The sequence below is a fragment of the Sphingobacterium hotanense genome, from assembly GCF_008274825.1.
Lineage (GTDB): Bacteria > Bacteroidota > Bacteroidia > Sphingobacteriales > Sphingobacteriaceae > Sphingobacterium > Sphingobacterium hotanense.
The window spans coordinates 807,400-863,005 of record NZ_CP030848.1 but is presented as its reverse complement, the minus strand read 5'-3'; the positions used below and the strand labels follow the sequence as shown (position 1 = coordinate 863,005).

Here is a 55,606-nt window from a genome sequence, read left to right as displayed (position 1 = left end):
AAATCCAGGAGACATCACGATGGTACCACAACCACGATTCGATTCGGCTAATGGTACACGTGCGTCATCACGTTACATTCAGGATGGTTCTTACTTCCGTATCAAAAATTTGGTGTTCGGGTATAATTTACCAAACGAAACGGCTAATAAACTAAAAATGCAACGTGCTAGAGTTTATGTTTCAGCAACGAACTTACTCACATTGACTGATTACAACGGTTATGATCCGGAGATCAACACCACATTTGCGGGTGCTGTTCAATTAGGAACAGATTTTTACACTGCTCCGCAACCGCGCACGATCACTTTTGGAATTAATGTAGGTTTCTAAACAAAAACGATAAAGTCATGAAAATCATAAAAAATCTATCATATTCTGTACTAGCTTTTTCTTTACTGGCAAGTTCTTGTGGAAAGAAACTAGATATGGAACCTCAGGATGATATATCCTCTGAAAATGCCCTATCAACAGCGGCAGACGTTAACAACGTGCTTGTGGGTGCTTATACCATTATGGCAGAGCCAGCACTATATGGAACAAATTTGGTGATGATTGGGGATCTTTATGCGAGCCCGAGCTATCTCAACTGGACCGGTTCGTTCAGCACCTATCGCGATATATCTAATCAAAATTTAATATCCACAAATGAGGATGCTACGAGAACTTGGACACACGCATACCAAGCAATAAATGCTGCCAATACGGTCATTGAGTCTTTGGACGTAGTAACTGATCCGGACATGAAAAATGAATTGTACGGCAAAGCCTTGTTTATTCGTGGTAGTATGCACTTTGAACTCGTTAGATTATACGCTCTACCTTATGAGGCCGGAGCTGCAAACGGAAGCCTAGGTGTTCCTATTGTCACTAAAGCCGTTAAAGGTTTTGAAGACATCATTTCGGATATCGCCAGAAGCACGGTCGCTCAAGTTTATGATCAGGCACAAGCCGATCTGATAGAGGCAGTATCCTTGCTAAGTGATAGCCCAGATCTATACGCCGCAAAAGGAATGCTTGCGCGCTTATACCTGCAAAAAGGCGACTATCCTAACGCTAGGGAGCAAGCGAATGACATCATCGAAAGCGGCGAATACTCTTTAGCATCAAACCTAGAAGACCCATTCCGCGTAAAGAATTCTTCAGAAGGTGTATTTGAGATTCAACAGAACGAACAAAGTAATGCAGGCTCATCAAACGATGGTCTTGCGACTTTCTATTCGAGCTATCTAAATAATACGGGGGGTAAAGTAGGTCGTGGCGACCTAAGTATCCTCAATGCTTTTGTAAATACTTATGCAACTACGGATAAACGCAGAACGCAAATGATCTACGAAGGTACCGGAGCAAAAACAGGCTGGTTTACCAAAAAATGGTACAACTACTTCGACAATATCCCTGTCGTACGCTTAACTGAGCTTTACCTAACGCGTGCCGAATGTAATGCAAGACTAGGAACCTCCGTAGGTGATAGCCCAGCAAACGATATCAATGCCCTACGCCAGCGTGCAGGACTTGCTGATCTAGCGACCGTAACCGTGAATGATATATTAGCAGAGCGAGACAAAGAACTAGCATTTGAAGGCTACAGAATCCATGATTTGAAACGCACAAAAAGAAACGTCGGAACATATACATACAACGCTCCGGAACTGGTATTCCCAATTCCATACCGCGAAGTATCCGTCAATTCTAAACTAGAACAAAATCCTGGATATAACTAGGAAAGAAATGCTACTGAGCAATACCTTAGCATAACTTTTCATCAACCCATACAAACCCCTATCATAACCCTTTCAGAAGGGCTTTGATAGGGGTTTGTATTGGGTTTGAATTGGTTTTGAATAGTAGTTAGTATTTAGTAGATGTTAGACATTAGAGTGCTATTTCTGAACCAGGAAAGGAAGGATGCAAGGATTAGCAGGATCATGTTGAAAGGAAAAAAAGGGTTTGTCTTTGAACCAGAAAAGGAAGGATTTAAGGATGGTCAGGATCGGGTATAGGCTTGGATGCCTGTATTTACATCGAAATCGGCGTTTCAGGAGACGTTTAGTGAAACGTCTCTACGCGGTTCGTCATATTTACCTTCTATAAAGTTCAAAATTATATAGAAGCCAATTGGACGCCAATGCGTAGAGACGTTTCACTAAACGCCTCCTATAAAAATACCATTCACGCCTTTCCTGCCTTTCCACCCGACCCTGATAATCCTTAAATCCTTCCTTTCCTGGTTCAAAGACAGAGCATCCTTCCTTTCCTAGTTCAAACAACCCACAAAAAAAGGCGCCTAATCGGCGCCCTACTCTAATATCTAATGTCTTATATCTAATCTCTACTTAAAATCCAATCTGCCATATCCTTCAATACCTCTGGGCTAAATGTCTCTTCGATATCTCCATATTCGAGGTGGGAACCGGATTTTGAAGTTTGAAACAGATGGTTTAATCCGGGGTACACCTTGACAATGGATTTTAGATTACGTGGGAGGTTGTCTGTAAGGCTTTCCATATTGGGTGCTGCGATTACCTGTACGTCGGTACCGCCGAAGGCGGCAAATACAGGGATATTTATTTTTTTAATGAAAGGAATTGGGTCGATCTTCATAAAATGTCTATACCAAGGAGTGACCAACACGCCGATTTCATCACCAAACTGCACATTCTGACTGCCCGGCACCGCTCGCATATTCGCCATTAGCGCTTCGAACGCTTCTTCTGCTGACAGCTTGCTTTTTACGATTTCGTAGTTCTTTTTAATCAGCGCGCGATCTTGTGCACTCATCGTTTTCCCCTGAACTTTCATAACAGCTTCGCTTTGCAAAACCATTAAAGAGTCGATCGCTATAGCCGGACCCGCCAAGTCTACAATAAACTTAAGCGAAGGAACACGCTGCCCTGCTAAGATCGTGGCGATCAATCCGCCCTCACTGTGGCCAATAACACCCACTTTCTTGGGATCAACGTCAGCCTGTTTGCTCAGATAATTTAATGCGGATAAAGCATCCTTTCCAAAATCGCTGGTTGTTGCTTGGGTATAAATTCCTGTAGACTGTCCAACACCGCGATCGTCATAACGTAGAACGACGATTCCTCGCTTCGTCAAATAATCGGCTATCAACTTAAACGACTGATGCCCGTAAATGGTCGAATTACGATCTTGAGGACCACTGCCCGTCACTAATACTACGCCTGGGTGTTTGCCTCCGGATTTTGGACGCGTAATTGTCCCGGCCAAAACGACATAATCTTCCCTATTCGGGATTTTTACATCAACTGTATCATAACTATAGGGAGGATTTACCGCCTGTGGGCGTTTATAGCTTTTCCAGGGACCTTTCTTAAAGTCTAAGGGCGCTCGCATGGATCCCTGCTGAACCTGCCCTGTAATCGCTTGTTTATCGCTAGATAACTTCCCGGAATACTTGATTCCGAAAGAACGTACTTCGACATGTATGGAATCCCCATCGGCCTCGATCGCGGAGAATGGCAATTTTGCCATGCTTTGGGAGGGGCTCTGCATCGTCCCCTTCCATTGTCCGTCGTAAGTAAACTCAAAGACTGTTGGGAGCTTAACGGTAGGAAGTACTAGGGTGCCTGTCCAGGAACCTTCAAAAGACTGTCCACAGGCAAACAAAGAAAAACTTAAACTGAAGATGAAAAGAAAGTACTTTTTTATCATATCAAATACGGATTAAAAAAATGTAAAAAGGTATCCAGTATCATCGTCAACAAAATAATGAGGATAACATGATAAGCCTTTTTGCTATTCATGGCAATTTTCATACCCAGAACTAAAAGGTGGAAGAAGTAATAGAGCATGCCGACTGCGAATAAGGAAACAATACTGATGACTATTAAATTCGTCTGTGGAACGGTCTTCAACATCATATCGCCTTCCAAGATAGCTTTCTCCAAAGGCATCATCATTTCCTGCAGGAAGGGATTGAATAACAAGAGCATCACCATAACTTGCGCAAAATTTGCCACCAATACAACTTTCAGCACGTCAATAAATCGAGTTTTCTGATAACTCAGTTTAGCTACTCCGAACATCAATAAACTCAAGAGTCCAACATTGATACCGAGATTGATGATTACTTTCCAGAGGGGCTTTTCGGCCGTATTATGCAATTGTATGATGCCGTCTGCTATGATGTTCCATTGCCAACACAGAAGGATCATGGTCAGCATTACAAGAATTCAAAAGATCGATAGTGTCCGATCTGTATGGTTTTCGAAAGGGTTCAACAACATTTTAAACATCAGATTTTCTCCTTTCTTGAGATAAATAATAGTCGAGGATTCGTTGTACTGCATCAGTGTCCTGTGTGCCTATTAGCACTTTCTTACCCGTCTTCATCTTCAGTTGGAGCCCCTTATTGCCACTGGTAGTAATTGCTAAGCCATCACTACCGAAACGATAGCCCCATCCGCCATAGTCCATAAGGGAGTATTTTCGTAGATAGGCCTCTTCCATATCCTCCCATTTATAAACTCGGTTGAACACAAAAGGAATAAAATGAATATGGATCCCTTCCGCATCATAGGTTGTTTTCAATCGTACGGCGAACAAAGCGATAAATATCAGCAGCATGATCCAAAATCCGACGTTCTCGGCAAGCATACTTATGGTCCCACCCGCTAAAAACCGATAAGAAAGCAAACCAAGTAGCAAAATAGCAATCGCTATTGTCCATTTAGAAACAAAGCTCTGCGACTCTTCGAAGTAATTCATAAAATTTAGGTTAAAATGTCTTAATTTTTTCAATCAGCTCATCCAGCTTATTGCGTACAGTGGGATAGCTCTTTCCCATTTTATTGGCCATTTCTTTTAAACTTCCGGAGTACAACAGAAACTGAACAACAAATTCCTGCTCTTCCGGTTCTAGACGCATGAGCGTGGGAAAATTAAACTTCCCTGCCACCTCCGTCTCGCAGGAGCCACAAAATAGCTTAACGACACTCATTTCGGAATCGCAGGCAGGACAATGTATTGGAAACTTCATAATATCTATTAGATTATTAATAAAGTTAAACAATATATTAACATTATTAAAACATCAACAAACAAAACTGCATCAACAATCGTTACAATCTCCTATAAATTCGAATTCGTATATTTGCACAATTTAGTTCGAGTAATGAGAAAAATATTGGGATTTATCCTAACACCTATCTTTTATTTTTGTTTTGGTTTATCGCTTATCATATTCCATCCTATTCAATGGTTATGTTTAAAGCTGGGCGGTTATAATGCACATAAAAATAGCGTAGATATTTTAAACGGTTTATTGGTAGCCTGTAATTATACCCTATTCAATAGAACCCATTTTATGGATAACAAGAATATCCCAACGGGGCGACCTATTGTCTTTGTAGCAAATCATCAAAGCACCTATGATATTCCACCATTGATCTTCTTCCTACGTAGATTCCATGGTAAATTCATCTCCAAATTGGAATTGATGACCGCTAATATTCCAAGTATTTCTTTCAATCTAAAACATGGTGGGGCAGCAAATATCGACCGCAAGGACCCTAAACAATCCATTGCTGAGATTTTGACCCTCGCAAATAACATGAAAAAGAATAACTGGTCGGCATTTATTTTTCCGGAGGGAACACGTACTAAAACAGGAAAGATGAAGAACTTTTCTGTGGGTGGGATAGCGACATTACTGAAGAAAAATCCAGATGCATTAGTGGTGCCGATTGCGATCAATGGCTCATACAAAATGGTGCAATGGGGAGCTTTCCCACTTCGTCCATTTACATCGATGTCCTGGGAAGTTTTAGATCCTATTGATACAACAGGGTTAAATGTTGAGGAAATCGTAAAGAAAGCAGAAGATTTAATCCGCGCAAAAGTTATTGAGGAAAAACACTAGTTATTTTACCGAACGCCCCTTCCAATCGTATTTACCTACATTTCCTAAAATACCGATGTAAACGAGGTACACGGAATGCAATAAACTGATAAGCGGTAGATTGAGCAGTAAGGATTTACGGTTTGCAAATGAAACAACCGGATATAAGAAAGCGAACTCCACGACGATCTTCATCAGGATCGACAATAATATCAAACGTTCTGCATCCGCATCTGCCCAACAAAAACAAAGGATATTGACCAATAAGGCCAAATTGAAGAGCCAAATAGAAACACCAAGAGCCACAACACGCTTATCCTTATACTTCGTACTCTTTGATGCCCAACGCCTACGTTGGCTTAAAAATGCAGAGAGGTTCTCCTTCGCATCCGTATAAACTATAGCTTCTCTTGCTTTGCAAAAGCCTATACGCGAAGCATACTTTTCCGCAATTTTATGCAAGAGCAGTTCATCATCGCCCGATGCCAATTCATCGATGCCTTTAAATCCGCCCATCTCGTAAAAAACTTCTTTTCGGTAGGCCAAATTTGCTCCATTACAAGTAGTAGGATTGCCATTGCCGATACCCGCAGCGCCCAAACCGATCAGGTATAAGAATTCCAAAGTCTGTAGGTTCTCAAAATAGGATTTCTCCTCATGATAACTTACGGGGCTGGAAACCATATACAAATCGTTGGCTTCCATAAAATGGATGATGGTTTTTAGCCAGTTCGGCCCCATACGACAGTCAGCATCCGTTGTTACGATAATTTCGCCGTTTGAGGAGTCGATCGCTTTATTTATCGCATATTTCTTATAGGAGTTTAACTTATCCCCCGCTTCCAAACTAATCAAACGGACACCGCGTTCTGCGTAGGACAAAATAATCTCACTGGTTCTATCGGTAGAATGGTCGTCTACGACGATGACTTCTAGAAGTTCTTTTGGAAAATCTTGTGCCATAAGGCAATCCAAGGTTCGGCCAATGTTATCCTCTTCATTTCTAGCAGCGATGATGACGCTCACCTTACTCTTAGGCAATATTGCGCTCGGTTTGATGATAGCAAGACGCATCCATCCAGCGCGCATATACAGCACGAGCACCACGTAGACCACGCACATGATGAAAAGAAATAAACTAAGACTTGTTATCACTGATATAATTCACGTTAAACACAAAAAATGCTCCAATGATAGCTGGAAATATCAAATTCACAAACCAAACACAGGAAACAATAGCCATCACTGCTAATTCTTGCGTAGTGATATAAGCAAACAAATTGCTCGCCACAAAACTCCGTACGCTGAAATCAAATATATCTAGTGAAGGAACGGCCGATTGGATAAAGAATAATATAAAAATCATCGGCAACATGGAGGCGATGGAAAGCTCGGGCAAGAACACAAGCATCAAAATTATATACTGCGATGTGAAAATCACAAATCGGCATGTGGACAGCCAAAGAACGTAGGCTAGTTCGCGTACCGAATAATCCTCCAATACCGCGAAGAATGGCTTAACCTTATGTAGAAACTTGACCTTACCGACCAAGTAATCCACCCAAGACACATTGAAATAAAGAATAAGAAAGGCTAATGCATAAATGATAGCCAGCAACCATACGCCAAAATCTACAGAAGTGGGTGTTTCGATAAAGGTCGTAACAAACCAGGCAATACTGATTGCCCCAAATACCGATGTCAGGACCAATTGAGCAAATAGCCCAACGCCCATAGCTACAGCGCCGGAAGCACGATTCTCAGGCTTGAGCAGCATAATTCGTCCGCCATATTCACCAATCCTATTCGGTGTAAAAATTGCCCAGGTAAGACCACAAAAGACCGATCGTATGGCCTTCCACATCCCCAAGTATTCCAATCGACGACTCAAGAATCGCCATTTAACGACCTCTAAGAGCCAGTTGAGCAGCATCAGCAAGAATACCAGTCCTAATACCACACGAATAGTAATGGGATCTATCGTTTCGATGAGGTTTTTAAATTCCGCTAAATTCTTTTGATTATTGACCTTCGAAACCACGAACCACATTGCTAGTGCAACAATGATAAACTTGATCAAAAGGTTGAGATATTTTCGCTGTGTCTTTGTCAATTTCTGATTTGAAAGCACAATTTTAACAATTTTTTAATAAATAAAAGGTTTTTGAGCACGCTACTTTCCGGAAAGTCAACAAATGGGCTACACATTGTTCAATTATTAAGAATAAGAGATTTAATGGAACCATACAAAGGAGTGACATCCGCGCACGAGCCGTTTGCAAGGATTTTTGTAATATTGTAGCATGCAAAAGGAAAAGGCGAAGGAGCGCATCATTTTAGGGATTGACCCGGGTACAGTGGTGCTTGGTTATGGAATCGTTAAAGAGGTAAATAAGAAAATAACCTTGATCACGATGGGGGTCATCAAAATGGGCCATCTGGACGACCACGCCTTGAAGTTGCAGCGCATATTTAAGAAAACCTCTGCCCTAATTGAAGAATACAAACCTGATTGTGTTGCTTTAGAAGCACCATTCTATGGCAAGAATATACAGGTCATGTTGAAATTAGGTCGAGCGCAGGGCGTCGCGATGGCTGCAGCACTGAATGCAGATATTCCGATTTTTGAATATGCCCCCCGCAAAATAAAACAGTCTGTCACCGGCAATGGTAATGCGAGCAAAGAACAGGTCGCTGCAATGATACAGACGCTCCTGAGCTTCAAAGAAACACCTGAGTTCCTAGATGCTACCGATGGATTGGCTGTAGCGGTATGCCATGCTTTTCAGCAAAACACGGGCACAAGCAGCAAATCTTATTCTGGTTGGGAGGCCTTCGTAAAAGATAATGTAAAACGTGTTCGTTAGAGCTGTACAGAGCGTATCACGTTCTTGACGTTCCGTTCGATAATATCAGTCATGGATTGACATTGTAAATATTTCGGATCGTCATAGTATTGTGCATGAGCCTCTCTCAACTTGATGATATTCTCCTCTGTAGAAAGCTGCTGCGTTTTTGATGCATCCCGAAGATCTTTAATTCTATGCCGTTCGCTCCGGACGCGATGTACAATGGAAGAACGCTCTTCCTGCTGATATTGCAAGACCGTTTTCTCATTTAAATGATCCATCGATAGTTTCACATAAGGATAGTTTTCTTTGAAGAACTGCGGCATATAAACCTTGATATTTCCCTCATAGAACTGCTGATCGAAATCGATGGCACGAATTCGAAATTGGAAATCGTCAAAATCCGGAGTAATCTGCATCACGAAGTTATAAGCGCGCATATCTCCCAGAAGTGAAATAACACAGCGTTCATTGAACTTTACAAACTCTTTTGCAATCCGGGTCTGATTGTAATCCGGAGTGTACATGCGCGACTTGGCGAAAACATCTCCCGGAATACCAACAATATGCTCCTCCACCAAAGTAGATCGGTCATAAAGATAATTCACCTGATTTGGCGATAGAATTTCCTCCAATTCCAAACCGTATATGCGGGAAGCATCGGCTTGCTTGATATAGAAATAATCATAAACATCATTCAGGCGATTGACGATCTTGATCCGAAAGGGTCGCGTATTACCAAAGGCGCAGAATTCTATTCGTTCGATTACCTTATGCTGCACGATTCGTGTATTACCCGACGCTTTAAGTTCTGCATAGACGATTTTAAGTTGTTCATAGAGATGGTCTTGTACATGCTGTGGGTATAAAGGTATTTCCCAATAGGTATCTACCCCATTCTTATCGATGACAGGCACAGTTTCGTCGAAGTTCAGCAAATCTGCGTATGCAATGGGTAGTCTACTATCCCTTTGATACATTTTAAGGTACTTAAGAAGGCCTGCGCCCACTGGAAACACAGGTTTCTTTCTTGAAATTTTAACGTCTTCGATTTCCATCTGCTATTGATATCAGGTAATCACTAATGTACTAATTTATAAAAGATAAATCTTTCAGAATTGAAATATAAATATGACAAAAAAAATGATATAATTTTATCATTTGAATATTAAAATACGCTGAAAAGTTATTATTTTTGAAAAATATTCAAATCGTTAGGTTTCGATGGTTTGGCAAAAATGGAAGAAGCTCCTCGGGCGAGGAGCTTCGACGCTAACCAATTATAAACCTATGTTATTTTGAGGGGCTACTTTATACAAAATCAGCAAGTTTTTTCTGCTTTTGTTACAACAAATTTACATTTTCATTCAAAAAAATAGAAATTTTTCTGAATTTTTTAGATAATTTTAAAAAGTAAACAAATTATACACGTAATAATACCATTTTTATGGAAAAAAACTATTCAAATTACGATTTAGACAACCTAGATGTTCAAATTTTATCCATCTTGATGGAAGATGCATCAATTCCATATACAGAAATTGCGAAAAAATTGATAGTTTCTGGTGGAACTATCCATGTTCGCATGAAAAAAATGGAGGAATTGGGAATAATCAACGGTTCTAACCTGATAATTAACCCTCAAAAAGTTGGTTTTGACATCACAGCCTTCTTAGGAATCTATTTAGAGAAGGGTTCTCAGTATTCTGATGCCGTTGAACAGTTAAAACAGGTGAAAGAAGTTGTAGAATTGCATTATTGTACTGGTCAATATTCTGCTTTTGCAAAAATTATCTGTCGTGACACCTCACATTTACGTAAGGTTTTGAACGAAGACATACAAGGCTTGAAAGGAATTCAACGTACCGAGACGATTATTTCGCTTGAAGAGAGCATTAAACGTCAAATTACGTTGTAAAAACGATCGAATTCCTTTAAAACATCGAGTGGAGAAGAGAATTTTTGATATTCTAAATAATATTATATAAAGAGAGCGGGCATGCCCGCTCTCTTTATATAATATTATTTAGAAGTGAGATATAGAAAGCTATACCGTCCTCAATTTCGTGTAAATAGATAAACTCATCTGCTGTATGCGATCTTGCTGAATCTCCAGGCCCGACTTTAATTGAAGGAATCGGCAATAATGCCTGATCGCTCATCGTCGGACTCCCATAGATTTCCTTTCCAAGCTTGATACCCGACTGTACGATGGGATGATCGACCGCAATGGTTGAAGGATTCAAACGGGTAGACCGGGCGATTACCTCGGATTTCACATGCGATTTGATGATATCCAATATTTCCTGATTGGTATAAACGTCTGTACTTCGCACATCGACGACGTATTTACAGAGCGCAGGAACAACGTTATGCTGTGAACCCGCGTCTATCATCGTTACGCTCATCTTAACCGGTCCTAGGAAGCTAGAAAGCTTCGGAAATTGAAAGCTTCGGAACCATGCTATATCTTCCAGCGCTAAGTAGATGGCGTTTATGCCTTCTTCACGCGCGGCATGTCCGGATTGCCCATGTGCAGCACAGTCCAAAACCATTAATCCTTTCTCTGCAACAGCTAGATTTAAGAGGGTCGGTTCGCCGACAATAGCGAAACTACAAGCCGGTACATGTTTGTAAGCTTCTTCTACCCCATTCTTCCCCGATACTTCCTCCTCTGCTGATGCAATGAGGCATAAGTTGAATGGGAGATCTTGATGAGCATAGAAATAACGGAATGCTGCAATTAAGGAAACCAAGCAACCACCGGCATCATTGCTTCCTAACCCATACAATTTACCATCTTCCACCAGCGGCTGAAAGGGATCTTTCGTATAGCCAGGGTTCGCTTTGACGGTATCATGATGGGAATTCAAAAGAATATATGGCTTGTCGGCCGAATGAAATTGATTATATGCAATGATATTATTGCCAACTTTTTCCGTTGGGATTTCATGGGTATGAAAGAATTGACGTATTAAAGCGGCAGTGTGCTCTTCCTCACGACTAAGCGAGGGGGTACTGATCATGCTTTTCAATAATGCGATACTATCGCTCGTCAGTTCTGATATATTAGTCATTGTATAAACCTCCAGCTTTCTTAGCTGATAATTTTATGCCTTTGATAAATGCGGAGCTAAAGCCATTGTGTTCCATTTCATTGAGACCTGCGATGGTGCATCCTTTTGGTGAGGTAACTTTATCGATCTCGCTTTCAGGATGACTCTCCATCTGCAAGAGTAGATCCGCGGCGCCTTTTGCGGTTTGAATGGCCATTTTGAGCGCATCGTGTGCATGAAAACCGATTTCTACCCCTCCTTGAGATGCCGCGCGGATACTACGTAAAAAGAACGCAATACCACAGGCGCACAATGCAGTCGCCGAGGTCATCAGATCCTCATTAATGAGTACTACCGAACCTACCGTTTCAAACATTGTCGTAACGGCTTTGATTTGAGCATCTGTGGCGTTATCAGTCGCCATACAGGTCATCGATTGGCCAATAGCAATAGCTGTATTCGGCATAACTCGGATAACTGTTTTATCATTACCGATGACTTCTTTGATGTCAGCGCAGGTCACACCTGACACGACTGAAATTACAATCTGATTGGGACTCAAAGAAGGCTGTAGTTCGTCAAGTACTTTGCGAATCTGCTGAGGCAAAATAGCAAGCACGATATAGTCTGCACCTTGAATGGCTTCGACGTTGTTCTCGCTGACTCCAAAGCCTGCGTTCTTCTCCTCTTCTAATGAAACCATCGATCTCCTAGTGATCGTGATTGCATCAGCTTGGCAATAATCAGCCTTCACCAATCCCTTGGCTAAAGAAAGGCCGATATTACCCCCTCCGATGATTGTAATTTTTTGCATGTTGTATAGATTTAGGCAATTAAACAAGTGCCAAATTTACGCTGTTGGTACAGATGTAAATTATTGGCATTGCCAATATACACATTGCTAACCCCCTTTGCAATAGCATCAAATGCATTTTGTAACTTGGGAATCATGCCATCGTGTATAATTTTATTATCTTTTAACTGCTGAAATTCTCCGGAACGGATGGTCTCGATTACGGAGTTTTCATTATCCACGTCTAATAGGACACCATTTTTCTCGAAGCAATAGATTAATGAAACTTCGTAGACATTTGACAGGGCGATGGCTAAGGAAGATGCAATGGTATCTGCGTTGGTATTCAAAAGCTGCCCCATGCCATTATGAGTAATTGCAGAAAAAACCGGCGTGAATTCGGCTTCCAGAAGTTTCTTTATCGCAAGGGAATTCACCGAATCTGCAAGGATATCTCCGGCAAATCCGTAGTCAATGTCCCGAACCGGACGTTTGATCGCCTTGATTACATTGGCATCAGCCCCGCACAAGCCTATAGCATCGCAATTCAGCTTTTGCAGATTGGCTACTATATTCTTGTTGGTAAGCCCCGCGTAGACCATGGTAACCACATCCAGCATCGGTCCATCAGTGATGCGACGTCCTTCGACCATCTTAGCTTCTATACCTAAATCGGCAGCGATACGCGTTGCGATTTTGCCACCACCGTGGACTAATATTTTACGTCCCTGCAACGCAGAGAATTTTTCGAGGAAAGCATCTAATTGAACAGAATCGTCAATGATGTTTCCACCGATTTTTATAATGTTTAATACCGACATTCTATTTTATTTCAAACCCTCCAACAACCTCTTCAATACCACTTGCGCAGCCCACACACGATTGCCTGCTTCTTTGATCACTAAAGAATTCGGCCCGTCGAGAATTTCTGATGATAACTCAAGGTCGCGTCTAACAGGTAGACAATGCATAACCTTCGCATCATTTGTCAGCTTTAATTTTTCATTATTCATCATCCAATCCTCAGATACCGGATATACCGCTCCGTATTCTCTGAAAGAAGACCAGTTTTTTACATACACGAAATCCGCGTCGGCCAAGGCTTCATCAAGTTTGTTACTGATGTTGGCCCCCTCCGTAAATCCTTCGGATAATTCGTATCCAACCGGATGCGCAATAGTGAAATCCACCAAGCCCTCTTCTTGTGCCTTACACATCCACTCTGCAAACGAGTTTGGAACAGCTTGCGGAAGTGCTTTCACATGAGGCGCCCAAGCAAGTACTACTTTAGGTTTATCTTTCTTTTTATGCTCTGTAATGGTAATCAAATCGGTTAGACTCTGCAATGGATGTCTAGTAGCACTTTCTAAAGATACCACCGGTACGCCTGCGAACTTGACGAATTTATTAAATAGATCTTCGGTATAGTCTGCTTCCTTATCTTTCAGTGATGGAAATGAACGTAGTCCCAGGATATCGCAATACTCGCCCATAACAGCCGCAGCCTCTCGGATGTGCTCTACGGTCGTGCCATTCATAATAACGCCGTCACGAGTCTCTAATGCCCAGCCATCTTTATCCATGTTCATCACAATGACCTGCATCCCAAGATTCATCGCTGCCTTTTGGGTACTAAGACGCGTACGAAGACTTGGATTTAAGAAAACCAAACCAATTGTTTTATGCTTGCCAAGGTCTTCGTTGCCAAAAGGATTGGCTTTTAACGTTAATGCCTCGTCTACTATAGCTTTTAGATTTTTTACATCCGCTACAGAAAAAAAGTTCTTCATGTCGATATAATTAAGCTTTCAAACGCTCGTCAAAAGCTGTTAAAAAGCGATCTGCAATTTCTTTAGTAATATTCAATGCTGGTAAAATACGAATCACATTCGGCTTTGCCTCTCCTGTAAAAATCTTGTTGATCAACAATAGATCTTTCTTCACTTGCGCAAGCTCTTCAGGTAACTCAATACCGATCATCAACCCCCGGCCCCTAACTTCCAACACCTGATCAAACTTCTTAAGTTCCTCAATCAAATAATTCCCAACTTGCTCAGCATTCTGAAGTAGATTCTCCTCTTTGATAACATCTAATACGGCAACAGCTGCAGCGCATGCTAAGTGATTTCCACCAAAGGTAGTGCCTAATAAACCATATGACGCCTTGAACTTTGGAGCTATAGTGATACCGCCAATAGGGAAACCATTTCCCATACCTTTAGCCATCGTATAGATATCTGCTTCTACACCTGCATAGTCATGCGAATAGAACGAACCAGTTCTTCCATAACCACATTGCACGGAATCTGCAATATATACTGCACCGTAAGTATCGCTCAATGAACGAATAGCTTTTAAAAAGGAAACCGATGCCGCGCGAATACCACCGACACCTTGAATTCCTTCAATAATGACAGCAGCGATTTCGTCTCCATACTCCCGAAATGCTTTAGTTAAAGCTTCTTCGTCATTAAACGGAAGAAACACAACATTGTCAGTTTGATTAACTGGCGCAACAATGCTAGGGTTATCGGTCGCAGCAACCGCTAACGACGTACGACCATGAAACGACTTGTTGAAAGCAATTATCTTCTTCCTTCCGGTATGAAAGGATGCTAATTTCAATGCATTCTCATTCGCTTCAGCACCGGAATTACAAAGAAATAAGGTATAGTCAGACTTTCCAGACACCTCGCCTAACTGTCGGGCAAGTTGTTGTTGAATAGGAATTAAAACGGAATTTGAATAAAAACCAATCTTATCCAACTGATTTTTAAGCGCCTCCACATAGTGAGGATGCGTATGGCCTATAGAAATGACAGCGTGGCCGCCGTACAGATCCAAGTACTCTGTGCCTTGTTCATCCCATACCAATGATCCTTTTGCTTTTACGATATTGATAGGATTAACAGGGTAAACATTAAAAAGTTCCATTTATTATGCTTTCGTATGATGTGAATTACAAATATATGTAGTAATAGTTTACGAATCTTGATAAAATAAAAAAAGTCCCCTTTTGCAAGGGGACTTTCTTATTTCGTTAAAAAATCAATGATTATTCATCAACTTTTTTACCGCCGTCTAATTCAGCTTTCAATTTTTCTAATTCTTCGAATTTACCGTCAGCTGCTAATTGTGCTTGTTCAGCCCAAGTAGTAGGATCAGAAGTATTGAAGTTAGAACCAGCTTCAGCTAAAATTTCTTTAACTTTTTCTGCATCAGTTTTAGCTAATTCAGCGTAAGTATCGATTCCAGCAGCTGCTAATACTTCAGCAATTTTAGGACCGATACCTTCAACGATTGTTAAATCATCACCTTTAGCAACTGGAGCTTTTGCTTCAGTCTCAGTAGGTTTTTTCTTTGATGTAGAACGACGACGAGTAGATTTTTTCTCAGTTTTAGCAGTTTTTCCGTAAACTTCGTTGTAGTCTACTAATTCGATAAATGCCATCTCTGCGTTATCACCTAAACGGTTTTCCAATTTGATGATACGAGTGTAACCACCTGGACGAGAAGCAACTTTTTCAGATACTTCGCGGAATAAGATAGTAACAGCATCTTTATCTTTTAAGTAAGCGAATACCGTACGACGTGAATGTGTAGTGTCGTTTTTAGATTTTGTAATCAAAGGCTCAACGTAAGTACGTAAAGCTTTAGCTTTTGCTAAAGTCGTAGTAATACGTTTGTGTTTAATTAATGAAGTCGCCATGTTAGCTAACATCGCCTTACGGTGACTGTCAGTGCGGCCTAAGTGATTAACTTTTTTTCCGTGTCTCATTTTTTTAATTTGTTTTTGTGCGTACCGTTCTTTCTTTCAAGCTTGTATCGTATAATCAGATTATTATCTCTACTCCCAAGAGGAATTACGCAACAGGTCGCTTATTATAGTAATTTATTATTCTTCGTCTAGCTTGTACTTAGACAAGTTCATACCAAACGATAAACCTTTAGATTTAACTAACTCTTGAATCTCGCTTAAAGATTTCTTACCGAAGTTGCGGAATTTCAACATATCTGCAACGTCGTAAGTTACTAATTCTGCTAATGTGCGGATATCAGCTGCTTTCAAACAGTTCAAAGCACGAACTGAAAGATCTAAGTCAACTAACTCCGTTTTCAAAATCTTACGCATGTGTAAGATCTCTTCATCAACAACCTTAGTCTCTTCTTTAGTTTGAGATTCCAACAACATGTTCTCATCAGAGAATAACATGAAGTGTTGAATTAAGATTTTAGCTGCTTCTTTCAAAGCATCTTCTGGATGAATAGAACCATCAGTAGAGATGTCTAACAACAATTTCTCGTAGTCAGTCTTTTGCTCAACACGATAGTTCTCAATGGTATATTTTACATTTTTGATCGGAGTGTAGATAGAATCGATCGCGATCATTCCAACAGGACCGTCAACTACTTTATTTTCTTCCGCATTCACATAACCACGACCTTTACCTACCGAGATTTCAACCTCTACAGTAACGGAGTTATCCATGTTACAGATAACCAATTCAGGGTTTAATACAGTGAAATTGTTAGAGAATTTAGTAATGTCTCCAGCTGTAAATTGATCTTGGCCGTTGATAACTACAAAGATTTTCTCGTTATCGCCTTGCTCACCAGTCTTTTTGAAACGTACTTGCTTCAAATTAAGAATGATTTCCGTAACATCTTCTACCACGCCTTTAATCGTAGAGAATTCGTGCGAAACGCCTGAAAATCTTACCGACGTAATTGCATATCCTTCTAGAGAGGACAATAAAATACGGCGCAAAGCATTACCAATAGTTACACCAAAACCTGGTTCTAATGGACGAAATTCGAAAGTACCATCAAAATCAGTTGATTTTTGCATGATAACTTTATCCGGTCTTTGAAATGCTAAAATTGCCATTTATGTTCTTTTAAGTTTTAGTACTTGATATGATATAATACTAACATGCAAACTTTAGTAGAATGCATGTTAGTATCATTTATTATTTAGAGTATAACTCTACAATTAAATTTTCTTTAATGTTCTCTGGAATGTCAGCTCTTTCAGGGTAAGTTACGAAAGTACCTTTCAATTCGTTTGCATCCCACTCTAACCAGCTGAATTTGTTGATTTTTCTTCCAGCTACCGAGTTTGAAATCGCTTCTAATGATTTCGAACGCTCGCGAACTTCAATAACATCACCAGGGCGAATGCTATATGATGGAATGTTAACTACTTGACCGTTAACAGTAATATGCTTGTGCGAAACTAATTGACGAGCAGCTGAACGTGTAGGAGCGATTCCTAAACGGTAAACGATATTATCTAAACGTGCTTCTAATAATTTCAAGAAGTTCTCACCTGTAATACCTTGTTTTGCTGCTGCTTTTACGAATAAGTTAGAGAATTGACGCTCTAATACACCGTAAGTATATTTAGCTTTTTGTTTCTCTAATAACTGAATTGCATATTCAGATTGTTTTCCTCTTCTTTTTGAAGGACCGTGTTGGCCTGGAGGATAGTTTTTCTTTTCTAATGCCTTATCTGGGCCGAAAATTGGCTCTCTAAATTTACGAGCGATTTTGGACTTAGGTCCTGTATATCTTGCCATTTGTTTGTTCTGTTTGAAGTATCATTCAGCCTTTAGCTGAAGAATCTTATCTTAAACACTCTATTATTAAACTCTTCTACGTTTTGGAGGACGACAACCGTTGTGAGGAAGTGGAGTAATATCCTTAATCGTCGTTACGTCGATTCCAATTGTTTGTAAAGAACGGATCGCCGACTCACGTCCAGCACCAGGTCCTTTTACAAAAACTTCAACTTTACGCAATCCTAAGTCGTATGCAACTTTACCACAGTCGTTAGCAGCTTGTGAAGCAGCATATGGAGTGTTCTTTTTAGAACCTTTGAAGCCCATCTTACCAGCTGAAGACCATGAAATTGTTTGACCTTGATTGTTAGTCAAAGTTACGATGATGTTGTTAAAAGTAGCGTTGATATGAGCTTGACCAACAGGCTCAATAACTACGATACGTTTTTTAGTAACTTTTTTACTTTTAGCCATTTCTTAATTACTTATTATTTAGTAGCTTTTTTCTTGTTAGCAACTGTCTTACGTTTTCCTTTACGAGTACGAGAGTTGTTTTTAGTGCGTTGACCACGAACTGGTAAGTGTTTACGGTGGCGTAATCCACGGTAACAACCAATATCCATCAAACGTTTGATGTTCAATTGTACTTCTGAACGTAATGCACCTTCAACTTTGATTTCATCGTTGATGATAGTACGAATTGCAGCTAATTGATCATCATTCCATTCCTGAACTTTCACGTTCTGATCGATGCCTGCTTTATCTAAGATATAAGCAGCAGTGGAACGACCAATACCGAAAATATAGGTAAGGCCAATAACACCTCTTTTGTTTTTAGGTAAATCTATACCTGATATCCTTGCCATATAATATTTTAAGCGATTATGTTAATAACTACCCTTGACGTTGTTTGAACTTAGGGTTCTTTTTGTTAATTACAAAAACTTTTCCTTTGCGACGGATGATCTTACAATCCGCACTGCGTTTTTTAATTGATGCTCTAACTTTCATTTTTATAAGTTTTTTATACTGCTACCAATAAACCGGAGCCTATTTATAGCGGTATGTAATTCTTCCTTTGGTTAAATCATATGGAGACATTTCCAACTTCACTTTATCACCCGGCAGAATTTTGATGTAGTGCATGCGCATTTTCCCAGAAATGTGGGCAATGATCTCATGACCATTCTCTAGCTCTACACGAAACATCGCGTTTGAAAGTGCTTCCTTTATGATACCGTCTTGTTCTATCGAGGCTTGTTTAGCCATATAAGCTCTTATTTTTGTGTATAAATTCGCAAAACAGGAGTGCAAAGATAAATAAATTAATTGAAAACCAACTACTTTTTATCTAAAACTTTCTCTATTGCATCAAAATTTAATAATACGTCCGGTTTGCCCTTTCTGATCGCAACCATCTGCTCAAAGTGAGCTGAAAGTTTACCATCAATGGTACTTACTGTCCATCCATCGTCCCAAAACTTCACGCCTCCTTTACCTGCATTGATCATAGGTTCAATACAAATTACTAACCCCTCTTCAAGTTTAGGACCGGAACCTCGCTTACCGTAGTTTGGCACTTCAGGTTTCTCATGTAAATGGAAACCAACACCGTGTCCTACAAGTTCGCGAACAATACCATAGTTATAACGCGTTACGTATTCTTGAACGGCTGCAGATATATCCCCGACACGTTTACCAGCTACCGCTTCATCAATACCTTTGTAAAGTGAAGCTTTAGTAACATCCAGTAATTGCTGTGCTTCCGGAGAGATCTCACCTACACCAAAAGTATAAGCAGAGTCACTAATAAAACCATTTAAATTAACACCACCATCAACAGACACGATGTCTCCCTCTTGCAACACATACTCACTTGGAAAACCATGAACGATTTGATCATTCACCGAAATACAAAGCGAGTACGGAAAACCGTGGTAATTTAAAAACGCAGGTGTACCTTTATGATCTTTGATAAATTCAAAAGCGAACTGATCAAGAGACAATGTTGTGATACCCGGTTTAACTAACGAAGCAATTTCAGCAAGTAACTGCGAGAGTACATTTGCTGACTCTCGCACTTGCTCAATTTCTTCGTCTGTTTTATAATATACTTTAGACATTCAAAAATTAAATTGCTGATTGGTCGTAACCCTCAACTGTTGTTGCCGAGCTACGGCCTTTTACTCTACCTGTCTTCATCAATCCGTCGTAGTGGCGCATCAACAAGTGACTTTCAATTTGTTGGATGGTATCCAACACTACCCCTACTAAGATCAACAACGAAGTACCACCATAGAAATGAGCGAATTGGTTGTTAACACCAAACAATGTAGCAATCGCTGGTAAAATAGCAATCACAGCTACAAATATTGCCCCTGGGAATGTAATGTGAGAAATCACATTATCGATAAACAAATTAGTTTCATATCCAGGTTTAACGCCCGGAATAAATCCACCATTCTTTTTCATATCCTCCGACATCTGCTGAGGATTAACCATGATTGCGGTGTAGAAGAATGTAAATGCGATGATCAACAAAGCAAATACAACATTATACGTCACAGATGTATAGTTACTCAAAGACGTCAGGAAGTCCGATTGCACGTTCGGGAAGAACTGCGTTAAGGACATCGGAAGGAACATGATCGCTTGCGCGAAAATGATTGGCATTACACCTGCTGCATTCACTTTCAAAGGAATGTACTGACGAACACCACCGATTTGTTTATTTCCAACGATTTTCTTAGCGTATTGTACAGGAATCTTACGAACCCCTTGAACCACAAGAATGGTAAATATTACAACGAAGAACAAGGCTACGAATTCTAATAACAATGGAATTGGACCACCACCACTAGGACTCATTCTTGATCCCCACTCTGCTGTAATACCTGCAGGAAGCTGCGCGATAATACCTGCCATAATAATAAGTGAAATACCATTACCGATACCTTTATCAGTAATCTTCTCACCTAGCCACATCACAAACAGTGTACCTGCTGTCAACACGATTGCAGAAAGAATAGAGAACATCGGATCAGCAATAGTTTTCGCTTCAGGACCGATTTGTGTCTTCACGTATGCAATTGACTGTACCAAAGTAATCGCTACTGTTAGGTAACGAGTAATTTGCGTCATCTTCTTACGCCCAGACTCTCCCTCTTTTTGCATTTTCTGAAAAGCAGGAACAGCTATCCCCAATAACTGCACAACGATAGATGCGGAGATGTATGGCATTACGCCTAATGCAAAAATTGCCGCACGTGAAAAAGATCCACCGGCAAACATATTGATTAGGTTCATAATATCATTACCACCTTCTCTGTTTACTACCAATGCATCCGGATTAACACCTGGCAATACCACGTGACATCCTATGCGGTATATTAAAAGAAATAGTAACGTATTTAAAATACGATTACGTAGTTCTTCAATCTTCCATATATTGGTTAAGGTTGTGATTAGTTTCTTCATGTATTATTACAGTTTAACGATAGAACCACCTGCTGCTTCAATAGCTTTTTGAGCTGAGGTAGAGAACGCATGAGCTTTAACTTCTACTTTCGCAGTAAACTCACCACGACCTAAGATTTTCACCTTGTCGTTTTTAGAGATTAAACCGTGAACATTTAAAGTTTCAAAGTCTACAGTCGTTAAATTGTGTTTCTCAACTAAACCTTGTAATACATCTAAGTTAACACCTACATATTCTACACGATTAATGTTTTTGAATCCGAATTTAGGAACGCGACGTTGTAAAGGCATTTGACCACCTTCGAAACCAATCTTCGTAGAGTGACCTGAACGAGATCCGGCACCTTTGTGTCCACGAGTTGAAGTTCCGCCACGACCTGATCCTTGACCACGACCAATACGTTTCTTACTTTTTGTTGAACCAACTGCTGGTTTTAAATTACTTAAGTTCATTTTAAACTTGATTGTGTTACGCCTTCGCTCTCACTAAACAGGCAATAACCTTTTAATATTTAATGAATAAACAGAATGGAAAGGACTGTGAGAAATCCTTTCCATTGTTATTTTTAAACAGTTTCTACTGCTACTAAATGATTCACTTTACGAACCATACCAATGATTGCTGGTGTAGCTTCAACTTCTACTGAGTGATTGATTTTTTTCAAACCTAATGCCTCAATAGTTTTCTTTTGGCGCTCGCTTCTGTCGATAACGCTCTTTATCTGGGTGATTTTAATTTTTGCCATGATATTAACCGTTAAATACTTTGTTTAAATCGACACCACGTGTTTGTGCCACTGTATAAGCATCACGCATGTTTGCTAAAGCGTCGATAGTAGCTTTAACAACATTGTGAGGGTTAGAAGATCCTAATGATTTTGCTAATACGTCAGTGATACCTGCAGACTCTAAAACTGCACGCATAGCACCACCCGCTAATACTCCTGTACCGTGTACAGCTGGTTTAATCAAAACTGAACCACCAGAGTATTTACCGTACTGCTCATGAGGAACTGTACCTTTAATGATAGGAACTTTCACTAAGTTTTTCTTAGCGTCATCAATACCTTTAGTAATTGCTTCAGTAACCTCTTTTGCTTTACCTAAACCGTATCCTACGATGCCATTCTCGTCACCAACTACAACGATAGCCGAGAAACTGAAGGTACGACCACCTTTAGTAACTTTCGCTACACGTTGGATGCTTACTAAGCGATCTTTTAATTCAATCTCGCTTGATTTTACTCTTTTAATATTGCTTAATGCCATTTCTTTCTTTGATTAAAAGTCTAAACCGCCTTCGCGAGCACCTTCAGCCAATGATTTAATACGGCCATGGTATAGATACCCATTACGGTCAAAAACTACTTTGCTAATTCCTGCTGCGATCGCTTTCTCAGCAACCATTTTACCTACAGCTTTAGATTGATCAACTTTGTTACCTGATGCAGCAAATTCTTTTGATGATGAAGAAGCAGACACTAAAGTCTTACCCAATGTATCATCAATGATCTGTGCATAGATACCTTTATTACTTCTAAAAACCGTTAAACGCGGACGTTCTGTAGATCCAGCCAGGTGTTTTCTGATTCCTTTTTTTATTCTCGCTCTACGAGTTGATTTAATTCCTGCCATGGTTATTATTTTTTAGCTGATTTACCTGCTTTTCTTCTTAATACTTCCCCTGCGAACTTAATACCTTTACCTTTGTATGGCTCTGGTTTACGGAAGCCGCGGATTTTCGCTGCTACCTGTCCGATTAATTGTTTGTCAATTGACTCCAATGTAATTGTAGGGTTCTTACCTTTTTCAGCAGTAGTTGTAACTGTAATTTCCTTTGGCAATACGAAAACAATCTGGTGAGAGAATCCTAAAGTTAACTCTAATGTATTACCAGTGTTTGAAGCACGGTAACCAACACCCACTAACTCTTGTGTAGTTTTGTACCCTTCGGTTACACCGACTACCATGTTGTTAATCAAGGCGCGGTATAAGCCGTGTAATGCTTTGTGTTTCTTTTGTTCTGTAGGACGTGTAACGACGATCTGACCATCTTCTTCTTTAACAGTGATGTCGCTGTCCACTTGTTGTGTTAATTCACCTTTAGGGCCTTTTACTGTCAACAAGTTCTTGTCTGATACAGTAATTGATACTCCCGAGGGAATAGCAATTGGCGCTTTTCCAATTCTTGACATTTCTTTGTGTGTTTTTTCCTAGATTAATAAACGTAACATAAAACTTCACCACCAACATTTTGAACGCCAGCTTCTTTATCCGACATTACACCTTTAGATGTAGATAGGATAGCAATACCTAGACCGTTCAGAACACGAGGAAGGTTGTCAACATTTGCATACTTTCTTAAACCAGGTTTACTCACACGTGTCAAAGTGCGAATAGCCGGTACTTTGCTAATTGGATGGTATTTCAAAGCAATTTTGATTGTGCCTTGAGGACCTTCTTCAATAAATTTGTAATTAGCAATGTAACCCTTGTCAAAAAGAACTTTAGTGATTTCTTTTTTTAGGTTCGATGCAGGAATTTCAACAACCCTGTGGTTGGCCTTAATGGCATTCCTTACTCGTGTAAGGTAATCCGCTATTGGATCTGTATTCATTATTTATAAAAATTATGATAATGGTTTCCATCCTTTACCTAAAGGACAGACCTATTATCTGTTAACAATATTTGCAATGCAAAAAAAACCCGATAAACCGCATTACGCGATTTATCCGGGCAAAAGTAAATATTTTTTTTGGTTTACCAAGAAGCTTTTTTCACCCCTGGGATTTTTCCGTCTAATGCCATCTCACGGAATGTTACACGAGAGATACCAAATTGACGCATATATCCCTTAGGACGACCTGTTAATTTACAACGATTGTGCAAACGTACAGGTGAAGCATTCTTAGGTAATTTGTCTAAAGCTGCATAGTCACCAGCTGCTTTTAATGCAGCACGTTTCTCAGCAAACTTCGCAACTAATTTCTGACGCTTTACTTCGCGTGCTTTTAATCCTTCTTTAGCCATTGTTGTTCGAATTTTGATTTTTGAATGGTAAACCGAATTGTTTCAATAACTCTAATGCTTCGATGTCATTCTTAGCAGAAGTTACGAAAGTGATATCCATACCTTGGATCTTATTGATTTTGTCAATGTTGATCTCAGGGAAGATGATCTGCTCAGTAATACCTAAGTTGTAGTTACCGTGTCCATCGAATCCTTTATCGTTGATACCGCGGAAGTCACGGATACGAGGTAATGAAACAGCAATTAAACGATCTAAGAATTCGTACATATTGTTGTCGCGTAATGTTACACGAGCACCAATAGGCATGCCTTTACGCAATTTAAAGTTCGAAATATCTTTTTTAGACTTTGTCGGAACTGCTTGTTGTCCTGTGATCAAAGTTAACTCGCCAATTGCATTGTCGATTAATTTCTTGTCAGCAGTAGCAGCACCAATACCTTGAGATACAACGATCTTCTCCAATCTAGGAACTTGCATAACGCTCTTGTATTGGAATTTCTCTTTTAGAGCTGCACGGATCTCATCCGCGTATTTCCCTTTTAATCTCGGTGAATAAGTCATTATTTAATCTCCTCCCCTGATTTTTTTGCGTAACGTACTATTTTACCATCTGCATTTACTTTACGTCCAATACGAGTAGTATTACCTGTTTTAGGATCGATTAAAGCAATGTTAGAGATGTTAATCGCAGCTTCCTTCTCGATGATACCACCGTTAGGGTTTGCTGCACTAGGTTTAGTGTGTTTCTTAACGATATTAGCGCCTTCTACGATAGCTCTATCTGCATCCACTAAAATTTGTAAAACTTTTCCTTGAACACCTTTAGAGTTACCAGCGATAACTTTCACTAAATCTCCTTTTTTAATTTTGATTTTGTGAGTAGTAGTTTTTTTCTTCTGTGCCATAATTATAAAACCTCCGGTGCTAGTGATACGATTTTCATGAACTGCTTCTCACGTAACTCTCTGGCAACTGGGCCAAAAATACGAGTACCGCGAGGCTCATCGTTATTGTTTAACAATACTGCAGCGTTATCATCGAAACGAATGTAAGAACCATCTTTACGACGAATCTCTTTTTTCGTACGAACTACAACTGCTTTAGAAACTGAACCTTTCTTCACGTTTCCTGAAGGTATAGCGCTCTTTACGGTAACAACGATCTTATCACCGATAGATGCATAACGCTTGCGCGTACCGCCCAATACACGGATTACTAAAACCTCTTTAGCTCCGCTATTGTCAGCTACATTTAATCTTGATTCCTGTTGTACCATTATTTAGCCCTTTCTAAAATTTCAACTAATCTCCAGTTTTTTGTCTTACTCAGCGGACGAGTTTCCATGATTAATACCGTATCGCCGATACCGCAGGTATTCTCTTCGTCATGAGCTTTGAATTTAGTAGTTTTTTTAACGAACTTACCGTAGATAGGGTGTTTCACTTTACGCTCAACCGCTACTGTAATCGATTTGTCCATTTTATTGCTAACTACTAAGCCGATTCTTGTTTTTCTTAAATTTCTTTCCATTTCGACTTAATTTTTATGCCTCAGAGGCTGTTTCAGATTTTGCTGCATTCTTACGCTTTGAAACCTCTGTAGAGATACGAGCGATAGTTCTGCGAGCTGCTTTGATAACATTTGGGTTCTCAATAGCAGAAACAGCGTGTGCAAATTTCAATTTGTTAAAGGCAGCTTTCTCTTCTGCAAGACGAGCTGTTAAATCCTCTGTTGATAATTCTACGATTTCTGAATTTTTCATTTTTTTCCAGTGTTGGGTCGGGTTATCTAAACTTTTAATATTGCCTTACGGGTAACGGCCGTAAGGCTAAATTTTAGACATTACCGACGATTATTATGCTTCAACGTAATCTCTACGTATCACAAACTTAGTTTGAACCGGTAATTTTTGAGCAGCTAAACGTAATGCTTCTTTAGCAATCTCTAAAGGCACACCTTCTGCTTCAAATAACATACGGCCTGGGCGTACTACTGCTACCCAGTATTCTGGAGCACCCTTACCCTTACCCATACGTACCTCTGCAGGTTTCTTAGTAACAGGTTTGTCAGGGAAGATACGGATCCACACTTGACCTTCACGTTTCATATAACGTGTTACGGCGATACGTGCTGCCTCAATTTGACGGCTTGTGATCCATGCTGACTCCAGTGATTTGATACCGAAAGAACCGAAAGATAACTCCGCACCACGGCTAGCATTACCCTTCATGCGGCCTTTCTGCATCTTTCTGAACTTCGTTCTTTTTGGCTGTAACATGTTCGTATTTTGTTAAAATCTGTTCTAACAGATAGTTTTAAATCTTAATTAATTAATCTCTTTTTCCACCACGGTTGTTATCACGACGACCACCACCACGGTTGTTATCACGACGGCCTCCGCCACGGTTGTCACGACGGTCTGAACCACCTTCGTTGCCACCACGTGACTTCACACCTGATGCTTGACCGATGTTTGGAGATAAGTCACGTTTACCGTAAACTTCACCTTTACAGATCCAAACTTTCACACCGATCTTACCGTAAGTAGTTAATGCTTCTGCTAAAGCATAATCGATATCTGCACGTAATGTGTGTAAAGGAGTTCTTCCTTCTTTGTATTGTTCAGTACGTGCCATCTCAGCACCACCTAAACGACCTGAACACATTACTTTGATACCTTCAGCACCCATACGCATCGTTGAAGCGATAGCTGTTTTCATTGCACGACGGAAAGAGATACGAGCCTCTAATTGTTTTGCAATACCTTCAGCTACTAACTTCGCATCTAGCTCAGGACGTTTGATTTCAAAAATGTTGATCTGAACATCTTTCTTAGTCAATTTCTTTAACTCTTCTTTGATCTTATCAACCTCTTGTCCGCCTTTACCGATAACGATTCCTGGACGTGCCGTGTGGATTGTAACAGTAATACGTTTTAAAGTTCTTTCAATAACAACTTTTGCTACACCGCCTTTAGCGATACGTACAGAAAGATACTTTCTGATTTTTTCGTCCTCAACTAACTTATCAGAATAGTTGTTGCCTCCGAACCAATTAGAATCCCATCCTTTGATGATCCCTAATCTGCTACCTATTGGATTTGCTTTTTGTCCCATTCTTAGTAATATTAGTTATTAACGTTGTTTACACTGTCTACCACCAAAGTAACATGATTTGAACGCTTGCGAATTCTGTAACCACGACCTTGTGGAGCTGGACGTAATCTCTTTAATTGACGACCACCACCAACAGACACTTCTTTTACAAATAAACCACCATCCTCAACTGAAGCGCCTTCATTTTTAGCTTCCCAGTTTTTGATTGCTGATAATAATAATTTCTCAACACGGATAGCAGCCTCTTTACCTGTATGTTTTAGAATGTATAATGCATTCTCAACTTTTTGACCACGGATAAGATCCACTACTAAACGCATTTTGCGCGGAGACGTAGGGCAGTTCAATAATTTGGCAGTAGAAGCTCCTCCTACCTGAGCTTTTAACTGCTCTTTGCGCTGTTTAATTAAAACAGATTTTTTAAGTTTCTTTGTTGCTTCCATTACCTATTATTTTTTCTTTTCTGCGTGGCCTCTGAAAGTACGCGTAGGCGCAAATTCACCAAGCTTGTGACCAACCATATTCTCTGTTACATAAACTGGAATGAATTTATTCCCGTTGTGCACTGCGAAGGTATGGCCAACAAAATCAGGTGAAATCATTGATCTACGAGACCAAGTCTTAATTACTGACTTTTTGTTTGTTTCATTCATAGAAAGAACTTTTCTTTCTAAGTTGTGATCGATATAAGGACCTTTTTTAATTGAACGAGCCATTATTTTTTCCTTCTCTCAATGATGTAACGATTCGATGTTTTCTTCTTGTAGCGAGTTTTGTAGCCTTTAGCTAAAACTCCTGTGCGTGAACGAGGGTGACCTCCTGATGAACGACCTTCACCACCTCCCATAGGGTGATCAACAGGGTTCATAGCAACACCACGTACGCGAGGACGACGACCTAACCAACGCTTACGACCAGCTTTACCTAACACTTGGTTAGATTTCTCAGCATTTGATACTGAACCAATCGTTGCAACACAGGTTAATAAGATCATACGAGTCTCTCCTGATGGCAATTTGATAATTGCATACTTTCCATCACGTGCAGATAATTGCGCGTAAGTTCCTGCCGAACGAGCGATTGAACCACCTTGACCAGGATTCAACTCGATGTTGTGGATGATAGAACCTAATGGAATGTTTGCAAGTGGCATTGTATTACCAACTTCTGGGGCTACTGATTCACCTGCAATTACAGTTTGACCAACTGTTAAACCAGCTGGAGCAATGATGTAACGTTTCTCACCATCAGCGTAGTGCAATAATGCAATACGTGCAGTACGATTCGGATCGTACTCGATTGTAGCTACTGTTGCAGGGATATCTTTTTTATCGCGTTTGAAATCTATTAATCGGTATACTTTTTTGTGTCCCCCACCGATGTAACGCATAGTCATTTTACCGGAGTTATTACGACCACCTGATTTCTTTACTTTAGCTACTACTAATGATTTCTCAGGAACGTTTGTTGTAACGTCTGAATAATCAGCACCAACTCTAAAGCGTGTACCAGGGGTTACCGGTTTGAATCTTTTAACTGCCATTTCTTATTATAGTGTACTGTAAAAGTCAATAGTTTCACCATCCTTAATTGTGATGATGGCCTTTTTATACTTAGGGCTTCTTCCAGAAACGAAACCAGCTTTTGTGTAACGGCTTTTTGCTTTACCCGCAACAACTGCAGTGTTAACTGCAACTACTGATACGCCAAACATTTGCTCAACAGCTTGTTTGATCTGGATTTTGTTTGCTCTGTGATCTACTTTGAAAGCGTAACGGTTTAATTTTTCCGTCAATAATGAAGCTTTCTCAGTTAAGATAGGTTTTTTAATAATTTCCATATTACTTAGCTAATGCTTCCTCCAAAGTTTTTACAGAATCTGCAGTCAACAATAATTTTGTAGCATTTAATACATCATATGTATTCAACTCTGATGCTACAATAACTTTTGCTTTCTTCAAGTTTCTGCTTGATAAATAAACATTGTTATTGTATGCTGATAATACTAATAAAGTTTTTTCATCAGCAACATTTAAAGCGTTGATTAAAGACACATAGTTCTTTGTTTTGATTGAATCGAAGTTCACTTCGTCCAATACAACAACATTGTTCTCTTGTGCTTTGTAGCTTAACGCCGATTTACGAGCTAATTGCTTTAATTTTTTGTTCAATTTAAAGCTGTAGTCTCTTGGTTGAGGACCGAATACACGACCACCACCATTAAACAATGGAGATTTGATAGAGCCCGCACGAGCACCACCTGTACCTTTTTGTTTGTGTAATTTACGAGTTGAACCCGCGATTTCATTACGTTGTTTAGATTTGTGTGTTCCTTGGCGTTGGTTCGCTAAGTATTGTTTCACATCTAAATAGATCGCATGGTCGTTTGGCTCTACACCGAATACTGACTCAGGAAGTTGCACCTTGGCACCTGTTTCTTTACCTGATAAATTTAATACTTTAACTTCCATCTCTCTACTATTTGTCTACGATTACAAATGAACCTTTAGCTCCTGGAATGGAACCACTAACAACGATTAGGTTTTGCTCAGGGTAAACTTTCAATACTTGTAAGTTTTGAACTTTTACACGCTCACCACCCGTACGACCTGCCATGCGCATTCCTTTGAATACACGTGAAGGCCATGATGAAGCTCCCAATGAACCTGGCGCACGTAGTCTGTTGTGCTGACCGTGAGTCGCACCACCTACACCACCAAATCCGTGACGCTTCATTACACCTTGGAAACCTTTACCTTTTGAAGTACCAACTACATCAACGTACTCGCCTTCTTCAAATAAAGTAACATCCACGATGTCACCTAGTTGCTTCTCATCTTCGAAAGTTTTGAACTCAACTAGTTTACGCTTAGGACTAACCCCTGCCTTTGCAAAGTGTCCTTTTAGAGGAGCCGATGTGTTCTTTTCCTTAGCTTCATCAAAACCAAGTTGAACTGCTGAATAGCCATCTTTCTCTACCGTACGTATCTGCGTAACCACGCACGGCCCAGCCTCGATTACTGTACAAGGGATGTTTTTCCCTTCAGTGTTGAACAGGCTGGTCATTCCTACTTTTTTACCAATAATTCCTGACATGTTATAAATTAATTAATTAATCGTCCATCGAAGCAGTAGGGCTTCGCTCAAGACACAATCCCCCCTAAAGGGATTGCAAAATTACAAACTATTTTATAACTATCAAATAATAAGTGAATTATTTTTTTTATTCCGAATGACCAGTCTGCCCTTTACCTAGAAATTTTATTCTTTGATTAAAGGTTCGCCCGCAAGTAAGCGTTTGTATCTTACTAATGCCTCTACGTAATAATAGTCAGCATAGGTTAAAGGAACATCAATTTCAGAATTCAATGGCAATGCTCCTACACTGTGTTTCAAGATAAAGCCACCATTTTCCCCATTCTTAGCAAAATAGGTATCTGATGATAGGTTCTTCAGCATGGTTTCAGCCTTTTTAAAGTAATTTGTTGATTCTTTCCCTTTTGTATAAGAAGATAGCTCCATCAATGCTGAAGCAAATAACGCACCAGCAGAAACGTCGCGCAAATCCCTTTGACTATAGATCTTACTATCAGCAGGAACTTTATCATAATCATAATCCCAAACTGGAATTAAGTCCGCAGGCATATTCTTATGATTCAAGATATATTTGGCAATCTTGCGCGCTTGATTTAAATATGCTTTATCCTTTGTTTCTCTATACATCATCGTATAACCATACAATGCCCAAGCCTGTCCTCTTGCCCACGCTGACTCATCAGAAAAACCCTGATGTGTTTTCTTGGCAATGACAGCACCTGTTTCTGGATCATAATCAATAACGTGATAAGAACTATTGTCTTTACGGAAGTGATTTTTGATCGTTGTGTTGGCATGGGTTTTAGAGATATCCGCATATTTCTGATTCCCGGTCATCTTAGACACCTGCATTAAGAACTCCAAATTCATCATATTATCAATGATCACAGGAAACTTCCATTTACCATGATCCCATGAACGAATCGCTTGTGTTTTCGGACTGTATCTAGATGTCAAAGATTCTGCGCCCGTTGCTAATATTGGTTTAAACTGCGTACTATCTCCAGTTAGACGTAAAGCATTACCGAAACTACAGAACAACATAAATCCAAGATCGTGGGTTCCTTTATTGTATTGTTCCTTCTCCAAATGCTTGAGCTTTGCTAATGCAAGATTCAGCAATTCCTTATCACCGGTTCCTTCCGAGAGCAATAACAATGTTCCAGGATAAAATCCCGAACACCACCATTTCGACCCGGAAAATACATGGGCTCCTTTTTCGAAAGTCTTCGGAAACTGATCTTCCGGTGTTGCTGCGGCCAGTACTTTGATTTGCTTCGCTGAAGCTGCAAGTTGCCCGTCAATGAAGCTCTTGTCTAACACAAGATCTTTTTTCGCTTGCCCTATCACAGAGCCAGCACTCAGCATAAACAATAGCGAAGAGAATAATAAAGTTTTTGTGTTCATAGATGTATAATTAGCACTATTTAATAAGGTTTCTTTTGGTTTTCCCTTTTATAGGAAATTTGAAAGTAAGGATAGTTTTTCAATAAGAATCATTAAAAAACCGAAATCGATTTCGCGAGTTACCCCCAAACAAGAAGAGGCTATCTCTTTATGATAGCCTCTTCTTGTTTTTAATATTTATATGGAATTAAAATTGTCCGGTATTCAACATAACCAAAGTACATGCCTCTACGACTTCTATACCCTGCGCCCTTGCTTTATCTGCAAGTTCAGCATTCTCCGCACCCGGATTAAAGATGATACGCTTCGGATTAGTTTTTAAAATATAATCGTAATAAGGTGCTTGGTTTTGTGGACCAACATACAAAGTAATCGTATCAATATCCTGATGAATAGTCTCGGCAGGCTCAATCTCTGCTCCAGCAACCGTTCCAACCTTTCTACCAACATTCACAATAGGAAATCCTTTCCTTACCAACTTATTTGCTACTAAATAGGAGTATCTAGCTGGATTAGTACTCGCTCCCAAAATCAAGGTTTTTTTCATATGTTACTGAATTAATTATTGAACAAATTCTCCATTTGCGTTGTACGCATTTTGTCTCAAAATAGGAATTTCTAATATCTTATACAAATTATCTAAATTATTCAAGCTGCCGTTTGCCATGTTTGTTAGAAGTACAATCGTCACGTCGTTCTTCAAATCACGCACGAACAAGCTTTTGAATCCATGCCACCATCCTGTATGGTAAACAATTGGATTGCCAGGAGGATTGAATGTACGCCAGCCATAGCCATAACTGAACAGACTCCGCTTGGCGTCGCTACGAGGAACAAAAGAAGAATCCTGCAAAGCCTTTCCTAATACACGACCATCTCGCAAGGCAAGATCAAGCTTATACAGGTCGCGTACTGTACTATAAATCCCTTTGTCGCCCACAGGCCCATCCAGATAATTCTGTACAACAGAGCGTCTCCAAACCTTATCATGCCCTACGACATGTGTTGGAATTTTCTCGTAAACCGCTTTAGAATAAACATTTGTATTTTTCATCCCCGCAGGATCGAAAACATTTTCCTTCATAAAAACGGCAAAATCCTTCCCACTCACCTTCTCGATGATTGATCCTAGGACCATATAGTTAGAATTGTTATAATGGAATCTGCCATCGGGCGCACCATAGCGGCCTGGATGATGCTGAATCAATAACCTCATCGCATCTTGGTTCGTCATGCCCTTCTTACGATCAGGCCAAACCGTCTCCGCAAAATAAACATAGTTTGGAAGTCCTGAACGATGAGACAACAATTGCTGTATTGTAATACCCTTATATGGAAAATCTGGATAATATTGTTCGACTGAATCCGTAAGTTTCAACTTACCTTGCTCGGTCAAGATCAGCACCCCTAGCGCGGTCATAGGTTTGGAAACCGATGCTAACTCAAACTGCGAATTGATATTTAGACTATCCTTCAATAAGTGATTTGCCCAACCAAACGAATTCTGATAAAGAATCTTCCCTTTCTTTGCCACCAAAACATTGCCGTTAAACCCAGCACGCTTGTGCAAATTCTGCATAAATGAATCTATCTGCTGATCCGCTTCCGCAGGATTGTATATTAAACTTATGCTATCTTTTTTCTCCTGCTTTTCCCGCTCTTCAACCTGCTTTGCTTCTGGAGACCCTCCGCAGGATGCTAAAGCAAAAACCGCAATCCCAAGGGCTAAACTAAACTTTCTAAAATTCACGCTATCCGTTCTAAGTCTATTCGATCGATTAAATTGTCAATGCAACACAAAATAGTTTTTTCTCGACAAAAAAACAACTGATTGTTAGTAGTTAGTACTTAGTATTTAGTATTAAGACCCAATGCTGACCACCATGTCATCTTCCCTCTCAACTATAAAGACATTCCCTACCTCACTCCTTGCCTATTTATCCGCCCCTTCTTTTTGCTTTCAACCACTAATACGCAAATAACAAATTATAGGTCTATATACTAACTACTAAATACTATATACTGAAACAAAGAAAGCCCTCTCGCGAGGGCTTTCTTTGTTTCTTATTGTTTAGGCCAATAAACGAATTGGCGCTTCTAATAATCCTTTTAGAGTTTGTAAGAATTGTGCTCCTGTTGCACCATCCACTACGCGGTGGTCACAACCTAAAGACAACTTCATTACGTTTCCTGGTACAACAGCTCCATTCTTAACAACTGGAATTTGTTGGATAGCACCTACGGAAAGAATAGCGCCATCAGGTGAATTGATAATCGATGTAAACTCATCAATACCGAACATACCTAAGTTAGAAACGGTGAAAGTTGATCCTTCCCAATCAGAAGGTTGCAATTTCTTAGCTTTTGCTTTTTGAGCGAAGTCTTTCACTTCCGCAGATATATGTGATAACGATTTACCATCAGCGAAACGAACAACAGGTACTAACAAGCCGTCTTCAACAGCGATAGCAACACCAATGTTTGTATGCTCATTGTATCTGATTTTATCACCTAACCAAGAAGAGTTCACAGCAGGGTGTTGTTTCAATGCGATTGCTACCGCTTTGATAACGATATCATTGAACGATACTTTTACTGGAGCAACTTCATTGATTTGAGCACGCGCAGCGATCGCATTATCCATATCGATACTAACGTTCAAATAGAAGTGAGGTGCAGTAAACAATGACTCTGACAAACGACGAGCAATTGTTTTACGCATTTGGTTTACCGGTTTTTCAGTGAAACGCTCTTCTCCAATATATTGAGGTAAACTTACAGTCTTCGCTTCAGTCTCTGCAGCTTTCGCAGGAGCAGATGCCGCAGCCGCAGCTGGTGCCGCAGAAGGGGTAAAGTTCTCCACGTCTTTCTTAACAATACGTCCACCTTCAGCCGAACCTTTTACTTGTGAAAGGTCAATTCCTTTTTCCTTAGCAATTTTCTTCGCTAATGGAGAAGCTTTCACACGTGAATCTGATGAAGTGCTGCTAGCAGCTTCCGGAGCAGGACTTGTTTCCGCTGGAGCATCAGCTTTCTTCTCTTCGGATTTATCTTCCGCTTTTGCAGCCGGCTTTTGATTCAACAATGGAGTTACATCAGTTCCAGCAGGACCAACGATCGCAATGATATCATTTACTTTCGCCGCTTGACCAGCCTCAACACCAACATACAATAAAGTACCTTCAGCGTATGCTGTTACTTCCATTGTCGCTTTATCTGTCTCAACGTCTGCAATCGCATCGTCAGACTTAATAGAATCACCAACTTTAAAGTTCCACTGTGCGATAACACCTTCAGTCATCGTATCGCTTAGTAAAGGCATTGTAATTACAGTAACACCTAAATCTTCAGCAGAAACTTGTTCGCCAGCAGGAGACGATTCCTCAGCTTTTTCTTCTTTTTTCTCTTCTTTTGGAGCCTCTTCTTTCGAAGTCTCCTCAGCTTTCGCTGCAGGTGCCGCGTCGCCTTCTAGTAAAGCTTTATAATCTTCACCTTCTTCACCTAAAACAGCGATAACTGCATCAATCGCTACAGCTTCACCTTCTTTAGGACCAATATATAACAATGTTCCTTCTTGATAAGATTCGAAGTCCATTGTCGCTTTATCTGTTTCAATCTCGGCAACCAAGTCACCAGAGTTTACTTTATCACCAACTTTTTTGTGCCATTTCGCGATCACACCTTCAGTCATTGTGTCGCTCATCTTCGGCATTCTTACTACTTCAGCCATTGTTTAGGTATCTTCTATTTTAGTTAAAGTAATTCTAATTAATCCATTACAAAAGGATAATCCTCTTGTACATATACATCTTTGTAGATCTCATCCGCTGTAGGATATGGAGACTCCTCGGCAAACTTCACTGAATCATCAACAATTTTCTTAATCTCAGCATCTACTTCTGCAAACCAAGCCTCGTCAGCATACTTGTTCTCAACGATGGCATGTTTTGTAGCCAACAATGGATCTCTCCCTTTATACTCTTCCAACTCTTCTTTCGTACGGTATTTCGCAGGGTCAGACATTGAGTGACCTTTATAACGGTAAGTACGAATTTCTAAGAATGTAGGACCTTCACCCGCACGAGCACGTTGAACAGCCTCATCCATTGCGTTGTGAACAGCAACAACGTCCATACCATCAACTGGAGCACATGGCATATCAAAACCAAGACCCATTTTGTAGATATCCGTCATGTTTGTTGTACGTTGTACTGAAGTACCCATTGCATAACCGTTGTTCTCACAAACGAAAATTACAGGTAACTTCCATAACATCGCCATATTTAATGTTTCATTGAAAGCTCCTTGGCGTACAGCGCCATCACCCATATAACAGATGTTCACGTTGTTTGTGCCTAAGTATTTTTCAGCAAATGCAATACCAGCACCTAAAGGAATCTGGCCACCTACGATACCGTGTCCACCCATAAATTTATGCTCCTTAGAGAAAAAGTGCATCGAACCACCTTTACCTTTTGAACAACCAGTAGCTTTACCGAACAATTCCGCCATACAAGCATCTGCAGAAACGCCTTTTGCTAATGCATGAGCGTGGTCGCGGTATGCTGTAATCAATGAATCTTCCGGCTTAATAACTGACATTGTCCCAGCTACTACTGCTTCTTGTCCAATATATAAGTGACAGAATCCGCGTATTTTTTGCTGTCCGTATAATTGGCCAGACTTCTCTTCAAACTTGCGCATGAGCAGCATTGATTTATACCACTCTAAATAGGTTTCTTTTGTTATAGGTGTTGAACTCATTTGTACGAATTGAATTTCTTTACTTAACTGACTACAAATCTAATCAATATTAACGAGATTTCGGATAAATTTTAGGTGACATTTAACGCATTTTGTCATAACACTAACAAAATTCAAGGCCGATATAAATAACAAACGGCCCATTTCAGGCCGTTCTAAGTTATGCTAATATTTTTGATAGATCTTCCAACGTTACTTTCTGCTGCTCGCCGGTTTCCATATTCTTTAAACTCAATTGTCCGGAAGCGACTTCTTCATCGCCAACCAACAAAACATAAGGTATCTGCTTCGAATCTGCATAGCTCATTTGCTTCTTGAGTTTCACGGCCGACGGATAAAGTTCTGCCGCAATACCAGCTTCACGCAATTTAAACAATATAGGTAAAGTAGATGCCTCTAGTGCTTGGGCAAAATTGATGATCAACACTTTCGTCCGCTCGCCATTGCTCGGTGGAAACAACTGCAATTCTTCCAAAACATCATAGATGCGATCCGCCCCAAAGGAAACTCCTACGCCAGTCAGATCTTTTAACCCGAACATACCGGTCAAGTCATCATAACGACCACCTCCACCAATGCTCCCCATCTGCACCTCGTTCGTCTTCACCTCGAAAATACATCCTGTGTAATAGTTAAGACCACGAGCCAGCGTTATATCCACTTCCACTTCCCTTTCTAAAATTGCAGACTGACCGAGTTTTCGAAGATATTCAAATACTGTTTCAATCTCCTCTACCCCCTTTAAACCAACAGAGGAATTAGCTAACACAGACTTCAGCGAATCCAATTTCTCTTGATTTGAGCCGTTGAGCTCAATGATAGGCTTTAGGACCGCTAAGTCAGCCTCCGTAAAACCACGCTCCAAGAGTTCTTTGTTTACCCCTTCCAAACCAATCTTATCGAGTTTATCGATAGCTACCGTCATATCGACGATCAATTCAGGTTTTCCTACGACTTCAGCAATACCAGAAAGGATCTTACGGTTGTTCAACTTGATATTGAAATCCTTCAAACCCAATTTCGTCAAAGCCTCATGATAGATCAATACAAACTCTGCCTCATTCAGCAAAGAATCAGAGCCAACCACGTCGACATCACATTGGTAAAACTCACGGTATCTCCCCCTTTGAGGACGATCCGCACGCCACACCGGCTGTATTTGGAAACGCTTGAAAGGTAAAGAAATTTCATTTTGATGCATCACCACATAGCGAGCAAAAGGAACAGTCAAGTCATAGCGCAAAGCCTTTTCCGAGATCGAAGAAATCAAAGCAGTCGAGTTCTTCTCGGCCAATAAGTTCTCCGGGGCCTTCGATAAGTAATCCCCAGAATTTAAGATCTTAAAAATCAACTTATCACCTTCGTCTCCATACTTCCCGGTCAATGTACTCAAATTCTCAAACGAGGGAGTCTGAATCTCACTGTACCCATACTTCTTGAAAATCGTCTTTAATGTATTGTAAATGTGATTACGTTTCTCCATTTCTACCGGAGTAAAATCACGTGTTCCTTTAGCTAATGATGGTTTAATTGATGCCATGAGGGCAAAGGTAGCAAAAATAGTATTTAGTAGTTAGTATTTAGTATTAAGACCTAGGGTGGATAATTAAGCCTTATTTTTTTGCAAAGAGATGCATATGAACATGAAGCATGAACAGAGGGATGGGACTACCAAATTCCTTTAAAAAAATTAGAAATATCTTCCGACTTGGGTCTAACTACTAAATACTAGCTACTAAATACTACCCTATTCAAATATCTTCAAATACTCGCAGGCTTTTTCTGCGGCCATTTTCTCGGCGCTTTTCTTATTGAAGTCGCGACCTATACCGCAGTCTTCTCCGTCTACCACCACCTTAACAGAGAACATCTTGGCAGACTCTCCTTCGGGGTTATCGATCTGAATGAAGGCAACCTCTTTTCCATTGTGTTGACACCATTCGATCAAACGGCTTTTGAAGTTGGTTTCAGTAATTTCTAGGGTGTGTATATCGACGTGTGGTTTGATGATGCGTGACAATAAAAATTCACGAGTGAATTTATACCCTTTATCCAGATACACGGCTCCGATCAATGCTTCGAATGCATCGCCCAATAAAGAACCCTGCTTATTAGGATAACTGATCATGCGGGCATCAAATTCAATGAGTTCGTTGAAACCAAGTTTGCGCGACAGCTGATTCAAGTTTGCACGTGAAACAATCTTCGAACGCATTTCTGTTAAGAAACCTTCATCTTTATAAGGGTAAAGTTTAAACAATAGTTCTGCTACTACTGAACCCAGAACAGCATCACCCAAAAACTCTAAACGCTCATTGCTATTTTTAACCCCCTCTTTAATCGGCTTAGCAACCGATTTATGTCGAAACGCCATTTGGTATAACCTGACATTCCCCGGCACAAAGCCTAAGATATTCTTTAACTTCTTGAAGTAAGCTTTTTGGGGAGATAAATACAGTTTATAAACACTAATCGGCATACCAACATCTTTAAGAAGAAATAGGTAGTTTTTGGAGAAAACTACCTATTCAATTCCTTATCTTTTTCTTTCAACCAAAACTATGCTTTGTATTTTTTAACAATCAAAGAAGCATTGTGTCCACCGAATCCGAATGTATTGCTTAATGCAGCATTAACAACACGTTTCTGTGCTTTGTTGAAAGTAAAGTTCAATCTATTGTCAATTTCAGGATCGTCCGTAAAATGATTGATTGTAGGAGGTACAATATCATTTTGTACAGCAAGAATCGATGCAATCGACTCCACTGCTCCCGCAGCACCTAATAGGTGACCCGTCATTGATTTTGTAGAACTAATATTCAATTTATATGCATGATCCCCAAATTGCTCAATAATAGCTTTGGTCTCACTAACATCGCCTACTGGAGTCGATGTACCATGCACGTTAATATAATCAATAGCTGTTGCGTCTAAATTCGCATCAGCCAAAGCTTTGCTCATCGCTAAGCGAGCACCTAATCCTTCTGGATGCGAAGCAGTAATGTGATATGCATCTGCACTCATACCACCACCGGCAATCTCAGCATAAATCTTAGCACCACGTGCTAAAGCATGCTCTAAACTTTCTAATATAATAGCACCTGAACCCTCGCCAGAAACGAAACCGTCGCGATCCTTATCAAAAGGACGTGATGCCGTTTTCGGATCATCATTACGAGTGGAAAGTGCATGCATTGCATTGAACCCGCCAATACCAGCTTCATTAATTGTCGCCTCAGAACCTCCGCTAATGATCACATCAGCTAAACCCATACGGATATAGTTGAATGCATCAATCATCGCGTTTGTTGCAGAAGCACAAGCTGAAACTGCTGAAAAGTTAGGACCTCTCAAGCCATGTCGCATAGAGATATGTCCCGGAGCTAAATCAATTAACATCTTCGGTATAAAGAAAGGATTAAAGCGTGGTGTACCATCGCCCTTTGCAAATCCAGCAACCTCATCCAAAAATGTAGTCAAGCCCCCAATACCTGACCCCCAAATTACACCAATACGATTGGTATCTAGTTTATCAAACTCTAATCCCGCATCTTTGACAGCTTCGTCGGTCGATGCAATTGCATATTGAACGAAAGGGTCGATTTTACGAGCCTCTTTACGGTCCATATAGTTATGTGGATCAAACCCCTTCACTTCACAAGCAAATTGGGTTTTGAATTTTGACGCATCAAAATGCGTAATAGGAGCGGCACCACTTACACCATTAATTAACCCATCCCAGTATTCTGCGACGGTGTTACCTAGGGGTGTAAGTGCACCCAATCCTGTTACAACTACTCTTTTAAGCTCCATTAATATGTTTGGCCTAATAAAATTAGTTAGTTAACGTTTTTTTCTAAATAAGCGATTGCTTGACCTACTGTGCTAATGTTCTCAGCCTGATCGTCTGGAATAGCAACGTTGAATTCTTTTTCGAATTCCATGATCAACTCAACTGTATCAAGTGAGTCTGCACCTAAATCATTCGTGAAAGAAGCCTCTGGTGTTACTTCGTTTTCATCTACACCTAACTTTTCAACGATAATAGCTTTTACTCTTGATGCGATATCTGACATGATTTTCTAGTTTAATTGTTTAATAAATCTGTGCAAAGAAAAAATAAATTTCCCCAAAAATCAAATCTTTTTGACTTTTGAAAACAAATAAAGAACAAAGTTACCCCAAGAAAGGTTTTCCAACCTGCTAAAAACTAACTCTATTCAATAATAACAAAAGAAATACGCTTTTACAAACTTAATCCTTATTTAATGATATTTTTACGTAAAGCACCCTCTTTAATCTATTGAAAACCGTATTTTTGCTATCTGAACTGAAAGAAATCATAGATTGAGCAAGATAACTTTTAAACTTGAAACCGACTTTGACCTCGAACTGGATTTTATCCTGATTGGCATAAGCTCCGTCTTAAGAGACTATCGGCTTTGTCACTTTATCAACAAACACACCGGGCTCAAACTCGTACATGGTAAAGAAGATTACATAGACCATAACGGCAAGGAAAAAGAAAAACCGCAAAACGAACTCGACTACCACATCATCTACGAGACGAAGAAAAACAAACCCAGCGTACAACATCATTTCATCACCTACCGTTACAATAATCAAACTTACGACTTCGAATTCTATCTACTTAGCAATAAGTCTATTGAAGGAGGTACTTTGATCCCAGAGATTGTGAGCTTTGACTACTTTCTGCTGATAAAACATTATATTGATGAAGAAGATCTAGAAGCGCTAATAGAGAACATTAAAGCGATACCGGAAGTACTACTTGTAAAAGAAATAGACCCAACGGCATTGAAATCTAAAGAAAATCTGATATTTTAGCGAATTATTTTTAGATAGTGTAAAATATACACCAAAACCTAAATCGAAACCCTCCGGGGAAAAGTGTGGAACACTGCAAATAATATTGATTTAAAACATTAAAAAAAAGACATTACATGGATAAACTAAAAAAGCGAACCAAAATTGTAGCTACTTTAGGCCCCGCTTCCTCAAAAAAAGAAGTATTGACCCGAATGATTGCTAAAGGAGTAGACGTTTGCCGTTTAAACTTCTCGCACGGAAGCCAAGAAGACCACCTGAAAGTAATCAACACTATTAAAGAAATCAACCAAGAGTTCCCGTTTAAGGTAGGTATCCTTGCAGACTTACAAGGACCGAAAATCCGTATCGGCAAAATGAAAGAAGGCGGAGCAATCCTAATCAACGGAAGTCAGGTTGAAATCACTACAGAAGAATTAATTGGCGACGAGAACCGCATCTATATCACTTACGAAAACTTCCCGAACGACGTAAAAGAAGACGAAATCATCTTGTTAGATGATGGAAAACTTCAATTGCGCGTTTTGAGTACAAATCACAAAGACACAGTAAAATGTGAAGTTGTACACGGAGGTATCCTAACATCGAGAAAAGGGGTTAACTTGCCAAACACAAAAGTGTCTATCCCTTCATTAACTGAAGAGGATTTAGATAACTTAAACTTCGCATTAGACCACGGTGCTGACTGGATCGCCATGTCATTCGTTCGTTCCGCAGAAGATATCAAGCAGTGTAAAGAGATTATCAAAGAGAAAGGTTCTCATGCTCGCGTTATTGCGAAAATTGAAAAACCAGAAGCAATCGATAATATCGATGCAATTATCGAAGCGACAGATGCTGTGATGGTTGCTCGTGGGGATTTAGGGGTTGAGATGCCAATGGAAGAAGTTCCGGGATTGCAAAAAATCATCGCTCAAAAATGTCGTAATCTAGCGAAACCAGTAATTATTGCTACCCAAATGTTGGAGAGTATGATTACTACGCCTCGTCCTACGCGCGCCGAAGTGAACGACGTTGCGAACTCAGTAATTGATGGTGCAGATGCCGTCATGCTAAGTGGTGAAACTTCAGTTGGTGAATTCCCAGAGATCGTAATCGAGACCATGGCGAAAGTAATTACCCACGTAGAAAGCACTTCTTATCCTTATTACAGCGAGAAAGAAACATTAGGTACTGTTGAAGTAACACGTATCCCTGACGCAATCTGTGGATCCTCTATTTTCTTAGCAGAAAAAACGAAGGCTTCGGCTATCGCTGTTATGACTGCCTCGGGTTACACCGCATTAGAAATTTCTAGCTACCGTCCAGATGCTGATATTTACGTATTCACCGGTAATGAGAAATTATTAACGCAATTAAGTCTAGTATGGGGTGTACAATCCTTCATCTATGACAAGTACGAAAGCACAGATGGTACTATCCAGGATGTGAATGGCTTATTGAAGAAATACCATTTGGTTGAGCCAGGACAAATCGTAATCAACACTTCTTCTACTCCACTTCACGCAAAAGGTAGAACAAATACTATCCGCGTTTCAGAAGTAATGTAAGCAGAATGCATAAGAATAATAAAGGCCGTCTAACAGATGGCCTTTTTATTTCCTTAAAACTTATTTCTTCTTTTGATCCAAAGGCTCAGTACCCGGCATTGGCGAATTCTTCTTCCCATCTAAAGGTTTGATCAGTATAATGGAATCGTCCTTTTGTATCAACCGACGATTCATCAGACTATTGGGAATATCGACAGGATTCGTGTTGGTACTATCTTGAGGTAGAATATTCGGTGTCCCGTCCGCCATAATCTTAAAGTCAGGACGTTTGATCTTAACGCTATCTGCCCAGTCCGGTAAGCCCTTTTGCTTAGGGATGATATTTTCCTTATTTTGTGCTTGAGAGTTTATAAGAAAACCAAATATCAAAACAAATAATGGGGCAATCGTTTTCATAAGCAAGTCTTTTAACCACCTAAATATACTCAATATCAAGGCTATGCGAATTAGAAAACCATGGTAACCGCTGTTAAATTGTGTTAAATGAAGAAAACGACATAAATCCCTTATTATTTTTGTAACAAATGAAGAAAAGAAGTATTACGTTGATTATTGGATTAATGTCCATTGCGCTCTTGGGTGTTATGGCCATGCAGTATTACTTCATCCGGGAATCATTCAAACAGAAGTCAAAGCTATTTGACGAGGCAGTGAAAGCCTCGCTGACGGCCGTCGCAAATAAAATTGAACGTATCGAAATATATGAGTTTGCCCGCCAGCAGGAACGTGAAAATCAAGAGAAATTCAGACAGGATCAGGAACGCTTGCAGAAGAACGAACAGATTTTAGCGCTCCAAGTTAAATATCAGGATAGCATCAAGTTGTTACAACGCCTTGCATTTTCACATACGCAGCGCTTCAATGAGATGGAAACCCGCTTGAATCAACAGTATCCAACCGTTTTGATCAGCAACAATTTCTACGAAACCTACATCCGCCGTAAAGAATACAATCATCTAGTTCGAATTACCTTAGAGCAGGGTTATACTAGCGAAATGACCATTGGAGAATTTGCGCGCGTTTATGCTATCCGCGAAGTCAAAGAAGTGAAAGCAAAAGACGATAGCGCACGCTATGTCATCCCTATTTTCGGACCGAATTCCGCAATCACAGCGACTTTCGAAATCAGAACCCTCCCTCCTCCTGTTGACCTGCGCGTACTCTCACAAATTGATGTATTAGAGAAGAAATTGAACAAACTCCGCAATCAGAAATTGATCGGTGCAGAAACACTTTTCGATTCCCTGAAGATCATGGGTGGAAAACAGAGTGCTATTATGGAGGATGTAGCGATCGGTATGCAATTATCGAAGCGTCCTTTAGAACAACGTATCGACAAAACGCAGGCTGTAGACTTACTGATCAATGAACTAGACCAACGTGGAATCAATTCCTCATTCGTGATGCAGGTTCGTAATTCAGAGAATAGTCCTTTGGTCTTCCAAGCAATCTTTAACTATAAAGATGAGAAGATTAAAGAAACCGATACCCCTCCAATGATTTACAAAGCGCGACTATTCCAGAGCGATGAAGGTAAATCTCCTGGTGAGCTGCGTGTATATTTCCCTAATAAAGGCTCTGTAATAGCGAGCACCATGGGTTATTGGTTGCTGCCAATCTTAGCCCTGCTGGCATTGCTTATAGGCTGTTTCGCCTATACGCTAAGCATTATCTTCCGTCAGAAGAAGATCTCCGAGATGAAAACGGATTTCATCAACAATATGACGCACGAATTCAAGACCCCTGTTGCCACTATCATGATTGCTTCGGAGTCATTAAAAGATCCGGAAATCTCTGCGGACGAGCGAAGGGTGAGCAAGCTTGCCAATATAATTTATGATGAAAACGTGCGCCTAGGTTCTCATATCGAGCGTGTCCTCAATATTGCTCGACTCGAAAAAGAGAATTTAAAAATCGAACGAACCAACGTACAGATCAACAATTTGGCAAATGCGGTGTTAGAAAGTATGAAGCTGCAATTAGAAAAAGCCGAAGGAACCTTAAATATACACCTGGATGCGGAGCATGATTTGGTGATTGGTGATGAGCTTCACTTATCGAATGTAATGTACAACTTGGTTGATAATGCCATTAAGTACAGTAAAGAACGTCCTGAAATAACTTTTAAAACATTCAACCGTGGGAAGAATATCGTAATCGCTGTTTCTGACAAAGGAATTGGAATGACAAAAGATCAAGCGGAGAAGATTTTTGATCAGTTTTACCGTATTCCGACTGGAAATATCCATAATGTCAAGGGTTTTGGATTGGGACTAAGTTATGTTAATGACATTATAAAACGCCTCAACGGAAAGATCACTGTGAAAAGCGAGAAAGATAAAGGCACACAATTTGAAGTAACTTTACCATTAAAGCATGCCTCACAAGAGGTTGCTTAATAAAATAGCAAAGGAATTATATGAATCAAAAAATATTATTAGCGGAAGATGACCCTAACTTGGGCGATCTTTTGAAAGACTATCTGGAACTAAAAGGCAAATTCGATGTAGTATTGAGCAAGGATGGTCAAGAAGCATTAGAAGCCTTTAGAAAGGATAATTTTGACTTATGTATCCTCGATGTCATGATGCCTAAGAAGGATGGTTTCTCTTTAGGTAAAGACATTCGGAAGATCAATCAAACAATACCAATCATCTACGCAACAGCGAAAGGAATGATGGAAGATAAGACGCAGGCCTTCGAGTTAGGCGGCGATGACTATATCACCAAACCCTTCCGCGTCGAAGAATTATTGCTAAGAATAAATGCACTCCTAAAACGAGCTGCAAAAGACAAAGAAGAAGAAGTTGCAGATAAATTCGAAATCGGCGATTACTTCTTCGATTATACAAGTCAGATTATCTCTTACAAAGGTCAACAACAGAAATTGTCGACAAAAGAAGCCGAACTTCTGCGCCTTCTTTGCTTAAAAAAGAATGACGTCTTAACCCGTGAAGAAGCATTAGTCAAAATCTGGCACGACGACAACTACTTCACCGGCCGTAGTATGGACGTTTTCTTAAGTAAGTTGAGAAAATACCTGAAAGAAGACCCGAATGTAGAAATCGTGAATGTACATGGTAAAGGGTATAAGCTTTTGGTAAGCTAGATTTAGATATTAGATTTGAGACATTAGACATAAGAACCTGCAGCAATGCGGGTTCTTTTTTTAAGCATTATGTTGTCTTGAACCAGGAAAAAAAGGATGTAAGGATTAACAAGATCCTGCAAATCTTTTAATCCTTCCTTTCCTGGTTCAAAGACAAAAAATCCTTCCTTTCTTGGTTCAAAACAATCTACCTCTTCCTCTCTAAACCAAAGGTGCAAAAACATCCTTCCTTTCTCGCCCACAACCTCCACCTCTCCCCATTCCAAAATAAAAAAAACTGCACTGCTGCAGTTTCTAATATCTAATGTCTAAAATCTAAAGTCTAGATTCTAAAATCTCCCTTCCACTTCCCGAAGTCCGTTTTTCAGTCGTTCCTCTCCTAATCCTGATACCACTTTATAGTTGGCATTTAATGCGTCTAGTTCGTCTTTCCAGACCTGCATAAAGTGCGCTCTTTCGGTTGGAAAATCGCGTAGTGGATCATCTTCCCAAGGAAGGTCGATATCCATGAGTAGATAAAAATCATACTGCCTTTTTTTAATTTCATCGGTTACTTCTTTCGGAGTTTCACCGAAAAGGTGGTCACACCATATCTTGACCGTCAGAATTGTAGTGTCACAGACGATTACAGAAGGCTCAGTGGCAAGGAAAGCCTCTTCGAGGGCTACTTGCCCATAAAACATATTGACTTCGTCCTGGAGCGTGTATTCACGATTCAAATGCTCGCAGTAATATCTAGCGTACTCCGGAACGGCCAGCGTCTTTAATTCTTTCGCGAGGTATTTCGCCATGGTCGATTTTCCGGTAGACTCCGGTCCGACAACGGCGATCTTGATGGTCTTGTTTTCAGTAGCCTGCATAAAGGGACAATATTACTGAAAATTAAGATAGCTTTTTCGCCAATCCCTATATCCATTCCATGCAATGATCGTGAATGCGATGTAGAGAATCGCCGTCAGAATTAAATCCTTATGAATATAGAGCGGAATATAGCATAAATCGACAAATACCCACAGCAGCCAATTTTGAAGAACTTTGCGTGTCATCAAAAACTGCGCAACTAAACTGGTCGCTGTACAGAAACCATCGATGTAAGGCACATCAGAATCCGTTTTATGATCTAGAAAATAGCCGAGAATACCCGCAATCAATAAAATAATTGCTATAGTCAATCCCAGTTGTTTACTATTGAAGGATGTAATCGGCTTCTCCTCAGAGTGCGCTCGCCTATTCCAATAATACCATCCGTATACAGCCGTCCCGAGGAAATAAATTTGTAAAGTAGAATCTCCATATAGTTTAGCCTGATAGAAGATATATAGATAGAGACTGACGCTGATAATACTGATAGGCCAGTTCCATATATTTTGTTTTGCTGCGAGGAATACACAGATGAACCCGGAGATGGTAGCAAGCCACTCCAACAGGCTAGTTTCTAGAAATTGTTGGTAAAGTTGAGAGAGAAAATCCTGCATTCTTCAGTTATTAAGGATAACTAAAGATAGCAATAATTAGGAAAGAAAGGTCTTCTACAAGCTATTGAACCAATTTATTGGCGCAGTTTGTACTTGCAAAAGATTCTGGTTTCGCCTTGAAGATGAATCCCATTCCTAAGATATAGCCCATGGCTTCTTTGAGTGCGGTATTGGATTGAAAGTTGGGATTGGTGTTGATGTCAGCGTGGACTTCAAGGTCTACGGAATACTGATCGAGAAGTGGACAAAGCTCGTAGGCTGTTTCGATGGAGTGTTGTACTTCAAGTAGCATCCTCTCTTTGATGCTCATGTTGTGCATTTTGCGGTCTTTGTGGATGAACATAAAGCCACCGCGGTGTTCCCGAAGGAAGACAATGACAGTCGCGAATTCGACGATACCTCGCTTGACCTGGGAGTCGGTACCGATATAAACCTTTAATTTGTTACCTAGGTTCTGTTCGCGGATAATAGTGTCCTCAACTGCGGATAGGATCGGGAGCTTTAATAATTCTCCATTGTATTTTTGCCATTCCATATACAAAGGTTTTGTTATCTAAATGTACTGATAAACTGTTCATTATATTTTTATTATATATTAACTAATTGCTAAATGTTTGTTTACTCTTGTGCTAGGAGGTTATTCCTTATTACCATATGCCAGGTCGCCCGCATCCCCCAAACCTGGAACGATATAAGACTTGCTGGTCAGCTCATTATCGACCGCTCCCACCCAGATCTGCACCTCCGGCAAGAAGGCTCTCACATGCTGTATCCCCTCTTCCGAAGCAATGACAGTAGCGATATGAAGCTCTTTGATATTGTATTCACTCAATAAATCTTTACAACAGAGCACTAAGCTTTTTCCTGTTGCCAACATAGGATCGGCCATGATGACCACTTTTTCATCAAGATTCGGCGTGTTTTGATATTTCTTATGGATTTCAAACTCACCACTCTTCTTGGTATGGCGATAGGCTGCGATAAAGGCGCTATCAGCGCGATCAAAAACATTTAGTAATCCCTGATGAAACGGTAGACCCGCGCGCATAATCGTGGCAATCACCGGCTGCTGAGGCATCAAATGCGTGCTTGCGACACCGAGCGGTGTTTCCACATCGACGTAATGGTATTCCAGTGTCTTACTGATCTCATAGGCCATCACCTCACCGAGGCGCTCAAGATTGCGGCGAAACCGCATCCGATCTTGCTGTATCCGTACATCTCTTAATTCTGCCAAAAAATGATTGGCAATACTGTTCTGTTTTGTTAAGATCGTTATCATGACAAAAAGTCTTGTTGTTAAGCAATTTAATAATTATTTTCCGCAATTGAGTGCGTTAATCAGTTATTATGGAAACGGAATAATATTTGATAAATTAGCGTGGAAAGGTAAGCATGAAATTTCAATTAACATCTGAATATAAACCTACTGGCGATCAGCCTCAAGCGATCAAAGAATTAGTAGCGGGCGTCGAGCAAGGAGAACAATATCAAACATTATTAGGCGTAACGGGATCTGGTAAAACATTTACCGTGGCGAATCTTATTCAAGAAACGCAGAAACCAACCCTTATTTTAAGCCACAATAAGACATTGGCAGCACAGTTATATGGAGAGTTCAAACAATTCTTTCCCAATAATGCAGTGCATTATTTCGTGTCCTATTATGACTATTACCAACCGGAAGCATTCATTGCTTCATCCAACACGTACATAGAGAAAGATTTAGCGATCAATGAGGAAATCGAAAAACTCCGTTTAGCAACGACCTCTGCGCTTATGTCTGGACGAAGAGATGTTATTGTAGTCTCATCCGTATCGTGTATTTACGGTATGGGTAACCCAGAAGATTTCTCGCGCTCAATCTTTCGATTTGGCGTAGGTACCACCATTAGTAGAAATGCCTTTTTACATAAATTGGTCGAAATACTTTACGCAAGGACTACGGCAGATTTCAAACGCGGTACGTTTAGAGTAAAAGGCGATACAGTCGATGTCTACCCTGCTTATATGGATAACGCCTATCGCATTTCCTTTTTCGGCGACGATATAGACGAGCTTAGTGAAATAGATCCTGTGTCGGGACGAACGCTTCAAAAGCATGAAACCCTAGCTTTATTTCCGGCCAATCTTTTCGTTACGCCGAAAGAGAAGTTCACCCAATCGATCTGGGGCATTCAGGAAGAATTGGTCCATCGCAAAGCACAACTGGAAGATGAGGGTAAAATGTTGGAAGCAAAGCGTCTTGAAGAGCGTGTTAATTACGATTTAGAAATGATGCGCGAATTGGGCTACTGTTCGGGAATTGAGAACTATTCTCGATTTTTTGATGGCAGACAACCAGGCATGCGCCCCTTCTGTTTGATCGATTATTTCCCGGATGATTACCTCATGGTTATTGATGAAAGCCACGTGACCATCCCTCAATTGCGTGCGATGTATGGTGGCGACCGCTCAAGAAAGATTTCATTAGTAGAGCACGGTTTCCGATTACCGGCGGCATTAGATAACCGACCATTGAACTTCCCGGAATTCGAATCCCTGACCAATCAAACGGTATATGTATCGGCTACTCCAGGGGATTACGAATTGCAACAGACCGAAGGTGTTGTTGTCGAGCAAGTCATTCGTCCTACAGGCCTTTTAGACCCGATCATAGAAGTTAAACCTGCAATCAACCAGGTCGACGATTTCTTGGAAGAAGTTGATAAGACCATTAAAGAGGGCGGTAGAGTGCTGGCGACGACTTTGACGAAGCGTATGGCGGAAGAGCTTACCAAATACATGACCCGCTTGAATATCAAAGTACGCTATATCCACTCGGAAGTAAAAACCTTAGAACGCGTGGAAATACTTCGCGGACTGCGCTTGGGCGAATTTGATGTCCTTGTCGGGGTCAACTTATTAAGAGAGGGTTTAGACTTACCAGAAGTGACCTTGGTGGCTATTTTAGATGCCGATAAAGAGGGTTTCTTGCGATCTGAACGTTCCTTAATCCAAACGATCGGACGTGCAGCACGTAATGAAAAAGGCCGCGTGATTATGTATGCGGACAAGATGACTGATAGTATGCGGATTACCATCGATGAAACGAACAGACGTCGTGATAAGCAGATCAGTTACAACTTAGAACATGGCATTACCCCTCGTACGGTTGGTAAAACAAAAGAAGAGATTCTGGAGCAAACTTCGGTCGCTGATATGGGGGTAGGACCAAAAGCTTATATAGAACCAGATGCGGCAGCTTCTGTTGCTGCCGATCCACTTATCGAATATATGAGCGATAATGAAATGAAAAAAGCGATAGAAACAGTGCGCAAGCGTATGGAAAAAGCTGCAAAAGAGATGGAATTCTTAGAGGCAGCGAAATTACGCGATGAGATGTTCGCGCTGGAGAAAGCCTATGAAGACAAATTTGGAAAAAGATAGATTCTTCGAAACGAAATAATTTTTAAATAGCATTTATATAAAAACAAAGCCACCTAAAATAGGTGGCTTTGTTTTTATCTTATCAGTCTACCCGGAAACTGTGTTATATTTTCAAGCGTTAATTGTTGCATGACCTGATACAATTGTGCTTTGAACATGGTTATGGTATGATCCGCACCCTCATCCCCTAATGCCCCGACGCCATACATAAATGGGCGGCCCATAAAGTTAAAATCCGAACCCACGGCATAGGCTCTACCTAAATCCACGCCAGAGCGTATCCCACCATCCAACATAATCTTTATCTTTTCCTTATACACAGGATTTGAAGCTAATTTCATCAATGAATGTATAGAAGATTCACCTGCATCAATCTGTCGGCCACCATGGTTGGAAACAATGACCCCATCGGCACCGACCTGAATTGCAGCTTCCATATCTTCATCGGTTGTAATACCTTTTAACACCAAAGGTCCTTGCCAAATATCGCGAATCGCTTTCACTTTCTCCACATTCACTTTCCCAGTGAATGTACGGTTCATGAATTGTCCAAGCTGCGCGAGATCTAATCCCTTTTCCATATAGGGTTTCAACGTGGCAAAGGAAGGAATCCCGTGCTGAAGTGTTTTAATCCCCCATGCCGGACAGACCATTGCCTGCAATATATTCTGAATATTCATCTTGGGCGGCATAGAAAGACCCGATTTAATTTCCCGATACCGTAAGCCGAATGAAGGAACATCGACGAGTACCACCAAAACAGGACATTCTACATCTTTTAAACGGCGTAAAATATCATCTCTTAATCGATCTTCCGTAGGATGATAAAGCTGAAACCATGCCTTCCCATCGGAGACCTCGGCGATGCGTTCTATCGAACTGGTAGAAACGGTACTTAAGGTATAGGGTATATCATGCTTGGCAGCGGCTTTCGCCAATATTTCAGGTGCATTAGGCCACATTAGTCCTTGCAATCCAATCGGTGAAATACCGAAGGGAGCAGCATAAGTTCGGCCGAACAGGTTTACCGACATATCAATATCGCCAGCAACATGCAGATACTGTGGCTTTAGAAGAATATCGTCAAAATCATTCTCATTTCTTGCTAAGTTAAGCTCTTCATTACAGCCTCCTTCGAGGTAATCGAAAGCAAACTTGGGAATTCTTGATTTAGCTTTACGCTTTAAATCAGTTACTGAAGGATATTTTGAATTGTATTTGAATAGTATTTTTTTACTCATGGATCTAAAATGATCGGTTAGAACGTTAAACGTCTAAATTAAGGCAAATAATCGATAAGACTGTCCTGTACTTTGATGTGCAGGATAGAAAATCGGTAATTATCAAAATAATGGGGCTTACTCTTTTATCTCGAGTTTCTCTACAACAGATCGGTGTCCCGATTTCCCATAGAAAATAATATGGTCCACCTTGGTTCCAAGGCCCGAAGTTCCCTCCTTCTGCTGAATAAAAATACGATCTACACGCATCTTCACGTTGTTCACCGTGGTTTCAACATAGGAACCCTTATTTGACTTGATGTGCAGGAAAAACTTTTGGCTTGGCAGCGACACGATTGATGCCTCGTAGGAATCTGAATCCACTACTTGCGTAGAGATGCCATAGGCGAAATTCCGCTGAATTACAGAGAGCGGCTTTATCTTGCCGTCCTCATCAAATAATTCACGATACACTTCGATCGGATCCTTCTTATTGATGTTGCCATCATCAAGTCGATTCAAAGCGTAGATATAAGTATTATGCCCCCGATTATGTTGGATATAAAACAAAACATCTTTCATATTCGAGGGTTTTGGGTATCCTGATTGTGCTAGAACCGGGAGGATCAAGTTAATCAGGCAGACTAATAGCAGCGTATGCTTCATGTGATATGAAATTTGCTTTAAATTACAGCAAATTATATTAAGTAGAAGTAAAGTTTTAGTAAAAGATTTTAATCTACTCCACCGCCGCGGTTCATGAATTTTGAAATTAACCAAATAATCAAGGCAACAACAATAACTACCATGATAATGCCGGACCACATCCCCGCTTTAAAGATACCCTCAATTGCAGCACAACTACTCAATAAACTAGTCACCGCAAAAACCATTAATCCTAATGTCAATCTATTCATATTTTATTTCCTTTACTATTAAAAACAACCATAGCTACAAATAGTTTGAGTACAAAGCCCGAATCGAACTTCGTTTCTCGATACATCATACTAATGATTTGTAAACCAACATGCTACCGAAAAGCGATTGGAACGATCTGTATAAATGTTTATCCAAGAAAATAAACAAAAACGGTCTGCATATCACTACGCAGACCGTTTCATACGATATTTTATATTACTACAAGCTTAGTTTATTCAGCTCTTAAAATCTTAGCGGCTTCCACCATAGATTCTAATGCTGCTTTTGTCTCAGGCCAAGCACGAGTTTTCAAACCACAGTCAGGGTTAACCCATAATTGCTCAGCAGGAACTACCGCTTTTGCTTTACGAAGTAAATTCACCATTTCTTCCGTGCTAGGAACGCGTGGAGAGTGGATATCATATACACCAGGACCAATATCGTTTGGATATTTAAAGTCAGCAAATGCATCTAATAATTCCATTTGAGAACGTGAAGTCTCAATCGTGATCACGTCAGCATCCATTGCAGCGATATCTTGAATGATATCGTTGAATTCTGAGTAACACATGTGTGTGTGGATCTGCGTATCATCATCAACGTTTGACGAAGAAACGCGGAATGAACGTACAGCCCAATCTAAATATGCTTGTTGATCTGCTTTACGCAATGGTAGACCTTCGCGAATAGCTGGCTCATCAATTTGAATAATTTTGATACCTGCTTTTTCTAATGCCTGAACTTCGTCAAGAATAGCTAAAGCGATTTGATATGTCGTTGTTGAACGAGGTTGATCATTACGCACGAAAGACCATTGTAAGATCGTAACAGGACCTGTCAACATCCCTTTCACTGGACGGTTAGTCAACGATTGTGCATAAGCTGACCAACGTACAGTCATGTCTTCAGGACGGTATACATCACCATAAATTACCGGAGGTTTAACGCAACGAGAACCGTAGGATTGAACCCATCCGTTTTGAGTAAATGCATATCCTGCTAATTGCTCACCGAAGTACTCAACCATGTCGTTACGCTCGAATTCACCGTGTACTAATACATCGATATCTAATTCTTCCTGTAAACGGATTGTTCTTTCAGTTTCTTCAGCGATTTCTTTGTCGTATTGCTCTTGTGAGATTGCTCCTTTTTTCAAATCAGCTCTCCATTTACGAACATCTTTCGTTTGTGGGAATGAACCGATTGTTGTAGTTGCGAATCCTGGCAAGTTAAATTTAGCTTGTTGAGCAGCTTTACGTGCGTCAAAAGGAGAAGTACGTTTTGCATCATCATCAGTAATGTTGCTAACGCGTTCTTTAACCTCTGGCTTGTGGATCAATGGAGAAGTACGACGGCTTTCTGCAGCAGCTTTGTTAGCTTCGAAACGTTCTTGAGTCGCAGCATCAACTTCACCTTCTGCTAATACCGCTAAGTCCTTAACTTCCGCTAATTTTTGTTTAGCAAATGCTAACCAGTTTTTAACTTCTTTAGGAAGCGACTCTTCGTTATTTTCGTTATCTAAATCAAATGGAACGTGCAATAATGACGATGAAGGAGCAACCCATACGCGGTCTTTACCTAAAGCATCAACTGCTTGTTTGATTTTTACTAAAGAGTTTTCGTAATCATTTTTCCAGATATTTCTTCCTTCGACAATACCTAAAGATAAAGTCAATGAAGCTGGAACTTTTGATAATATAGTGTCAAGCTGTTTTTCACCACGAACTAAGTCTAGGTGTAACGCGTATACCGGAAGACTAACTGCTGTGTCTTCGTTGTCGCGTAGAGCTTCGAAATATGTAGCAACGATTAATTTAACGCCTTTCGCAGCAGCAGCAAGTTTTTCAAAAACTTTACCGTACAATGCGCGAGTAGCATCATCAATATCAAGCGCTAAGAAAGGTTCGTCGATTTGAACGTATTGAGCACCAGCTTCCGCTAACTTTGATAAGATTTCTTCGTATACAGGAAGTAAGTTATCGATAAGGTCGATACGGTTAAATCCTGATTCTTTTTCCTTACCTAATAATAAGTAAGAGATTG

General features: G+C 40.2%; 70 protein-coding genes (2 of these 70 running past the window's edge). 10 read left to right on the top strand and 60 right to left on the bottom strand.

Annotated elements, in window-relative coordinates; all coding sequences use genetic code 11:
• A protein-coding gene (locus DSM08_RS03615; RefSeq protein ID WP_149524864.1) for a SusC/RagA family TonB-linked outer membrane protein crosses the window boundary here: on the top strand, positions 1–331 show its 3' portion. It extends 2,678 nt beyond the left edge of the window; 331 of the gene's 3,009 nt are visible here — the last part of the coding sequence; the start codon falls outside the window, past its left edge; it ends in the stop codon at positions 329–331.
• Between the two features lie 17 nt (positions 332–348).
• Positions 349–1,722, top strand: coding sequence for a RagB/SusD family nutrient uptake outer membrane protein (locus DSM08_RS03610; RefSeq protein ID WP_149524863.1), 1,374 nt, complete (start codon positions 349–351; stop codon positions 1,720–1,722).
• Between the two features lie 601 nt (positions 1,723–2,323).
• On the opposite strand, the gene DSM08_RS03605 is transcribed toward DSM08_RS03610, so the two are convergent.
• The 4 genes from DSM08_RS03605 to DSM08_RS03590 form a co-directional block, all read right to left on the bottom strand.
• Positions 2,324–3,676 carry an alpha/beta hydrolase family protein gene (locus tag DSM08_RS03605; protein WP_149524862.1) on the bottom strand — a complete coding sequence of 451 codons (1,353 nt, stop codon included), beginning with the start codon at positions 3,674–3,676 and terminating at the stop codon, positions 2,324–2,326.
• Positions 3,673–4,179, bottom strand: a complete 507-nt coding sequence (locus tag DSM08_RS03600; protein ID WP_149524861.1) for a hypothetical protein — start codon at positions 4,177–4,179, stop codon at positions 3,673–3,675. The genes DSM08_RS03605 and DSM08_RS03600 overlap by 4 nt, the downstream gene beginning before the upstream one ends.
• A gap of 73 nt (positions 4,180–4,252) precedes the next feature.
• On the bottom strand, positions 4,253–4,732 hold the full coding sequence (locus DSM08_RS03595) for a hypothetical protein (protein WP_149524860.1): 480 nt from the start codon (positions 4,730–4,732) through the stop codon (positions 4,253–4,255).
• 10 nt (positions 4,733–4,742) lie between these two features.
• A complete protein-coding gene (locus DSM08_RS03590; RefSeq protein WP_149524859.1) occupies positions 4,743–5,003 on the bottom strand; it encodes a DUF2089 family protein in 261 nt (86 codons plus the stop codon).
• Positions 5,004–5,138: 135 nt separating this feature from the next.
• Between DSM08_RS03590 and DSM08_RS03585 the strand changes: the two genes are divergently transcribed.
• Positions 5,139–5,885, top strand: coding sequence for a lysophospholipid acyltransferase family protein (locus DSM08_RS03585; protein WP_149524858.1), 747 nt, complete (start codon positions 5,139–5,141; stop codon positions 5,883–5,885).
• On the opposite strand, the gene DSM08_RS03580 is transcribed toward DSM08_RS03585, so the two are convergent.
• Both DSM08_RS03580 and DSM08_RS03575 read right to left on the bottom strand, forming a co-directional pair.
• Positions 5,886–6,986, bottom strand: a complete 1,101-nt coding sequence (locus DSM08_RS03580; protein ID WP_149524857.1) for a glycosyltransferase family 2 protein — start codon at positions 6,984–6,986, stop codon at positions 5,886–5,888.
• A gap of 16 nt (positions 6,987–7,002) precedes the next feature.
• A complete protein-coding gene (locus DSM08_RS03575) occupies positions 7,003–7,995 on the bottom strand; it encodes a hypothetical protein (RefSeq protein ID WP_246172433.1) in 993 nt (330 codons plus the stop codon).
• A 172-nt stretch (positions 7,996–8,167) separates the two neighbouring features.
• Here DSM08_RS03575 and ruvC point away from each other — a divergent pair, with 172 nt between their 5' ends.
• The gene (ruvC, locus tag DSM08_RS03570; RefSeq protein ID WP_149524856.1) at positions 8,168–8,731 is read left to right on the top strand and encodes a crossover junction endodeoxyribonuclease RuvC; all 564 of its coding nucleotides are present in this window, start codon (positions 8,168–8,170) and stop codon (positions 8,729–8,731) included.
• Here the strand turns inward: ruvC and DSM08_RS03565 are convergent.
• Positions 8,728–9,771 (bottom strand): hypothetical protein, encoded by a 1,044-nt coding sequence (locus tag DSM08_RS03565; protein WP_149524855.1) that lies wholly within the window; start codon positions 9,769–9,771, stop codon positions 8,728–8,730. The genes ruvC and DSM08_RS03565 overlap by 4 nt on opposite strands.
• A gap of 389 nt (positions 9,772–10,160) precedes the next feature.
• Between DSM08_RS03565 and DSM08_RS03560 the strand changes: the two genes are divergently transcribed.
• Positions 10,161–10,631 (top strand): Lrp/AsnC ligand binding domain-containing protein, encoded by a 471-nt coding sequence (locus tag DSM08_RS03560; protein ID WP_149524854.1) that lies wholly within the window; start codon positions 10,161–10,163, stop codon positions 10,629–10,631.
• A 94-nt stretch (positions 10,632–10,725) separates the two neighbouring features.
• Here DSM08_RS03560 and DSM08_RS03555 read toward each other — a convergent pair whose 3' ends face one another.
• The 43 genes from DSM08_RS03555 to DSM08_RS03345 all read right to left on the bottom strand — a co-directional run bounded on the left by DSM08_RS03555 (position 10,726) and on the right by DSM08_RS03345 (position 41,090).
• A complete protein-coding gene (locus tag DSM08_RS03555; protein WP_149524853.1) occupies positions 10,726–11,790 on the bottom strand; it encodes a M20 family metallo-hydrolase in 1,065 nt (354 codons plus the stop codon).
• On the bottom strand, positions 11,783–12,583 hold the full coding sequence (gene proC, locus DSM08_RS03550; RefSeq protein WP_149527628.1) for a pyrroline-5-carboxylate reductase: 801 nt from the start codon (positions 12,581–12,583) through the stop codon (positions 11,783–11,785). The genes DSM08_RS03555 and proC overlap by 8 nt, the downstream gene beginning before the upstream one ends.
• 11 nt (positions 12,584–12,594) lie before the next feature.
• The gene (gene argB / locus DSM08_RS03545; RefSeq protein WP_149524852.1) at positions 12,595–13,383 is read right to left on the bottom strand and encodes an acetylglutamate kinase; all 789 of its coding nucleotides are present in this window, start codon (positions 13,381–13,383) and stop codon (positions 12,595–12,597) included.
• A gap of 6 nt (positions 13,384–13,389) precedes the next feature.
• A complete protein-coding gene (locus tag DSM08_RS03540) occupies positions 13,390–14,352 on the bottom strand; it encodes a Rossmann-fold NAD(P)-binding domain-containing protein (RefSeq protein WP_149524851.1) in 963 nt (320 codons plus the stop codon).
• Between the two features lie 10 nt (positions 14,353–14,362).
• Positions 14,363–15,496, bottom strand: coding sequence for an aspartate aminotransferase family protein (locus DSM08_RS03535; RefSeq protein ID WP_149524850.1), 1,134 nt, complete (start codon positions 15,494–15,496; stop codon positions 14,363–14,365).
• 121 nt (positions 15,497–15,617) lie between these two features.
• Entirely contained in the window at positions 15,618–16,340 is a 723-nt protein-coding gene (rplQ, locus tag DSM08_RS19350) for a 50S ribosomal protein L17 (protein WP_149524849.1), read from the bottom strand.
• 117 nt (positions 16,341–16,457) lie between these two features.
• Positions 16,458–17,450 carry a DNA-directed RNA polymerase subunit alpha gene (locus tag DSM08_RS03525; RefSeq protein ID WP_149524848.1) on the bottom strand — a complete coding sequence of 331 codons (993 nt, stop codon included), beginning with the start codon at positions 17,448–17,450 and terminating at the stop codon, positions 16,458–16,460.
• Between the two features lie 82 nt (positions 17,451–17,532).
• Complete coding sequence (gene rpsD, locus DSM08_RS03520; RefSeq protein ID WP_149524847.1) at positions 17,533–18,141, bottom strand: 30S ribosomal protein S4; 609 nt, start codon at positions 18,139–18,141, stop codon at positions 17,533–17,535.
• Between the two features lie 66 nt (positions 18,142–18,207).
• Positions 18,208–18,597, bottom strand: a complete 390-nt coding sequence (rpsK, locus tag DSM08_RS03515; protein WP_149524846.1) for a 30S ribosomal protein S11 — start codon at positions 18,595–18,597, stop codon at positions 18,208–18,210.
• A gap of 14 nt (positions 18,598–18,611) precedes the next feature.
• The gene (rpsM, locus tag DSM08_RS03510; protein ID WP_149524845.1) at positions 18,612–18,989 is read right to left on the bottom strand and encodes a 30S ribosomal protein S13; all 378 of its coding nucleotides are present in this window, start codon (positions 18,987–18,989) and stop codon (positions 18,612–18,614) included.
• A gap of 28 nt (positions 18,990–19,017) precedes the next feature.
• Positions 19,018–19,134: a type B 50S ribosomal protein L36 gene (gene ykgO, locus DSM08_RS03505; RefSeq protein WP_013665024.1), complete on the bottom strand. Its 117-nt coding sequence runs from the start codon at positions 19,132–19,134 to the stop codon at positions 19,018–19,020.
• Between the two features lie 39 nt (positions 19,135–19,173).
• Entirely contained in the window at positions 19,174–19,392 is a 219-nt protein-coding gene (gene infA, locus DSM08_RS03500) for a translation initiation factor IF-1 (RefSeq protein ID WP_021071231.1), read from the bottom strand.
• A 71-nt stretch (positions 19,393–19,463) separates the two neighbouring features.
• Positions 19,464–20,246 carry a type I methionyl aminopeptidase gene (gene map, locus DSM08_RS03495; RefSeq protein ID WP_149524844.1) on the bottom strand — a complete coding sequence of 261 codons (783 nt, stop codon included), beginning with the start codon at positions 20,244–20,246 and terminating at the stop codon, positions 19,464–19,466.
• A 7-nt stretch (positions 20,247–20,253) separates the two neighbouring features.
• Positions 20,254–21,600 carry a preprotein translocase subunit SecY gene (gene secY / locus DSM08_RS03490; RefSeq protein ID WP_149524843.1) on the bottom strand — a complete coding sequence of 449 codons (1,347 nt, stop codon included), beginning with the start codon at positions 21,598–21,600 and terminating at the stop codon, positions 20,254–20,256.
• 6 nt (positions 21,601–21,606) lie between these two features.
• Positions 21,607–22,053, bottom strand: coding sequence for a 50S ribosomal protein L15 (rplO, locus tag DSM08_RS03485; protein WP_149524842.1), 447 nt, complete (start codon positions 22,051–22,053; stop codon positions 21,607–21,609).
• Between the two features lie 113 nt (positions 22,054–22,166).
• On the bottom strand, positions 22,167–22,346 hold the full coding sequence (rpmD, locus tag DSM08_RS03480; protein WP_149524841.1) for a 50S ribosomal protein L30: 180 nt from the start codon (positions 22,344–22,346) through the stop codon (positions 22,167–22,169).
• A gap of 4 nt (positions 22,347–22,350) precedes the next feature.
• Entirely contained in the window at positions 22,351–22,869 is a 519-nt protein-coding gene (gene rpsE, locus DSM08_RS03475; RefSeq protein ID WP_149524840.1) for a 30S ribosomal protein S5, read from the bottom strand.
• A 12-nt stretch (positions 22,870–22,881) separates the two neighbouring features.
• Complete coding sequence (gene rplR / locus DSM08_RS03470) at positions 22,882–23,235, bottom strand: 50S ribosomal protein L18 (RefSeq protein ID WP_149524839.1); 354 nt, start codon at positions 23,233–23,235, stop codon at positions 22,882–22,884.
• Positions 23,236–23,240: 5 nt separating this feature from the next.
• Positions 23,241–23,795 (bottom strand): 50S ribosomal protein L6, encoded by a 555-nt coding sequence (gene rplF / locus DSM08_RS03465; RefSeq protein ID WP_149524838.1) that lies wholly within the window; start codon positions 23,793–23,795, stop codon positions 23,241–23,243.
• A gap of 23 nt (positions 23,796–23,818) precedes the next feature.
• Positions 23,819–24,217 (bottom strand): 30S ribosomal protein S8, encoded by a 399-nt coding sequence (gene rpsH, locus DSM08_RS03460; protein ID WP_149524837.1) that lies wholly within the window; start codon positions 24,215–24,217, stop codon positions 23,819–23,821.
• A gap of 143 nt (positions 24,218–24,360) precedes the next feature.
• Entirely contained in the window at positions 24,361–24,630 is a 270-nt protein-coding gene (gene rpsN / locus DSM08_RS03455) for a 30S ribosomal protein S14 (RefSeq protein WP_093100399.1), read from the bottom strand.
• Positions 24,623–25,192, bottom strand: a complete 570-nt coding sequence (gene rplE / locus DSM08_RS03450) for a 50S ribosomal protein L5 (protein WP_149524836.1) — start codon at positions 25,190–25,192, stop codon at positions 24,623–24,625. The genes rpsN and rplE overlap by 8 nt, the downstream gene beginning before the upstream one ends.
• Complete coding sequence (gene rplX, locus DSM08_RS03445; RefSeq protein ID WP_149524835.1) at positions 25,192–25,536, bottom strand: 50S ribosomal protein L24; 345 nt, start codon at positions 25,534–25,536, stop codon at positions 25,192–25,194. The genes rplE and rplX overlap by 1 nt, the downstream gene beginning before the upstream one ends.
• A 2-nt stretch (positions 25,537–25,538) precedes the next feature.
• Entirely contained in the window at positions 25,539–25,907 is a 369-nt protein-coding gene (gene rplN, locus DSM08_RS03440; RefSeq protein WP_037498951.1) for a 50S ribosomal protein L14, read from the bottom strand.
• A complete protein-coding gene (gene rpsQ, locus DSM08_RS03435) occupies positions 25,907–26,161 on the bottom strand; it encodes a 30S ribosomal protein S17 (protein ID WP_149524834.1) in 255 nt (84 codons plus the stop codon). The genes rplN and rpsQ overlap by 1 nt, the downstream gene beginning before the upstream one ends.
• A gap of 13 nt (positions 26,162–26,174) precedes the next feature.
• Positions 26,175–26,393 (bottom strand): 50S ribosomal protein L29, encoded by a 219-nt coding sequence (rpmC, locus tag DSM08_RS03430; protein ID WP_149524833.1) that lies wholly within the window; start codon positions 26,391–26,393, stop codon positions 26,175–26,177.
• 93 nt (positions 26,394–26,486) lie between these two features.
• Positions 26,487–26,909 (bottom strand): 50S ribosomal protein L16, encoded by a 423-nt coding sequence (rplP, locus tag DSM08_RS03425; protein WP_149524832.1) that lies wholly within the window; start codon positions 26,907–26,909, stop codon positions 26,487–26,489.
• A gap of 52 nt (positions 26,910–26,961) precedes the next feature.
• On the bottom strand, positions 26,962–27,747 hold the full coding sequence (gene rpsC, locus DSM08_RS03420; protein ID WP_149524831.1) for a 30S ribosomal protein S3: 786 nt from the start codon (positions 27,745–27,747) through the stop codon (positions 26,962–26,964).
• Between the two features lie 11 nt (positions 27,748–27,758).
• Positions 27,759–28,190, bottom strand: a complete 432-nt coding sequence (rplV, locus tag DSM08_RS03415; RefSeq protein WP_149524830.1) for a 50S ribosomal protein L22 — start codon at positions 28,188–28,190, stop codon at positions 27,759–27,761.
• A 6-nt stretch (positions 28,191–28,196) separates the two neighbouring features.
• Positions 28,197–28,463 (bottom strand): 30S ribosomal protein S19, encoded by a 267-nt coding sequence (gene rpsS, locus DSM08_RS03410; protein ID WP_002997495.1) that lies wholly within the window; start codon positions 28,461–28,463, stop codon positions 28,197–28,199.
• Positions 28,463–29,290 (bottom strand): 50S ribosomal protein L2, encoded by an 828-nt coding sequence (rplB, locus tag DSM08_RS03405; RefSeq protein WP_149524829.1) that lies wholly within the window; start codon positions 29,288–29,290, stop codon positions 28,463–28,465. Before rplB ends, rpsS begins: the two co-directional genes overlap by 1 nt.
• A gap of 6 nt (positions 29,291–29,296) precedes the next feature.
• Positions 29,297–29,587 (bottom strand): 50S ribosomal protein L23, encoded by a 291-nt coding sequence (gene rplW, locus DSM08_RS03400; RefSeq protein ID WP_149524828.1) that lies wholly within the window; start codon positions 29,585–29,587, stop codon positions 29,297–29,299.
• Between the two features lies 1 nt (position 29,588).
• Positions 29,589–30,218: a 50S ribosomal protein L4 gene (gene rplD / locus DSM08_RS03395; RefSeq protein WP_149524827.1), complete on the bottom strand. Its 630-nt coding sequence runs from the start codon at positions 30,216–30,218 to the stop codon at positions 29,589–29,591.
• Positions 30,219–30,225: 7 nt separating this feature from the next.
• Complete coding sequence (gene rplC / locus DSM08_RS03390) at positions 30,226–30,843, bottom strand: 50S ribosomal protein L3 (RefSeq protein WP_149524826.1); 618 nt, start codon at positions 30,841–30,843, stop codon at positions 30,226–30,228.
• A gap of 165 nt (positions 30,844–31,008) precedes the next feature.
• Positions 31,009–32,250: a glycoside hydrolase family 88 protein gene (locus DSM08_RS03385; protein ID WP_149524825.1), complete on the bottom strand. Its 1,242-nt coding sequence runs from the start codon at positions 32,248–32,250 to the stop codon at positions 31,009–31,011.
• 187 nt (positions 32,251–32,437) lie between these two features.
• Complete coding sequence (locus tag DSM08_RS03380; protein WP_149524824.1) at positions 32,438–32,797, bottom strand: CoA-binding protein; 360 nt, start codon at positions 32,795–32,797, stop codon at positions 32,438–32,440.
• Between the two features lie 15 nt (positions 32,798–32,812).
• Positions 32,813–34,000 carry a serine hydrolase domain-containing protein gene (locus DSM08_RS03375; protein WP_149524823.1) on the bottom strand — a complete coding sequence of 396 codons (1,188 nt, stop codon included), beginning with the start codon at positions 33,998–34,000 and terminating at the stop codon, positions 32,813–32,815.
• A gap of 321 nt (positions 34,001–34,321) precedes the next feature.
• Positions 34,322–35,980: a pyruvate dehydrogenase complex dihydrolipoamide acetyltransferase gene (locus tag DSM08_RS03370; RefSeq protein ID WP_149524822.1), complete on the bottom strand. Its 1,659-nt coding sequence runs from the start codon at positions 35,978–35,980 to the stop codon at positions 34,322–34,324.
• Between the two features lie 38 nt (positions 35,981–36,018).
• Complete coding sequence (pdhA, locus tag DSM08_RS03365) at positions 36,019–37,014, bottom strand: pyruvate dehydrogenase (acetyl-transferring) E1 component subunit alpha (RefSeq protein ID WP_149524821.1); 996 nt, start codon at positions 37,012–37,014, stop codon at positions 36,019–36,021.
• A gap of 160 nt (positions 37,015–37,174) precedes the next feature.
• On the bottom strand, positions 37,175–38,554 hold the full coding sequence (hisS, locus tag DSM08_RS03360) for a histidine--tRNA ligase (protein WP_149524820.1): 1,380 nt from the start codon (positions 38,552–38,554) through the stop codon (positions 37,175–37,177).
• A 207-nt stretch (positions 38,555–38,761) separates the two neighbouring features.
• Positions 38,762–39,493: a ribonuclease III gene (gene rnc / locus DSM08_RS03355; RefSeq protein ID WP_149524819.1), complete on the bottom strand. Its 732-nt coding sequence runs from the start codon at positions 39,491–39,493 to the stop codon at positions 38,762–38,764.
• Positions 39,494–39,573: 80 nt separating this feature from the next.
• A complete protein-coding gene (gene fabF, locus DSM08_RS03350) occupies positions 39,574–40,827 on the bottom strand; it encodes a beta-ketoacyl-ACP synthase II (protein WP_149524818.1) in 1,254 nt (417 codons plus the stop codon).
• 26 nt (positions 40,828–40,853) lie between these two features.
• Positions 40,854–41,090 carry an acyl carrier protein gene (locus DSM08_RS03345; protein ID WP_079643602.1) on the bottom strand — a complete coding sequence of 79 codons (237 nt, stop codon included), beginning with the start codon at positions 41,088–41,090 and terminating at the stop codon, positions 40,854–40,856.
• 271 nt (positions 41,091–41,361) lie between these two features.
• On the opposite strand from DSM08_RS03345, the gene DSM08_RS03340 reads away from it, so the two are divergent.
• Together DSM08_RS03340 and pyk are read left to right on the top strand one after the other, a co-directional pair.
• Positions 41,362–41,862 carry an IPExxxVDY family protein gene (locus DSM08_RS03340; protein ID WP_149524817.1) on the top strand — a complete coding sequence of 167 codons (501 nt, stop codon included), beginning with the start codon at positions 41,362–41,364 and terminating at the stop codon, positions 41,860–41,862.
• A gap of 116 nt (positions 41,863–41,978) precedes the next feature.
• Positions 41,979–43,412, top strand: a complete 1,434-nt coding sequence (gene pyk / locus DSM08_RS03335) for a pyruvate kinase (protein ID WP_149524816.1) — start codon at positions 41,979–41,981, stop codon at positions 43,410–43,412.
• 60 nt (positions 43,413–43,472) lie between these two features.
• Here pyk and DSM08_RS03330 read toward each other — a convergent pair whose 3' ends face one another.
• Positions 43,473–43,808: a hypothetical protein gene (locus DSM08_RS03330; protein WP_149524815.1), complete on the bottom strand. Its 336-nt coding sequence runs from the start codon at positions 43,806–43,808 to the stop codon at positions 43,473–43,475.
• A 128-nt stretch (positions 43,809–43,936) separates the two neighbouring features.
• Between DSM08_RS03330 and DSM08_RS03325 the strand changes: the two genes are divergently transcribed.
• The gene (locus DSM08_RS03325) at positions 43,937–45,811 is read left to right on the top strand and encodes a sensor histidine kinase (protein WP_149524814.1); all 1,875 of its coding nucleotides are present in this window, start codon (positions 43,937–43,939) and stop codon (positions 45,809–45,811) included.
• A 20-nt stretch (positions 45,812–45,831) separates the two neighbouring features.
• Positions 45,832–46,521, top strand: a complete 690-nt coding sequence (locus DSM08_RS03320) for a response regulator transcription factor (protein WP_149524813.1) — start codon at positions 45,832–45,834, stop codon at positions 46,519–46,521.
• Between the two features lie 23 nt (positions 46,522–46,544).
• On the opposite strand, the gene DSM08_RS03315 is transcribed toward DSM08_RS03320, so the two are convergent.
• The 5 genes from DSM08_RS03315 to upp all read right to left on the bottom strand — a co-directional run bounded on the left by DSM08_RS03315 (position 46,545) and on the right by upp (position 49,278).
• Positions 46,545–46,787, bottom strand: coding sequence for a hypothetical protein (locus DSM08_RS03315; protein ID WP_149524812.1), 243 nt, complete (start codon positions 46,785–46,787; stop codon positions 46,545–46,547).
• A 63-nt stretch (positions 46,788–46,850) separates the two neighbouring features.
• On the bottom strand, positions 46,851–47,381 hold the full coding sequence (locus tag DSM08_RS03310) for an AAA family ATPase (protein WP_149524811.1): 531 nt from the start codon (positions 47,379–47,381) through the stop codon (positions 46,851–46,853).
• Between the two features lie 12 nt (positions 47,382–47,393).
• A complete protein-coding gene (gene pnuC, locus DSM08_RS03305; RefSeq protein WP_149524810.1) occupies positions 47,394–47,996 on the bottom strand; it encodes a nicotinamide riboside transporter PnuC in 603 nt (200 codons plus the stop codon).
• Positions 47,997–48,057: 61 nt separating this feature from the next.
• Complete coding sequence (locus DSM08_RS03300; protein WP_149524809.1) at positions 48,058–48,531, bottom strand: ribonuclease H-like YkuK family protein; 474 nt, start codon at positions 48,529–48,531, stop codon at positions 48,058–48,060.
• Between the two features lie 102 nt (positions 48,532–48,633).
• On the bottom strand, positions 48,634–49,278 hold the full coding sequence (gene upp, locus DSM08_RS03295) for a uracil phosphoribosyltransferase (RefSeq protein WP_149524808.1): 645 nt from the start codon (positions 49,276–49,278) through the stop codon (positions 48,634–48,636).
• Between the two features lie 113 nt (positions 49,279–49,391).
• Here upp and uvrB point away from each other — a divergent pair, with 113 nt between their 5' ends.
• On the top strand, positions 49,392–51,425 hold the full coding sequence (gene uvrB, locus DSM08_RS03290) for an excinuclease ABC subunit UvrB (RefSeq protein WP_149524807.1): 2,034 nt from the start codon (positions 49,392–49,394) through the stop codon (positions 51,423–51,425).
• 74 nt (positions 51,426–51,499) lie between these two features.
• Here uvrB and DSM08_RS03285 read toward each other — a convergent pair whose 3' ends face one another.
• The 4 genes from DSM08_RS03285 to metE all read right to left on the bottom strand — a co-directional run.
• Positions 51,500–52,666, bottom strand: a complete 1,167-nt coding sequence (locus tag DSM08_RS03285) for an alpha-hydroxy acid oxidase (RefSeq protein ID WP_149524806.1) — start codon at positions 52,664–52,666, stop codon at positions 51,500–51,502.
• 117 nt (positions 52,667–52,783) lie between these two features.
• Entirely contained in the window at positions 52,784–53,311 is a 528-nt protein-coding gene (locus tag DSM08_RS03280; protein WP_149524805.1) for a DUF4833 domain-containing protein, read from the bottom strand.
• A 68-nt stretch (positions 53,312–53,379) separates the two neighbouring features.
• A complete protein-coding gene (locus DSM08_RS03275) occupies positions 53,380–53,562 on the bottom strand; it encodes a hypothetical protein (RefSeq protein WP_149524804.1) in 183 nt (60 codons plus the stop codon).
• A gap of 233 nt (positions 53,563–53,795) precedes the next feature.
• Positions 53,796–55,606 carry the 3' portion of a 5-methyltetrahydropteroyltriglutamate--homocysteine S-methyltransferase gene (gene metE / locus DSM08_RS03270; protein WP_149524803.1) on the bottom strand. It continues 499 nt past the right edge of the window, so the window shows 1,811 of its 2,310 coding nt (coding positions 500–2,310); its start codon lies beyond the right edge, outside the window; the stop codon is at positions 53,796–53,798.

What these genes read in the sequence shown, in the direction of transcription:
- DSM08_RS03300 (WP_149524809.1), bottom strand. Translation starts at nt 48,531, where the DNA reads ATGGAATGGCAAAAATACAATGGAGAATTATTAAAGCTCCCGATCCTA.
- uvrB (WP_149524807.1), top strand. Translation starts at nt 49,392, where the DNA reads ATGAAATTTCAATTAACATCTGAATATAAACCTACTGGCGATCAGCCT.
- DSM08_RS03345 (WP_079643602.1), bottom strand. Translation starts at nt 41,090, where the DNA reads ATGTCAGATATCGCATCAAGAGTAAAAGCTATTATCGTTGAAAAGTTA.
- rnc (WP_149524819.1), bottom strand. Translation starts at nt 39,493, where the DNA reads ATGCCGATTAGTGTTTATAAACTGTATTTATCTCCCCAAAAAGCTTAC.
- ykgO (WP_013665024.1), bottom strand. Translation starts at nt 19,134, where the DNA reads ATGAAAGTTAGAGCATCAATTAAAAAACGCAGTGCGGATTGTAAGATC.
- proC (WP_149527628.1), bottom strand. Translation starts at nt 12,583, where the DNA reads ATGCAAAAAATTACAATCATCGGAGGGGGTAATATCGGCCTTTCTTTA.
- DSM08_RS03325 (WP_149524814.1), top strand. Translation starts at nt 43,937, where the DNA reads ATGAAGAAAAGAAGTATTACGTTGATTATTGGATTAATGTCCATTGCG.
- fabF (WP_149524818.1), bottom strand. Translation starts at nt 40,827, where the DNA reads ATGGAGCTTAAAAGAGTAGTTGTAACAGGATTGGGTGCACTTACACCC.
- DSM08_RS03385 (WP_149524825.1), bottom strand. Translation starts at nt 32,250, where the DNA reads ATGAACACAAAAACTTTATTATTCTCTTCGCTATTGTTTATGCTGAGT.
- DSM08_RS03280 (WP_149524805.1), bottom strand. Translation starts at nt 53,311, where the DNA reads ATGAAGCATACGCTGCTATTAGTCTGCCTGATTAACTTGATCCTCCCG.
- rplD (WP_149524827.1), bottom strand. Translation starts at nt 30,218, where the DNA reads ATGGAAGTTAAAGTATTAAATTTATCAGGTAAAGAAACAGGTGCCAAG.
- rplV (WP_149524830.1), bottom strand. Translation starts at nt 28,190, where the DNA reads ATGGAAGCAACAAAGAAACTTAAAAAATCTGTTTTAATTAAACAGCGC.
- rpsQ (WP_149524834.1), bottom strand. Translation starts at nt 26,161, where the DNA reads ATGGAAAGAAATTTAAGAAAAACAAGAATCGGCTTAGTAGTTAGCAAT.
- rplE (WP_149524836.1), bottom strand. Translation starts at nt 25,192, where the DNA reads ATGACTTATTCACCGAGATTAAAAGGGAAATACGCGGATGAGATCCGT.
- DSM08_RS03555 (WP_149524853.1), bottom strand. Translation starts at nt 11,790, where the DNA reads ATGACTAATATATCAGAACTGACGAGCGATAGTATCGCATTATTGAAA.
- rplB (WP_149524829.1), bottom strand. Translation starts at nt 29,290, where the DNA reads ATGGCAGTTAAAAGATTCAAACCGGTAACCCCTGGTACACGCTTTAGA.
- DSM08_RS03580 (WP_149524857.1), bottom strand. Translation starts at nt 6,986, where the DNA reads ATGTGCGTGGTCTACGTGGTGCTCGTGCTGTATATGCGCGCTGGATGG.
- DSM08_RS03535 (WP_149524850.1), bottom strand. Translation starts at nt 15,496, where the DNA reads ATGGAACTTTTTAATGTTTACCCTGTTAATCCTATCAATATCGTAAAA.
- pyk (WP_149524816.1), top strand. Translation starts at nt 41,979, where the DNA reads ATGGATAAACTAAAAAAGCGAACCAAAATTGTAGCTACTTTAGGCCCC.
- rpsK (WP_149524846.1), bottom strand. Translation starts at nt 18,597, where the DNA reads ATGGCTAAAAGTAAAAAAGTTACTAAAAAACGTATCGTAGTTATTGAG.
- argB (WP_149524852.1), bottom strand. Translation starts at nt 13,383, where the DNA reads ATGTCGGTATTAAACATTATAAAAATCGGTGGAAACATCATTGACGAT.
- rpsD (WP_149524847.1), bottom strand. Translation starts at nt 18,141, where the DNA reads ATGGCAAGATATACAGGACCTAAGTCCAAAATCGCTCGTAAATTTAGA.
- rpsE (WP_149524840.1), bottom strand. Translation starts at nt 22,869, where the DNA reads ATGGCATTAAGCAATATTAAAAGAGTAAAATCAAGCGAGATTGAATTA.
- DSM08_RS03285 (WP_149524806.1), bottom strand. Translation starts at nt 52,666, where the DNA reads ATGAGTAAAAAAATACTATTCAAATACAATTCAAAATATCCTTCAGTA.
- DSM08_RS03310 (WP_149524811.1), bottom strand. Translation starts at nt 47,381, where the DNA reads ATGCAGGCTACTGAAAACAAGACCATCAAGATCGCCGTTGTCGGACCG.
- DSM08_RS03600 (WP_149524861.1), bottom strand. Translation starts at nt 4,179, where the DNA reads ATGATCCTTCTGTGTTGGCAATGGAACATCATAGCAGACGGCATCATA.
- rpsH (WP_149524837.1), bottom strand. Translation starts at nt 24,217, where the DNA reads ATGAATACAGATCCAATAGCGGATTACCTTACACGAGTAAGGAATGCC.
- secY (WP_149524843.1), bottom strand. Translation starts at nt 21,600, where the DNA reads ATGAAGAAACTAATCACAACCTTAACCAATATATGGAAGATTGAAGAA.
- pnuC (WP_149524810.1), bottom strand. Translation starts at nt 47,996, where the DNA reads ATGCAGGATTTTCTCTCTCAACTTTACCAACAATTTCTAGAAACTAGC.
- infA (WP_021071231.1), bottom strand. Translation starts at nt 19,392, where the DNA reads ATGGCTAAACAAGCCTCGATAGAACAAGACGGTATCATAAAGGAAGCA.
- DSM08_RS03565 (WP_149524855.1), bottom strand. Translation starts at nt 9,771, where the DNA reads ATGGAAATCGAAGACGTTAAAATTTCAAGAAAGAAACCTGTGTTTCCA.
- DSM08_RS03275 (WP_149524804.1), bottom strand. Translation starts at nt 53,562, where the DNA reads ATGAATAGATTGACATTAGGATTAATGGTTTTTGCGGTGACTAGTTTA.
- DSM08_RS03610 (WP_149524863.1), top strand. Translation starts at nt 349, where the DNA reads ATGAAAATCATAAAAAATCTATCATATTCTGTACTAGCTTTTTCTTTA.
- rplW (WP_149524828.1), bottom strand. Translation starts at nt 29,587, where the DNA reads ATGGAAATTATTAAAAAACCTATCTTAACTGAGAAAGCTTCATTATTG.
- rplF (WP_149524838.1), bottom strand. Translation starts at nt 23,795, where the DNA reads ATGTCAAGAATTGGAAAAGCGCCAATTGCTATTCCCTCGGGAGTATCA.
- DSM08_RS03525 (WP_149524848.1), bottom strand. Translation starts at nt 17,450, where the DNA reads ATGGCAATTTTAGCATTTCAAAGACCGGATAAAGTTATCATGCAAAAA.
- upp (WP_149524808.1), bottom strand. Translation starts at nt 49,278, where the DNA reads ATGATAACGATCTTAACAAAACAGAACAGTATTGCCAATCATTTTTTG.
- rpsM (WP_149524845.1), bottom strand. Translation starts at nt 18,989, where the DNA reads ATGGCAAGGATATCAGGTATAGATTTACCTAAAAACAAAAGAGGTGTT.
- rplX (WP_149524835.1), bottom strand. Translation starts at nt 25,536, where the DNA reads ATGGCACAGAAGAAAAAAACTACTACTCACAAAATCAAAATTAAAAAA.
- rpsS (WP_002997495.1), bottom strand. Translation starts at nt 28,463, where the DNA reads ATGGCTCGTTCAATTAAAAAAGGTCCTTATATCGATCACAACTTAGAA.
- rplO (WP_149524842.1), bottom strand. Translation starts at nt 22,053, where the DNA reads ATGAACTTAAGTAATTTAAAACCAGCAGTTGGTTCAACAAAAAGTAAG.
- rpsN (WP_093100399.1), bottom strand. Translation starts at nt 24,630, where the DNA reads ATGGCTAAAGAAGGATTAAAAGCACGCGAAGTAAAGCGTCAGAAATTA.
- DSM08_RS03590 (WP_149524859.1), bottom strand. Translation starts at nt 5,003, where the DNA reads ATGAAGTTTCCAATACATTGTCCTGCCTGCGATTCCGAAATGAGTGTC.
- hisS (WP_149524820.1), bottom strand. Translation starts at nt 38,554, where the DNA reads ATGGCATCAATTAAACCATCATTAGCTAAAGGAACACGTGATTTTACT.
- DSM08_RS03585 (WP_149524858.1), top strand. Translation starts at nt 5,139, where the DNA reads ATGAGAAAAATATTGGGATTTATCCTAACACCTATCTTTTATTTTTGT.
- DSM08_RS03540 (WP_149524851.1), bottom strand. Translation starts at nt 14,352, where the DNA reads ATGAAGAACTTTTTTTCTGTAGCGGATGTAAAAAATCTAAAAGCTATA.
- DSM08_RS03380 (WP_149524824.1), bottom strand. Translation starts at nt 32,797, where the DNA reads ATGAAAAAAACCTTGATTTTGGGAGCGAGTACTAATCCAGCTAGATAC.
- rplQ (WP_149524849.1), bottom strand. Translation starts at nt 16,340, where the DNA reads ATGAGACACGGAAAAAAAGTTAATCACTTAGGCCGCACTGACAGTCAC.
- rpmC (WP_149524833.1), bottom strand. Translation starts at nt 26,393, where the DNA reads ATGAAAAATTCAGAAATCGTAGAATTATCAACAGAGGATTTAACAGCT.
- DSM08_RS03320 (WP_149524813.1), top strand. Translation starts at nt 45,832, where the DNA reads ATGAATCAAAAAATATTATTAGCGGAAGATGACCCTAACTTGGGCGAT.
- rplC (WP_149524826.1), bottom strand. Translation starts at nt 30,843, where the DNA reads ATGTCAGGAATTATTGGTAAAAAAGTAGGAATGACCAGCCTGTTCAAC.
- DSM08_RS03605 (WP_149524862.1), bottom strand. Translation starts at nt 3,676, where the DNA reads ATGATAAAAAAGTACTTTCTTTTCATCTTCAGTTTAAGTTTTTCTTTG.
- map (WP_149524844.1), bottom strand. Translation starts at nt 20,246, where the DNA reads ATGTCTAAAGTATATTATAAAACAGACGAAGAAATTGAGCAAGTGCGA.
- rplP (WP_149524832.1), bottom strand. Translation starts at nt 26,909, where the DNA reads ATGTTACAGCCAAAAAGAACGAAGTTCAGAAAGATGCAGAAAGGCCGC.
- DSM08_RS03595 (WP_149524860.1), bottom strand. Translation starts at nt 4,732, where the DNA reads ATGAATTACTTCGAAGAGTCGCAGAGCTTTGTTTCTAAATGGACAATA.
- rplR (WP_149524839.1), bottom strand. Translation starts at nt 23,235, where the DNA reads ATGGCAGGAATTAAATCAACTCGTAGAGCGAGAATAAAAAAAGGAATC.
- DSM08_RS03560 (WP_149524854.1), top strand. Translation starts at nt 10,161, where the DNA reads ATGGAAAAAAACTATTCAAATTACGATTTAGACAACCTAGATGTTCAA.
- pdhA (WP_149524821.1), bottom strand. Translation starts at nt 37,014, where the DNA reads ATGAGTTCAACACCTATAACAAAAGAAACCTATTTAGAGTGGTATAAA.
- DSM08_RS03330 (WP_149524815.1), bottom strand. Translation starts at nt 43,808, where the DNA reads ATGAAAACGATTGCCCCATTATTTGTTTTGATATTTGGTTTTCTTATA.
- ruvC (WP_149524856.1), top strand. Translation starts at nt 8,168, where the DNA reads ATGCAAAAGGAAAAGGCGAAGGAGCGCATCATTTTAGGGATTGACCCG.
- rpsC (WP_149524831.1), bottom strand. Translation starts at nt 27,747, where the DNA reads ATGGGACAAAAAGCAAATCCAATAGGTAGCAGATTAGGGATCATCAAA.
- rplN (WP_037498951.1), bottom strand. Translation starts at nt 25,907, where the DNA reads ATGGTACAACAGGAATCAAGATTAAATGTAGCTGACAATAGCGGAGCT.
- rpmD (WP_149524841.1), bottom strand. Translation starts at nt 22,346, where the DNA reads ATGGCAAAAATTAAAATCACCCAGATAAAGAGCGTTATCGACAGAAGC.
- DSM08_RS03370 (WP_149524822.1), bottom strand. Translation starts at nt 35,980, where the DNA reads ATGGCTGAAGTAGTAAGAATGCCGAAGATGAGCGACACAATGACTGAA.